Genomic DNA, 57671 nt, shown 5'->3' with positions numbered 1-57671 from the left:
GTCGACGATGCGACCGGCAGGTTGATGCAGCTGCGCTTCGTGCGCTCCGAAAAAGTGCCTTCAGCTATTTCGAGGCATTGGAGCTGTATCTCAAGCGTCATGGCGCGCCGGTTGCCTTCCATTCGGACAAGCATTCAGTGTTCCGGGTGGCGAAGAAGGATGCCAGGGGTGGTCAGGGCATGACCCAGTTCGGGCGTGCGCTCTGCGAGCTAAACATCGAGATTCTCTGTGCAAATTCGAGCCAGGCCAAGGGTCGGGTCGAGCGGATGAACCGGACGCTGCAGGATCGCCTGGTCAAGGAGCTCAGGCTTTCTGGCATCGACAGCATGCAGGCGGGCAATGCGTTCTTGCCGGGCTTCATAGAGGACTACAACGCGCGTTTTGCAATCGTCCCTGCCCGTCCCGACGATCTGCATCGGCCGCTGAATCTGGCGCCGGATCGGTTGACTGAGATCCTGTGCAAGCGCGAGCAGCGCTATGTCGGATCGCAGCTGACGTTTTCGTTCGAGCGCAAGCGGATCATGCTGGAGGAGACCGCGGTGACGCGTGGCCTGGTTGGCCGTTATGTCGAGACCTATGCCTATGCGGACGGTCGGCTGGATGTGCGATGGAAGGGACATTCCCTGCCCTATCAGGTGTTCGACAAGGACCAGCGGGTAACGCATGCGGCGATCACCGAGAACAGGCGGCTCGGTGATGTCCTGGCATATATCAAGGAGCGTCAGGACGAGCGCCCGGCGCCTGACGTGAAGAACAACAGCGATAAGAATGGATACATCAAACGCGCTCGTGGACCTGGTCGTCGGAAAGACTTCACGACCGATCCGGTTGTGATTGCGCGGCGAAAGAAAGCACTGTCGCAACAGCCGGCTGCGGAGTGAGGCGTCTCAAAGCTAAAGCCGAAGAGGTGTGTCAATCACCCGCCCCGATCTGATCTTGCAAGCGGGATCAGCCGCTCAGATCGGGGCTGGTCGGTGTTGCGTGTGGTGACATGCGGACATTTCTACTTTGCAAACCCGCGGACATTCCAACTTCCCATCCACAGGAAGAGCATAGACAAATTTTCGCATCAACGAACATTTGCACGGACACGACACCGTCATATATCCTGCCACTCAGCGCCAATCAGGGAAGGACACAAGCGCTTGTGAAATGGATACGTAAATAAATTAATCGGCTACAGCATGCCATTCCAAAAGTAATACGTCAGTGCTTGCGTTCAGAACCAATATGACAAAGCAAAGCGTTCAAACTTCAACTATAGGCTGCTTTCACGCCGCTTTCGTAAAATTTTTTGCACTCGTTTAAAAAAGATCCATAGACTTTAGAGAGTGGCGGTAGAATACGTGGCCCACAATCCATAGCCTTTTACTACACCTATAAATAGACCTTAACCAATTTATGCAATCAAATCCAACTCAAGCAAACAAACTTGCCTTCTTACAAATACCTCTTATATTTGTTAATATCCCTCAAAGACATGGCTCTATCTTCAAACCGTTTAAGCGAAGAGAGTTTTACTGCAACCGAAAACAGTTTCTCCTCACCTAGAGTGGACTACCGCAACCGCGTCGCTAGTCTCCAAGCCGAGATGAAAAAGATTAAGCTGGAAATTATTTTGTTGCACGGCTCGGCTAGCCATCGTTTTTTTTCAGGATTGGACGGCCTCCCAGACGTAAGGCCAGTCTTCCTTATTGTACTTCCAGATTCAGAGCCAGTGTTTGTCTCGCCTCGTATCGAAGCAGTTGTGATACGCAAGAAATGTACCGAGAAGGTCATTGCAGAATGGGGGGACTGGGAAGAACCTGGATTATTCAGGTCATTTGAAGATGCTATCGCCGATCGAATCAAAAAAGCGGCGCCACAAGCAGCAACAATTGGTATCGACTGTGATACAATCACTGCCCTAAATCTCGATCTCCTCGTTAAAAAATTTCATCCTATAGGTATCTCGGATGTCTCAGACTTAGTCGGAGATATTCGCCGCTTCAATGATGCAGCGGCCATGAACCGGTTGTCGCAAGCTGCCGAAGTTGCCGTACATAAATTTCGGGCAATCTTGGATGCGATCACACCAGGTATCGCTGAGTGGCAGGCGGCTCTCCAAGGCTACTGCGCTGCAACAGAGTGCGTGGCCAAGTTTTTGAAGGGAGATGTGAACTACTCACCCCTCGGTTCCAGCTTCACTGTTATGGGTAGCGGGCCCGAGCGCTCAGCGCATGCGCATTCTGTAGCTGCTGGACGCATTATGAGGGAAGGCGACCTAGTCCAAATTTGTTGCTGCACGCCGACATTTCTTGGGCAAGAAATTTGCTTTGACCGACCCGTAGTCGTTGGCACACTGGAATTGCCGCAAGCTGTAAAAAAAATCTTGAAAGCAGCGCGTGAGGCCTCGGCGGCGGCTTGGGCATCAGTCCGTCCGGGTGTGACGGCGGGAGAAGTGCACAACGCCGCATTGGATGTTATTGTCCGATATGGCTATGAGGAAGGAATGCAGCATGGCACTGGGCGGTCAATTGGTTCTGGCGGCGTTGGATTTCGTATCAAAGCCGGGGACCCAACAGTACTTAAGGAAGGTGACATGATTGCTATTGAGCCGGGAGTCTATGAATACGGTGTTGGCGGAGCACGCTATGGTGACACGGGGATCGTAGTGGATAAAGGATGCAAGATAATCACACCATTTCAGTTGGCTAGGGACTGACACCGCCCCAATATTGCTCAGTAATACTACTGAGACCTTTATTATCCCTGCGCGTTTTGTAGAATATCACAAGGATTTACCTTGACCTTTCAAAATAATAAAACACTGCAATTTATTGTTATATTTTAAATAAATTTTTATGTTTGTAATTTTCAATACTACAGTGATATTTTGAAATTAAAATTATTGAATTCGTAAAATACTGAAATTCAAGACAATATCATATAATAATTGAAACTTCGCAATTACATAGGCAGGAATACATAATCAGAAATACACACAATATTGCTTGCAGCCCAACGCAAATCACATAATGCGCAATTATTTCACAAACATAGTAGAAGCTCATCAGTTGAATGCAATGTTGGGACGCTCAATTTCTTCGCGGATGAGTTTTGCGATATGCTCAGGCCCAACCGTATCAGTCAAAGAACTCATGTTGGTAGCGGAAACAGCTAGGCATATATCAATTGCTCCTACACGATGGTCCAATCCGATATGATTGATAATCTGTGTTAGGCTCCCACATGCATGATTGGTCACATTGTAGCCAACAAAGGAATTAAACCCACGCTGGCGAGACATTGAGTTGAGATTAACGATGCGGCCAGAACCAGATTCAATCAGATAAGGCATGCATAGCTTTGTCATGATTAGAGGGGCCACGCAGTTGATATCCCATTGCTTTTGAAGCATCTCGACATTGATCTCTTTCTCGAGGTCAACATGATCGACACAGCCAGCATTGTTGACTAATCCATCGATCTTGTTGAATTTCGCGACGGTCGTGCTCACCCAATCTTTCATTGAGCTGTGATCAAGTGCATCAAAACATGCATAGTGAAGAGCTTCGTTCTGGTCGCCAAAAACTGCTTCCAGATCTTGTACGTTGCGGGCACCCAAACTCACTCGATAGCCGTGCCTAATAAGTTCTTGCGCGATGGCCTTGCCGATGCCGCGAGTTGCGCCAGTGACCATAACTACACGACTTTGGATTACACGCACAGACCAGTTTCCGGCATCCAGACTGAAATGTAGAACACGCCCATTGTCGGTATGCTCATCAGTTATAGCAACCCCGAGCAGTGCCGCGACAACCCTCAGCACACCTCCATGGGCGACGAGAAGCACGTTTTCTTTACGTGCATGCTTGAGAGCCTTGGCGACATGGATTGAGAAGATTTCAGTAGGTTCACAATCGGGATAGTTGTCCTCAAACATCTGAAGCGGACCAAAGCCGCCTTCGTGTTCACCAAAATCCCGCTCTTGAAGATCATCTTCAATCTGAAAGGTGGGACAGCCCGGATTAGCGATGAAGGCAGTCTGAAGTGCACGTAAAAGTGGTGAACAGACAACCTTGCTTATTGGAAGGGTCCGAAGAACATTGCCGGCCAACAGAGCCTGGCGTACCCCTTTTTCATTAAGACCAATGTTCGTTCCCGAACCTTGCACGCCCCAGTGCTTCTCGCCGTTAACGACCATCTCCTTCTCGTTGAGGTCGGTCGTGCCATGTCGGATGAAGTAAAAACTTTTGATTCCACTTGGGGGCTCTGCAGAGCCAAGGTAGGCCTGAGAAATTGGCATTTTCACGTGTGAAGATATGATTTTTTTGAGAACTAGATAAGATTGATGAATATAGTTGTTTTGGTTTTTGTTGTTGCCGTCCTTGTTTATACTAATTATTTTTCAATCAGCACGTGAGCCATGACGTAAGTATCTCAGTTAACTGATATTTTTCTACCATTTTTGTCGTTGATTTCGGCGTGTGGGACATACTATCCGGGCCTACATGTTGCTCGTATTCTCCTTCCATCTTACTTTTCCTTGATCCGCGCCCATTAGTGACTTTTGAATAGATGCTCTGACACGCCAAGCCTCGCTAGTCAAAAGTGAACTAAACCAACGTGTTACAGCAAGAAAAAAATGCGTGTGACGCTCAATGTGACGTCTTTCGCGTTTCTAAAAAGGATAAATAGCCTCGCTGTCTATTATACTCCCACAAATCAACAACATATTACACGAGCATTTGTTTTGCATAATTCATCTCGATGGACATGCTCTACACACCCCTGTCGATCGAACCAGCCAAGATCGCTGAGGAACTTGACCCTACGATCAAACAGCTTGGAAATGTCGCAGAAGCCGGGCGGCGCCTCGCCGCCAATGGACTGAGGCAGGTGTTCTTCGTATCTGCTGGTGCTGGGTTGGCAATCGGAAAAAGCTTGAATGCGTATACTGACGAGGTTGCGCAAAACCTCTGCTTCATTAGCCACGCCGCTTCGAGATTCGTGGACCTACTGAAAGCCAACACATCAATCGCTGATGCCGCAGACACTTTAATTATCCTGTCATCAAAGTCCGGGAAAACTCCAGAAACTGTAGAAGCGGCGAAGCGCCTGAAGGACAAGCCTTGTAAAACAGTGGTCTTCACGAAGTCTCAAGATACCCCGCTCGCCTCACATGGTCACAGTGCATTTTTCACCGGGGAAACAACCCAGGCTTTCCATGCTACCCACATGCTAATGGCGTCATTTACTGGCGGTATTTTGGAAATCAAGGAAAGTTGGAGCTTTATGCCAGCCCTGGCATCATCCCTGAAAGCGCTACCGGTGGCATTGTTCCATGCTGCAAGGAAGTGTGTGTTGGCTGGAGAGGCATTTGCTGAAGACTTCAAGAGTGATACCCCCCTTTATTTCATAGCCTCAGGATCTGACCTACTCGTCCCGCACGCTTACGGGCTTTGCGTTCTGCAGGAGAGGTTCGGGTTCGACGTGCATGTTGTTGGGGCCACTGACTTTTTCCACAGTGTCGTGGAGACAGTGCGTCCTGGTACGAAGGCGCGGTATATTCTCACCGTCCCAGGAGGAGGGAGCCGGGGTAGCATGCTCGATGTCAAGACTTTTTTTGAGGAAGCAGCCAAAAACTATCCGGTAAGCTTTCACGTGCTTGATACCAAGGACTTCGACGCTTCGGGCATAGACCCAGAAATCCTGAAGATCGTTGGCCCTCTCATTGCCGAAGCTTGCCTGAAACCTTGGACTCCCATGTTGGCAAAGGCAACCAAACAAACAATGAATGATCCGCTCCTGCATATGGGGCGGTTCCAGTATTTCAACTGCCATTTGGGCTGAGTTGAAGACATGCTCCTGCCAGAAATCGCGTGATCTTACGCAATATTGAATAATCTCTGCCTATGTCATAAATGTGTGTGGCTTTATCTGTGTTTGTGTTGTTTCAGAAATTCATGTAACGTTTGTTTTTCTTATGTACTGTTAAATAAATTATCGGTGGCTCTACGAATACTTCGTATCGTTGATATTTCTAATCACAATATGCGTAGTGACCCGATAAATAATTTAAGCGTCGTTGATAAAAATCCTAAACTAATTGGGACATATATTTTATATGCCGTGATTTTCATAATTTAGTAAACTTAAAGTTCAAAATATTAAGTTCTGGTTCATTTAATACTTCTGATTACATTTTAGATATCACAAACTTATTATTGAAACTGACAAAATCGAAAGCGTAACCAGCGTCATTCTCAAACAAAATACATTCCCTACTGCTCTGATCAAAGAGAAAACAATTTTGAAAAGGATCTGCGTTTTTCCTGAATCTTTTTCATGAAGCGCTTCCAAGCTTTATGACGAACACTCGGCTCCAAATTTCCGGAAAGCAGTGCATCAGGTGTTCTCGATTCTCGAACGGTCATTGGAATTTTGCCTCTCCATGAAGCAGTCTCACCACGTTCCAAACAGGAATCCTCCCCCGCGCAATTCCAGTCGCATGACAATCCGTCGGCCAGCTTTCCAATGAATAACGCTTTGCCAAACGCAAGAATGTCGTGGCGGAACTCCACACCTCCCTCTCTCCAAAAAAATTGAACAGTTTGGCCTCCGAGGTGAAACCGCGGCCCATCCCGGAAAGAGGTAGTGGGAAGGATGGCCACAAAATGACTCAAATCGCCCTCACCGGAGTCGTCCCCAAAACAATTTTCACGGCGTAAACACTTGAACAAATGTCGTACTGTTTTGATTGAGACTTCTGACTGGTATGGAGCCAATGTACATGCAAGCACATTTGTCTTACCAAATCGGCAGACATCCCCAGATTGCACATAGCTCAGTACGGCGTCCCTTGAGGAATAGATGTAAATCGGCTTCGCGTTGCTACAGATCACCTCCGGATAAACGGGGGACTGAATCTCCAGCGGATGCGGAAATGGAAAACGGAGATACATCGCGGCGATCTCGCTCTTCAGTTCGCCCTCTTTAAATTTGCTCACCCAATATTTTACCCAGATCTCCTGATAAAGGAGGAGATTATCTCGAATATAAATACGATATAGCGAGCAAATACACCCGATTATGAAGCACATTTCTCGACAATCGCCAATGGATAGGAGATTAAAAGGCTCAAAGTTCGGCCTTGAAGGAACCATTATGTCGAGAAATACACGATTTACTTTGCGCTAATCACATTTTTTTCTATCGGCTTATTACATTTATAGACATTTGCACGTAAATGGTTTGATTTTATGAGCACAATACAGTGGCTTATTTGACTTTTTTGCAACATCTGGTGCATGCGTGTAGTATTCTTGTAGCCTGTTACGAAATATTGGATTATGTGTCTTGAGACAGTAATACGATTAAGCCGAATCAGAACAATACTCATCATTAAAACTAATTCAATATTTTACAGACTATTTATTCAAACATAAAAACAACGTTCACAGCAGAAAGACAGAAAATAAACAAGTCTATGATATTACATAGGCATGCATTAAGAATATTATAGCGCAAACCCCATATACTCTGATAAGATGCTTGCGATCGGGATACTGATTTTGAGTCGACCTTCCGGCTTTATTCCGATGAACGCCGCATTGCTCCCCATATAGGGCTGCAGATATCTCTTCTTAACTGATGCACCAACTCAGCCTCCCCCGAGGGCGTTTATTCGCGAGGGTAGGCTTGTCACCTGGTCTTTCCGTACCCGTTGGAGGAAAAGTCAAACCAACCGCTATGACTTCACACCAAAAGCGGTGTCCGGGTTGCAGGGCGAAGTACTTATGAACATACCCTCTGTGAACCTCTAAAAGAGAATAGGGCAACTTCAGAAATGACCTGCTTGGAAAAAAAGCAATATAAGCTTCTAAAGCATCCTCAAAAAGGCAGGAACCTGGGGAAATCTGATTATGCCTGTAGCGAAGACTCTGGTACGTAACACCCTCGTCATAAGGCGCTACGGAACATGCCACAAGGCCAATCGTTGCATGAACGGACACGATCGCATTTCTCGCATATTGTATGATCTTCTCGCGAGGGCCATAGACATAAAGGAGGGGACGATCGGTAAAAATTGTGTCAAACGGCTCCAGTCTCGGCCCGTGGAGACAGGGACTTTTTGCAAATCGCGCCAGGATTTCGCCAACAGCACCGTCCGGATCGTCATGGTACCTCAGCGAGGCAACCCAAGATTTTTGGGCGCTGGCTAGGGTTTTCTCCACGAATTCACGATATTCTGCCTTCGCTCCGATTAGAGCGACCTTTGCGAGGGCATGATCGCTTACATCAAACAAATCGATCATTGGGAAAACAGGACGTGTATAGCCCATACTTGTAGTATTTTTTCTATAAGGTAGAGAATTTATTCTCTTAAGCTCCTGAGCATGAAGCATACTTATAGTGTAAAGGTGGGCCACAGTTGGTGCCAAATTTGGCATGGCCTGGGATTGTTGCGAGTTTTTGTCGATCAAAATGCTGTCACTTGAATATGCAACAGGGATCGTTCCCAAACGATTGGACAAGTTCGGGTCCGGTGCCGCTTTAATCATTCGGGTGAATGATTAAAGTTCTACGTGGGAGTATGACCCACTAAAGAAAAGTCTGGCGCAAAAGTCAAAAGCGAGCCGAAAGCCTTCACGCTTGTGGGGAAGTGGGCCTCCGAATATTGACATAAATTCGATGTGAAAAAGTCTCAATTAATCGGCAATCGGGGGTACGAATGTTACACCGCGCTGGCCAATTAAACTAAAGAGCACGATGATAGCGAAAGTAATAGGTAAGATGACGAGGACAAGAGAGACGATCAGAGCGCGTTTCAATCCCGCGGTCGCACTAATTTTCCTGTTGTCGTGAGTGGATCTCGCCACTCCAGTTTTCAATGTGTGGGAATGCTCCTCTTTCCAACTTCTTACAATTTAACAATTTATAATATGTCATCACATATTATAAAATACTTTTTTACCAATCATACACCTTACGTTAATTTAATAGCGATGAAACATTCTTATGAATACTTTCCTGCCAGAATTTCAATGGACTTCGTCGGTAAATATTTAGAACGACGTACTCATATATTATTCATTCGATCATTATGAAATAGTAAATATGACGGCACTTAAGTAGGAACGTTACAAAACGAAATGATACAACTGAGTTATATAACAAAAGATTTATTGTTAAGGCGTCTCGTTTGATAGTACTGCAACCTAGCTCTGATTTTGTCATCGCGTGTTACGCGAGCGACCCGACGGCGACGACAGGATAGTTGACCTTAACCGCGCAGCGCGACCATTTGACAAAGTCGTGGTTCTCAGCGTTGAACAGGTTGCTCTTGAACAGCGCAATGTAGGTTGTGAAGCGGTTTGCAGTCACGAAGCCTCGCGGCAACTGCCAGGGGGCTAAGTCAGACACCCCCCACTTCGCATTTTCATCCATCATGAGAGAACCAGTCTGCTCATTGAAATTTGTGAGCAATTCTTTCGCTCCGTATAGAAAGTATAACTCGCTTGTCTCAACAACTTCGCTGGTATCCGGAATTTGAAATTGGCTACCCCAAGTTGCCTTAAGCAAAATTTGCTGGTGATTTACCAAATTTATTACGCTTCCGGCCGGCATGCCCCTTAAGTCTGTCCAAGAATAACTCATTGCTCGATGTTTAGATGGTGAGTGTGAGAGCAGAGGTTCTAATACTTATAGGCGGCCGCTCAAAATGCCAAAAGGATGAATTGGGAAATCAGGAGGCATTTTCCATATATTGAGGCGTTAACTACTCAACAATGGAACTAGTGTACATCAATCATATTTTCATCCGTCAAAAAACCATTGAATATTTCAGTGGATGCGACTTTGGACCGACTATGCCGGTGGTTGGCGTCTTTTCCAAATTTGTTAGGTAGTGTTTTACATCAACCGTGGGCCCATCGCGAAATGAGCGCCTGAAATTGCGCCTAAATCTCCTTTAATTATTCGCGGCGATAAAGTCATAAAGCATAAATATCCATTTTCAAAGATTAGTAATTCAATTTAGAAACCAGATTAAAAAAGTCAAAAGGAGTGTGGCGTTGATTTCTCAATCCGAGATTAGCGGGCCGAAATCTTTTATGTTACACCATCGCCTATGTTGTGAAAGTGATGAACGACGTCTTTTGAGAGTTTACTGAGCGGTTGTGCAGAGCTTAATTATCGCTGCCCATCTAACTTGTCATTGCCATCAACACTCTACATTGCATAATTATTTCAAGTATATAATAAAAATAAATACTTCTGAGATAAAAACAGCCTATATTATCGCTACATTCACTTCACAGCAGACATCGATATTCCATATTCTAATCTACATTTCTAAATGAATAATATATTACAAATATGATCGACGGCGTTAATAAACATATAACAAACACAAATTATCATTTGCACTGCACAAGTATTCCTATTATTCTGGAAACCTAACCCACATTAGGGACAGTAAATTATTTTCTTTTCTTCAAACTCTTTGTCGCTATCGGAATCATTTCGTGCTCTCTTTCTCACAACTGGAATAGACTGCGAGAAATGGGTGTCGCCGACTGTAAGGATGTCGTAGTCTTTTTCACCGCCGTCTGTACGACGCCAGAACCGATACCCAAACCTCTTGCTGGGGATCTCCACAAAGCCGGATGAAAGCGGCAGAGCAACAAAACTTTGAAAATCTTCTTCACTTACCTCTATGTCGTTGAAGACAGCCCGATAAAACTCCACCATTTGGCGACGTTCCAGATCGTCACGATATGGGCGAATGGTGGTAACAAAAACATTTCTACCGAATTTAGCTAAACGTCTGGCGCAAAAAAGCTCCAGCATGTTTGACCTTGAGCAATAGAGATAGACAGATAAGGATTCCGTCCTTCTTTCCCCCACGATGTAAGCCTCCGGTTCCTCTATGGTCAGGTGACAAACCCTGGGCACAGTTTCTATCTCCTTTAGTTTCTCGATCTTTTCGACTTCATCTTCGGGGAGCAAGGCTGTTAGCCCCTCCCCCCATTTTTTCTGAAACGGGATCAACTCGTCACGTATGAATTTGTCGAACCGTTTTCGTTCCTGGCGAAGAAATGCTCGAAAATCGTCTCTACCTTTCCTGCGATCCAAGAACGATGGAATGAACCGAGGTCGGCTTCCAGAAGAAAGTAAGATATCAATCATTGCCATCTTCACAGCGGCCCGACTTATGAACAGGACTATTACGAAGCCAACAATAAAGCTCTCGTCAATAAGGCTTCGGGAGCAAAAGAGGGGGGCCTTTTAAGTAGATAGCAATGGAGACACGAACGATTTAACCCAACCACGTCTCCTGCTCGGCCCCGCTAGGGGTCAGATCAAGAAGAAATTATTGGCTCTGGTCACATTTTTCAAAATTGTCGGTACAGAATCCGTCGGTGGCGTGGCATAAGTCAAAAGGTAACAGTCAAAAGGCTGACAATTGCACTACACATCGAAAACTCCGCCAATAATAAACAACCTATTACTACTTATTACATTATGATATCATCAATAGTACCTTACTATGCAAATGTATCTATCTTGGCACTGCGTGGTGGTCTCCATCGATCTGAAAACTTCTCAGTTCCTATTCAAAATTACATTTTAATATATCCTGCCACGGACGGGCCCTTTCCGGTGGTTTCGATTGTCCGGAACGCGAAGATCGGTTGTGAGCGGCAAAGTGAGGCCGGCGCGCGATGCTGTTCTTGAGCGGACAGACCCTCATGGCAAGCGCGGTGACGTGGGGCAGTTACTTCTTGAAGTTTCGCGGGATCAGAGCGTCGACCTCGCTTGATGGCCAACCGGCGGCGAACGCTATTGCCGGCGACATGGTGAGCAGGCTCGCAGAGCAGATCGGCCCCGGGACCGCGACTGTCTCGCCGAAGCAGGACAGCTCGCCTTTCGGGCAGGCGCTGGAAGCGGCCCTCAAGGGATGGGGTTATGCGGTGGTGACCGACCAGAAGACGGATGGTGCTGCGCGCACCGTGCCGCTCGCCTATATCGTCATACCCTTCGAGGGCCAGATGCTCGCGCGCCTGTCGACCGACAGCGTCGAACTCGGCCGCGCCTACACCGTCACAACGACGGGTGCGGAGCCGGCGAGCGCGCTCTCGGTCATGAAACGCGGTTAGGGGAGGGCGGTCATGGTTCAATCGCTCAAGCTCGGCGGCACTCCACACGAGGAAACGGGCTCCGGCATGCGCCGGATTAACCGTCTGCCGATCATCGTTGTGGTCGTGCTGGTCGTCGCCTTCCTCGGTGTCATCTTCTACGGCCTGACCTCACGCGGACTGTATTTCCGCGACACCGGCCCGGACACAAGCTCCGGCAATCCGGCGTCAACCTTCGCCGATCAGATCAAGCGCGGCGTTTCGGACGGCATCATCGGCGAGCCGCAGCAGGTGACGACGCTGCAGCCGACGCCGGTCGAGAGGGAAGAGGAGAAGCGCTCCGTCAATCCATTCACACCTCAGCCCGGTCAAAGGGAAGATGCGCGGACGGAACCGCAACTGGAATCTGAACAGGTCTGGCGCGCCCGCTTGCAGCGCGAGCAGGACGAGCAATATCTTCGTGAGCGGCAGCGCCAGAGAATGGCCCGGCTGCAGGCCAATGACGCCGCCTATGACTCACCGATCGCTATCGACCGCGGCAAGTTTGACAGGCAGGGAGCTAATACAAACGACACCGCCGGGACGACGAACGGGGTTTCCACGGCAACGACTCCCGGAGCATCCGATCTCTACGCCGCCGCTCTTCGCGCCGGTCTCGGCGGACAAAATGTTGATCCGAACGGCCAGAAGACGAAGGAGGATTTCTTCAATGCCGACCTCAAGGAACTTGGCTACCTGCCGAACCGTGTCGTCCCCCAACAGTCGCTCTACGAACTCAAGCGCGGCTCAGTCATTCCCGCGACATTGATCACCGGGATCAATTCCGACCTACCCGGGCGTATCACTGCCCAGGTAAGCCAGAACGTCTATGACTCGGCGACGGGACATCGACTGTTGATTCCGCAAGGAACGAAGCTGTTCGGCCGCTATGACAGCAAGGTGTCGTTCGGCCAGAGCCGGGTGCTCGTCGTCTGGACCGACATCATCTTCCCGAATGGCTCGGCGCTCCAGATCGGCGGCATGTCCGGGACGGACGCGCAGGGCTACAGCGGTTTCCGCGATAAGGTGGATCGGAAGTGGCTCCAGACGTTTGGTTCGGCCATCCTCATTGCGGTGATCGGCACGGGGATCGACATGGCCGTTCCGGAAAGCTCGACGCTGGCAACACAGGACACCGCATCGGATGCGGCCCGGCGGAATTTCGCCGAGACCTTCGGTCGTGCCGCTGACCGGACCATCCAGAGAAACATGGACGTGCAGCCTACGCTCGAGATCCGGCCTGGTTACAAATTCAATGTGCTGGTCGATCAGGACATTGTTTTCCCAGGAGCATATCGATGAGACACGTGCCCAGACCCAACAAGTCTGTTATGTTCGGGCAAAACATCACCGTGTCGAAAGTACGCAACCGCTCGAATTACAGCGTTCCGGGAATCACAGTGTTCGGAGGCATCTTTCTATCTGCAGTCGCCACAGAATCTCCGTCTAGCCGTGATTTCGACGAGCTGCGCGCCGGTCCCACTGCCTATCGCATCCCAAGCGAATACCGAGCCGACGGAGATACCAGCAACAATGTTTTCGTGCGGGTAAATCTCGCCGACTGGTGGCCTCTAGAACGGGATAAGCCGGGTTCGCCAGCCTTTCGACCACGACACCGGGCTGGACCCGATATCTTTGACAACTTGCTGCGATCCTGACGATCAAATGGTTTCATAGGGCAAGGCTTTCAAAGCATCAAGCAAGGCTGCCCGGAACTCGCTAACCAAGCGCGGCGGTGGGCTGTCGGTCGGAAGAACGATAGCAAAATGGTAGGGGACAACCGGATCAAAGGAGCGCTGAATAACCGGATTTGCACTGTAGTAGTCGGCAGTGAAGGGGTCGACGATACCAACCCCCATTCCCCTGCTTACCAGATCGCAGAGATTCAGCGCCAGACTACTTTCTATCCTGCGATTACAGTGGACGCCGCAGCTGTCCAGTGCGGCGTCCGTTTGCATCCGTAGAAGGCTCACTGGAGAGAGGCAAATCAATGACTCTCCTTCAAGGTCCGTCGCATGAACAGTTTCCTTGTCTTCGAGACGATGCCCCGGCGGCACCAGGCAGACGGCACGAAAGGAAGGGACAGGTTCGACGGTGAGACCAGGATAGTCGCCAGCCAATATCGATATTCCGAGATCGTAGTGCTGGAGCGAGACCAATTCGAGGACCGTCTGGGAGGGAACCGTGTCGAGGTAAACCGACACGTCGGGCCGATCGGCGATGAACGTCTCAATGACGCCGGACATAAAACTCAGAGCCGGCGCTGTATAACAGGCGACCCTTAGGGACCCCATATGAGATTTCTTCAGTTCCGCCGCGACTTTGTCGATGTGCTGAATCCCGTTGAAATGTCGCGACACTTCCTTGAACAGAATACCGGCCTCCCGCGTAGGACGTAACCGGTTGCCCGTTCTTTCGAAGAGGCTGATCCCAATTTCCTCTTCGAGATCCCTGATCAGCCGGCTGATCGCGGGCTGCGTGATCCTGACGAGATTCGCTGCTGACGTCATACCTCCTGTCAGCATGACTGCCCGGAACGCTTCTAACTGACGCGATTGAATCATTGCTTTCTCCATAACATATGCACATGGGCGCATGCCTATTACTGCCCTTGCGATATGGAAGGCAAGCTTTTAGTAACAATAGAAAACTGGGTCCTACTCTCGAAGAATGTACGCGGTGAACACGTCAATACGTGTTTCACCTTTGAGAATGAAAGCCGGACAGGTGCCGGCTGCGCCATTCTCGGCCGTGCTAACGGCACGGTTTTTCGCTGCATCGCAAGAGATCGGGAATGATAGAACAAGGGAACGCGAATGGACGGAACGCAGCCCACCCTGGTGGCAGAAGATATCCATAAGAACTTTGGAACGCTGGAAGTTCTGAAGGGCATTTCACTCACAGCCAATAAAGGCGATGTGGTTTCGATTATCGGCAGCTCCGGCTCCGGTAAGAGTACTTTCCTGCGCTGTATGAACTTCCTCGAAACCCCGAACAAGGGCCGTATCGCAGTTGGGCAGGAAGAGGTCGTCGTCAAAACGGATGCGGCTGGCCGATTGATCGGCGTCGATCGCAAAAAGATCGAACGCATGCGGATGCAACTCGGCATGGTGTTCCAGAGCTTCAATCTATGGGGGCATATGACTGTCCTGCAGAACGTCATGGAAGGCCCCGTACACGTTCTCAAACAGCCCAAGGGCGACGTGCACGACCGTGCAATGGATTTCCTGGACAAGGTTGGTATTGCCGACAAGCACGACGCCTACCCGTCTCAATTGTCAGGTGGACAACAACAGCGCGTCAGCATCGCACGCGCACTGGCTATGCAGCCGAGCGCGCTTCTCTTCGACGAACCAACCTCTGCCCTCGATCCGGAATTGGTGGGCGAAGTCCTGAAGGTGATCAGGAAGCTCGCCGAAGAGGGGCGGACAATGGTCGTGGTGACGCACGAAATGGGTTTTGCTCGCGACGTATCGAGCAAGGTTCTCTTCCTCGAAAAGGGGCAGATTGAAGAGCAGGGAACCCCGCAAGAAGTATTCCAGAATCCGACGTCACCAAGGTGTCGGGCCTTCCTCTCCAGCGTTCTGTGAGCGCGCAGGCGCGCAGAAGAGTCAACATTCGAAAATAAACAATAACAGCAACAGAGGTGAACGTTATGAAATTCTTCAACTTGAATGCGCTTGCGGCAATTGTGACTGGCGTCCTTGTCGTGGCGGGCCCGTCAGTGGCCAAGGACTACAAGAGCATTACAATTGCGACCGAAGGATCCTACGCGCCCTACAACTTCAAGGATGCGGGCGGAAAGCTGATCGGCTTCGACATCGATCTCGGAAACGACCTTTGCAAGCGCATGAACATTGAATGTAAATTCGTCGAGCAGGCTTGGGACGGGATCATTCCTTCTCTCACGGCGGGTCGTTACGATGCCATTATGGCGGCGATGGGAATTCAGCCGGCGCGCGAAGAGGTCATTTCGTTCTCCCGCCCGTATCTCCTCACGCCGATGACGTTCCTGACGACAGCGGACAGCCCGCTTCTGAAAACCCAGGCGGCAATCGAGAACCTTCCGCTCGACAATATCACCCCCGATCAGAAAGCCGAGTTGGATAAGTTCACCAAGGTTTTTGAGGGCGTGAAGTTCGGCGTTCAGGCCGGTACATCTCATGAAGCGTTCATGAAACAGATGATGCCCAGCGTTCAGATTTCGACCTACGACACCATCGACAACGTTGTGATGGATCTGAAGGCAGGCCGGATCGACGCGAGCCTGGCGTCGGTCAGCTTCCTGAAGCCTCTGACGGACAAGCCCGACAACAAGGACCTGAAGATGTTTGGCCCGAGGATGACGGGGGGATTGTTCGGAAAGGGTGTCGGCGTTGGCATCCGCAAAGAGGATACCGATCTCAAAGCTCTGTTCGACAAAGCAATTGATGCCGCCATCGCAGACGGTACCGTCCAGAAGCTGTCCCAACAGTGGTTCGGTTACGACGCGTCTCCCAAGCAGTAATCTCTTTCAGTTGGAGCGTCGGCACTCATGCGGCCGGCGCTCTATCCGTTTCGCAAGCTTGAGGCGTGGTCGATGGATTTAACACTATTGCAATGGGGAGACGCCGGCTGGGGCGATGAATTGGTGCGCGGGGCGATGATGACTGTTGTCGTCGCAGCCTTTTCGTACCTTTTCGGAATCATCTTTGGTTCGATTTTCGCTGCGGCAAAGCTATCCCGTTTCTGGTCACTACGCCTGCTCGGTGACGTCTATACGACGGTCGTTCGCGGCGTCCCTGAACTGCTAATCATCTTTTTGGTATTCTTCGGTGGCGGCACACTCCTGCGCACCATCGCCAATGGACTGTTCGGATACGAGGGGTACATCGAGCCCCCAATCTTCGTGATCGGCGTCCTCTGCATCAGCGTGAGTGCCGGAGCATATGCCACCGAGGTCATTCGCGCTGCCGTTCTCGCTGTTCCCCCAGGTCAGATCGAAGCGGCGAAATCCATTGGAATGGGTCCATGGCTGCGGCTGCGCCGGGTGCTGATCCCACAAGCGGCTAGGTTCGCCCTCCCAGGCCTTGGAAATGTCTGGCAATTCACGCTCAAAGACACGTCGCTAATCTCCGTTGTCGGCCTGGTCGAAATAATGCGGACAGCGGCGATGGGCGCAGGTTCGACGAAGCAGCCCTTTACCTTCTACATCACCGCCTTCGTGATCTTCCTTCTTCTTTCCTCCGTCTCGAACCGGGGCTTTCTCAAAGCTGAAAAGTGGGCGAACCGCGGTGTGAGGAGCCAATAATATGGATATTCAACTCATCATCGAGTCGTTCCCCAAACTCATTGCTGCCGTCCCCACGACGCTGGCGCTCGCGTTCATATCGCTTCTCATCGGATTTGTTGTTTCGGTGCCTGTCGCGCTGATGCGGCTTTCGAAAAACCGCATCGTTTCTTCGGTAGCATACAGCTACGTCTACCTGATCAGATCGACCCCGCTTCTGGTGCAGATGTTCCTGATTTACTACGGGTCGGCTCAGTTCAGAGGGTTCCTCACGGAAGTTGGTCTGTGGTCGTCGTTCCGCGAACCGTGGTTCTGCGCGATCCTCGCTCTGGCCCTCAATACCGCGGCCTATACCAGCGAAATCATCCGGGGCGGCATACAGGCGGTTCCTCTCGGGCAGATCGAAGCCGCGCGCGCTGTTGGCATGTCCACAATTCTCCAGTTTAGGAGAATCGTGTTCCCGATCGCCATCCGGCAAGCGTTGCCGGCCTATGGCAACGAAGTGATGCTCATCATCAAATCAACGTCGCTCGCTTCGACAATCACTATCGTCGAAGTGACCGGTCTGGCGAAGCAGATCATCTCGGCCACCTACAGCCCGGTCGAAGTGTTCATCGTCGCCGGTGCGATCTACCTGTCCATCACGTTCGTTGTTAGCCGTCTGGTCATGCTGGCGGAGTGGTGGCTCAATCCGCACATGCGCGCCCGGGTGGGCGGAACGGCTCCGAAGGCGGCGGAGACGCATTAGAACTTGGAAATCCCCGTTGGATTACCGATCGAAAGAGTGCGCTCAGGCGAATCTCGACGTAACATTCAAATATTCGGGTTTGACTGTTACGTTGCTTTGTATTGGTGACCGGAGATGTCGTATCAAATAGAGATCGGAAGCATCCGCTGCTTTGTCGTTGCCGCTGAAGAACTACATTTCCGCAGAGCCGCGATCCGACTGAACATGTCGCAGCCAACGCTCAGCCAGCAGATCAAGCGGCTTGAAGAGCTTATGGGGGTGCAACTGTTCATCCGCTCTACGCGGCGCGTGGAGCTGACGCGTGCGGGAGCATCATTCCTTGATCACGCGCGCGAGATCCTTTTGAAAATCGACGAGGCGATCCTCAATGCCAAGCTGGAAGCCGGCGGTCTCAGTCCCGGCGGAGAAGAGCTGATCATCGGAGCGATCAGCCCGGCCACCAGTCAATTGCTCCCCTTGATCTTGAGCCGTTTCCGGCAAAGGTTTCCCAGGACTAGGCTTGTCATCAAAGAGGTCGATTCCATCGAGCTTCTGCGAGGGATCGAGCGCGGTGACTTCCATGTCGGGTTGATGCGACCGCCATCCAACAGCAATCTGGTACGGTTTCAGCACCTGTTGTTGGAACGATTTGTTGCCGTCATGCCCTGCCAATCAGCACTTGCGCGGAAACCGGCGTTGAGATTGTCAGATTTCGCCGGGCACGGTGTTTTCGCGTTGAAGCGTTTCGAGCTATCGAGCTTCGAGGTAGTCTACAAGCAGCTTTCCAATGCCGGGCTACTGATCGAAAACGACATTGTTGTCTCCGATACCACCACGGCTCTTGCCTTGGTGACTGCGGGCGTCGGCATTACATTCTTGCCGGAGTGGGTTGCTGCGATGGCAAACGACGGTGTCGTCACGCGGGCTGTCGATGATATGTCCGTCGAAATTTCAATGGCCGTGGGCTGGAATCCGGATTGCCCGGTTCCGGGGATACTGCCTTTTGTCGAGTTTGCGACGTTGGCTGCGCAAAACCTGATTTCAGCACGAAAATAGCGGCGCTTGTGAAATCCTGAATGAACAAAGGATGCCCCTGGAGGAGGCATCCCTTCCAATAGCCGCACTTTCAGACGACCGTTCACACTAACTGATTACGATCACAGGACCCTCGCCGCTACAACCGGCCGGCTTCTTCGGCGATGACTTGATCCAGTTTCCCGGCATCAACCCGCTCACCTTTCGCCAACAGGCGGTGATGAACGCGATCGACGAGCTGGCTGCGGATGCGCTGTTCATAGGTCAATGCCCGCGATGCCAGTTCCCTGCGTGTCTGCTGCGACCACACCTGGTCCTGACGCTGGCGTTCGATGCAGAAATTGAAGTCGTCTGACTTTCGGTTCCCGCGTTCGCGGCGATGTTCCGCGGTCGCCGCCTCGTCGATCTTACCGTCCCGGTCGAAGACGACAGCATAGACGTCGGCGGCCCGCTCCGGGGAAAGCATGCCGTTTTCGATCTCGCGCGCGATCGCCGCCACATCCCGCTCAAGAGGTTCGCCGAACGCCCCGCCTGTGGAACTGGTGATCCTGAGAATATCGCCCTGTCCGAGCTCCAGAACCGAGATCTTGCCGACCGATCGCTCATCGGGTCGGCCAGGATTGACGACTGCCTTACCCAGAAGACCGATCTCTCCCCCCTTGAAGCCCCACGGCGCGAACACAAACCGGTTCAGGTTTCTGACCGTTATGACCGCGCGATTTGACGTGTTTTCCATTTCGATTTCGAGCGCTGCGCCGCTGGCGAATCTTCCCGCGCGGCGACTGTCCGGCACGAGGCGGAGCGCCCGCATGACCAGCACCGTTTCGATCTCGATGACTTCGACTGGCACGCTGCGCTGTGAGTAACGTACTTCCGATCCGTCCAGGCCGTCAACGCCACGGCGGGCACCGCCGCCGCCGTCGATCGTACCCACCACGTTGACACGGTCACGGCCTGTACGAGGATCGGGAGCCGAAACGACGATAACCCCGCTCATACCGCCACCGGCTGCGGCAAGGCCCTCCGGTAGTGCCTGATTGAGGCACCCCAGGATAACGTCGTAGGCGCGTGTCGCTGATGCAGCACGAGACCCGCCGGATGCGGGATAGACCGCGTTGAGAACCGTGCCGCGCGGAGCATGGCCGTGGATCGCCCGCAAGATACCGGAGTTGCGCGGCGTCAGCGGATCAACGGTCAGGATGTAGGCGTAAAGGCACTGGATAATGTAGGGGTGGGTGGTTGCCCCCGTTACCAGGTTGTAGGCGGCCGCCAATTGCGGATCCGTGCCGGTAAAATCAACCTCGATCTCGCTGTCCTTCACCGTCATGGTCACGCTGAAATAGGCCAGCTGACCATCATGGATCCCTTCAAGATAGTCCGAGAAGGTATATACACCGTCCCGAATCGTCCTGATCACCGCGCGGGCCTTGGTCTCCGCGTAGTTGATGACGTCCTGCATCCCCTCCTCGACACTCTCACGATCATATCGCTCGCAAAGCTCGCTGACGCGCCGGTCCATGCTCTTCAGGCCCGAGATCATGGCCTGAATGTCCCCCCACAACTCGGTCGGACTTCGGCTGTTGTCCTGGAAAATCGACTTGATCGCTTCGTTCAACACCCCTCCTTCGTAGAGCTTCATTGGCCTGACACGGAGGCCCTCCTGGAATACTTCCGTGAAGGCTGGCGAGATACTTCCTGGAACGGCGCCGCCGATATCGGACGCATGGACAAATGCCCAGCCGATCGCGATCAGCTTCTCGTCGAAGAAGATCGGATAAAGCAGCGTAACGTCCATCAGGTGCGTCACCAGACCGTCCGTGGCAAAGGGATCGTTGGTGATGATGATATCGCCTGGCTTCAGGTTCTCCCGGCTGATGGCATCCAGCGTCGGCTTCAACGGGGAGCCGACGAAGACATTGACGCCAGACAACATCGGATAAGCGAACATTTCGCCTTCGGCGGTCGCAATCGCACACTGGTAATCCTGGACGATCTTAACAAAAGTCGTGTGGGCGGTGCGGTAGATCGCGGCAGAGGCTTCTTCGACAATCGCGTTGAAGCGATTGTTCATGACGGCAGTACGAACGGCATCCATTGATCAGCTCCGGGTCATGAGGATTGCGCCAAAGGCTCCGACGCGGGCAACGAACTCTGGCGGAACGACGATCGTCGCATCACGCTGCTCGATGACAGCCGGCCCCTGGATCGCATCGTTGGGGGTGAGAGATGCGCGATCGAAGACGCGTACCTCGGGAATGAGTTTGTTGTGGAAGCGCATCGAACGAACCGTTTTGAGCGCACCGCCAGCCCCGGACGTTTCAGGTGTTGTGGGCTGAGGTATCGACATCGATCCACGCACGCGCATGCGCAGGTCGACGAATTCGACTGGCGCCGCTTTGTCGGCATGGCTGTAGATGCGTTCGTGCTCTTGGTGGAAGGCGGCATGCATTGCGGCAATGTCGTGCGCTTCGATCGCCGTATCCGGCAGCCGCACGTCAACCTGGAAGGACTGCCCGACGTAGCGCATCTCAGCCCAGCACTCGAACGTTTTCGACACGAGACGCTCCGGCGGTGCCTGCCGCGATAACCATTCGGCTCCCTGCTCGCGAAGGACCTGAAACTTCTTCGCGATGAGAGAACCATCGATATCAAGGCCGTGGACGGTTTCGAGCGCGTCATTGCTCAAATCAGAGACAAGGCCCCCGAGGGCACAGAATACGGAAGGTGTCGCCGGCACAAGAACGCGGTTCACGCCGATCTCGGCCGCAAGGAGCGGCCCCTGGATCGCGCCAGCTCCGCCGTAAACGAGCACCGTCAGATCTTCGGGATCGACGCCCTGGCGTGCGAGATAAGGCAAGACACCGGCCACCATGTTCGAGCTTGCGACGGTGACGCACATTTCCGCGGCGCTGAGCACGTCCGTCTTGAGAGTCTCCGCAATCGGCGCCATAGCGCGTTCGGCGGCATGACGATCGAGCTGCATATCGCCGCCAAGAAGGGCTTCAGGCAAATAGCCCGCAAGTAAAAAGGCATCGGTCAGCGTGGGTTCCGTGCCGCCTCGGCTGAAGCAGGCAGGGCCAGGATAGGACCCAGCACTGCGCGGGCCGATACGCAACACCCCGCCATCAATCGTGACGACCGAACCGCCGCCTGCGCCGATCGCCTCGATGCTGGTAACTGGCATGACAACCGGAAACTCACCCACCTCGGCCGAAGTCGAGGTCAGAGCTTCGCCATCGCGCACGAGCGAGATGTCAGTGCTGGTGCCACCCATGTCCATGGTGAGGATGTTATGTTCGCCCAAGGCGCGGCCGAGATATTGCACAGCCGTCACGCCAGACGCCGGACCCGACAGAAGCGTATGCACAGGGAAGTTGCGCGCCTCACTGGCGGCCATCGCACCACCGTTCGAGCGTGTGACGAAAAGTTGCGACCCCGGCAGCCGTTCAGCCACATAGGTTTCGACCGCACCGATATACTCGTTCATCCGGCGTTTCACGAAAGCGTTGAGCACACTGACGATCGCTCTTTCGTATTCTCCGATCCGCGGCCAGATCTCGCTGGACAGACTGACTTCGGCATCCTCGCCGACCGCTTTACGGATAACCCGCGCGACCGCTTTTTCATGCTGCGGGTTGGCGTAGCTGTGAAGCAGCGCGACCGCATAGCCGGCAGCACCTGCGTCGGCTGCCCGACGGGCAAGTGCCTCGACTGCGGCCTCGTCGATCGAGGTTCGAACCAAGCCACCGCGCAGCAATCGTTCCTCGACCTCGAAAACCATTTCGCGATCGATCAGCGGCCTGGTTCGGGTCTCGAACATGTTCAGAGGGTTGCGGACGCCGATCCGCTGCAGTTCGAGCAGATCCCTGTATCCCTTCGTTACGAAGAACGCGATCTTCGGCCCTTTTCGCTCGATTACGGCATTCGTGCTGACCGTGGTGCCGTGCATGACGAGGGCTGCCTCGCCCGGCTCGGGCGCGAGCCGTTCCAGTAGTTTTTCAAATCCCTCACGGAAACCGTTTTCGAAAGCGGGAGGAGTCGAAGGGACCTTCAGAGTGACGATCCTGTCCTCTCCTTCACGCCACCCGCAAAAATCTGTGAACGTCCCACCGATATCAACGCCGATTCTAAGCATCTGCCGCTCACCCTCGCTTCTTCAGTTGGTCGGCCTGCGGGGTATTTCGATCTGTTCTGATCTGCATGAAACCTGTCTCCGTCCTGGAGTGATCATCGCGATATTTCAGCGATGAATACGCTGCTCACTCCGTTTGGAGAATTTGCATATCCCACCGATTGATTGGCAACGGCAATCAATCGGAACGGATGAGACTCGCCTGCTTATAGAAACTGAGGGCGATGAAGGTGACTGAGATTAACCGGTCGCGTCCTGTGGCTCGCGACGGCCCTAGGACCGTGCCGCCTTCATAACATTTGAACATCGCCGCATACCTATTACTGCCCTTGTAGCATGGACGGCAACGCCTTATCCCTAAGCTGGAAGGCAAGAATTCCAAGATAGCCAGATCTGCAATCGACCCGCTTCACATGGTGATCATCTGTTCAAGACTGATGAAACCGAAGCAAAGAAGGTCCTCAAAACTTGGCCGTCAAACGGCGACAGCTGGACACACTGTATAGCCGACCGCACGAGGATTGAAGGATGCGTCTGGCTCACTGGGGGCTAATGGCCACGGATCGAACGTTTCGCCCGGGCACGGAAGCCTTCGTATTGTGAGAAGGTTAAATGGATCACGAGTTCGAGACAGCCATTGTTGGCGGCGGCGTAGTGGGCGCCGCAATTGGATACGGGTTAGCCAAGTTGGGACGCCGGGTGATCATCATCGATGGCTCGGACGATGCGCTGCGTGCGTCCCGAACGAATTTCGGCCTGATCTGGGTTCAGGGCAAGGGCGACGAATATCCTGAATACCATCGCATCACGCGGCAAAGCGCTGAGCTGTGGCCAGGTTTTGCATCCGAGTTGAAAGAACTGACAGGTGTCGACGTGGAGTACCGCCGCAACGGTGGTTTGCTCTTTTGTGTGTCGGAAGCTCAGGCGGAAGAAGAAAAAGCGATCGGCGAGAAGATGGCTGCCATTCATCCTGACTATCGCTTCGAGATGCTGGAGCGCTCGCGCGTTGAGCGCATGCTTCCCGACATCCGTCTCGGGCCGAAGGTGTGTTCAGCGTCGTTCAGTCATATGGACGGTGACGTCAATCCTCTGCTGGTCCTTCGCGCTCTGCTGGACGGATTTGTGCGCCTCGGTGGAACCTTGATGACGGGCGAACACGTCGACAGCATCGCGCCCACGCTTGGCGGCTTCCGACTGGCGACGGATGGCCTCACGATAGAGGCGGAGCGGGTGATTATTGCAGCGGGAAATGACTCCATGGCTTTTGCCAAGAGCCTGGACCTTCCGCTTCTGCTCGTTCCGGAAAAGGGGCAGCTTCTCATCACGGAACGGGTCGCCCCGGTTTTCCCTTACGCCGCCAGCGGTATCCGTCAGACCATGACGGGCACGTTTCAACTCGGCGTTACGAATGAACGTGTGGGCCGGTCTACCGACGTGACAGCTGCCGGCGCACGTCATATCGCCAATCGCGCGATCAATGTGATGCCTGACGTCGGCGCGTTGCGTGTCATACGGCAGTGGGCGGGACTACGCGTGCTGACCCCGGACGGGGTGCCTGTCTACGATCGGTCGCGGCGATACCCAGGTATCCACGTCGTGGCATGCCATTCCGGCGTAACCCTTGCCGCTCTGCATGCAGGTCCTTTTGCCGAATGGTTGGCAGCCGGTGGAATTGAGCCATCCTACGACGCTTTCCGCGGCAGCAGATTCAAGATGGGGATCGCGGCGTGACGAGTGAAATTCTCTTTCCCTGCGGCCAAGCCGTGGAAATCACCGTCGACGGTCGTCTTGTGACCGCTCGCGATGGAGAGCCTCTGGCCGCCGTCTTTCTGCGTCTGGACGACATCCATACGCGGACCTCCTTTCCTTCCGCCCAGCCCAGGGCGCCCTACTGCATGATGGGCGTCTGTTTCGAATGTGTCGTGCACGTCGAAGACATCGGCACGATCCGAAGCTGTCAGCAAACGGTTCACGCCGGCATGAGGGTCGAACGCCATGACCATCCGAAGAGGCTGAAATGAACCATCATTCGAGCGCCGACCTGTTGATCGTCGGAGCCGGCCCCGCTGGCATGGCCGCAGCGAGGCGCGCTGTGCGCGGCGGTCTGTCCGTCATCCTGCTGGATTCGCAATCACAGCCTGGAGGTCAGATCTGGCGCAATGCCGGCCGCAACGCGACGAGCCCAATCATAAACGTTCTGGGGGCGGAATATCGACGCGGCGTCCGGCAAGTCGAAGCATTTCTGGCCTGTGGCGCCGACTACATCCCGGATGCTCAGGTAAACAGGCTCAGCCAGGGTTGGACGGTGGAATACGTCTGGGGTGGAGAAATTCGCTCCGTCAGGGGACGGCATCTCTTGCTCGCTACGGGCGCACAGGAACGCCCGGTTCCGTTCACCGGCTGGACGCTACCCGGCGTCATGACGGTCGGCGCCGCACAGATCCTGTTGAAAACGGCAGGTCAGTTGCCGAGAGGCCCCGTTGCCGTCATCGGCAGCGGGCCTCTCCCGCTGCTATATATGCAGCAGATGCGGCTCGCGGGCTCAAAGCCGGTCGCTTATCTCGATACGACCCCTCGGGGTCTCATCAGCCGTTCGCTGCGCGGTTTTCGCGGAGCACTGCAGGAGCCTGGCCAAATCCTGAAAGGGATTGCCTGGTTACCGCAGTTCAGTGGCGTTCGGCACGTACGCAACGTGGTCAAAATCAGCGCCAAAGGAAGCGGACGACTGGAAACTGTACGGTTCGAAACTTCAAACGGAAGGTCCGACAGATTGGAGGTCAAATCCCTTCTTGTTCACGAGGGGCTGGTGCCAAGCCATCAGTTGGCTGTGTCGGTCGGCGCGCAACTGATGTGGGATGTCGGCCAGTCAGCGTTCCGGCTTGAGCGCGACGAGTGGATGAACGCAGGTCCGGACGGACTGTACATAGCCGGGGACGGTGCGCGGATCGGAGGCGCCGTCAATGCCGAGATCGAAGGAGAGATCGCCGCGATCGGCGTCCTTCTTCGTGACGGCGCCCTGACGGCCGCTCAGGCGGATACCGAGGCAAAACCGCTGAGAGCACAGCATGGCCGGCAAAAGTCGTTCCGGCGATTTCTGGATGGGGCCTACCCGCCGAATATTGCGCGGACCCCGCCGGACGACGAAACGATCGTCTGCCGGTGCGAGGAGTTGAGCGCGGGCATGTTGAGGGAAGCTGCTGTCCGTGCCGCTTGCCGAGGCCCCAACCAGCTGAAGAGTTTTACCCGCGCGGGCATGGGTCCCTGTCAGGGAAGGCAGTGCGGCTACCCGGTGCACGAACTGGTGAAGTCAGTCGCCGGGCTGACCGCCGGCGAGGTCGGCCTGTTCAATCCGCGGCCTCCCTTCGTTCCATTAACGGTGTCGATGCTGGCAGCTCAGCAGGCCGAGGAAGTCATTTCAGCGTCGACACATGAGTGATCGTTCGGCCATCGCCACAGCGTGGTGTCTAAAGTTGCAGTCAAGAAATGAACGCCTCGCGGCGTCGCAAGGAGAATGAGTTGAAGACGTGCCAAATCCCGGGAGCCCCCGTTCAAAGCGGCGCATCCCAACCCGGATGCCTGATGGGGCCTGATGCGTTTCGGACTGCCGGCTTGTCGCGAGCTTTGACGGAACTGGGCTGGGCCGTCACTGATCTCGGAGATGCGACGCCGACGGCGGAGCCCGAAATCAGTCACACCAATTCCGCGGTGAAGAACCTCGATGCTCTGGTGGGATGGACGCGCAGTCTCTCCAAAAAGGCGCTGGAGATGGCCCGCAGCTGCGATCTTCCGGTTTTTCTCGGCGGCGATCACTCAATGTCTGCCGGTACCGTTTCCGGGGAGGCCGAACGAGCGGCCGAACTCGGCAGGGAGCAATTCGTCCTCTGGCTGGACGCGCACCCAGACCTGCATACCCTACACACGACTGCAAGCGGCAATCTTCATGGCACGCCGGTCGCCTACTATACGGGCCAGCCTGGCTTCGAAGGACTACCGCCGCTGGCCGCGCGTGTGGATCCCCGCAACGTATCCATGATGGGAATTCGCTCGGTCGACCCGGAAGAAAGGCGCCGGGTTGCCGAGATCGGTATCGAAGTCTCCGACACGCGGGTTCTGGACGAGCAAGGGGTCATACGCCCGCTGGGCGTCTTTCTTGACCGCGTGAGCAGGGCCAAGGGCAGATTGCACGTCAGCCTCGACGTCGACTTCCTCGATCCCGGGATTGCGCCGGCGGTGGGCACCACGGTTCCGGGCGGGGCGACTTTCCGAGAGGCACACCTCATCATGGAGATGCTCCATGACAGCGGTCTCGTCACCTCGCTCGACCTTGCGGAGCTCAATCCGTTTCTGGACGAGCGAGGGCGCACGGCCCGACTGATGACCGATCTTGCCGCGAGCCTGTTCGGCCGGCGCGTGTTCGACCGGGTGACAACAGCATTTTGACCACCGGGTGTGGCCCGGTGCGATCGAGGTTTGCCTCTCGCATTGAGACAACCCTTCGAAACCAGGAGGAAGAAGATGAAGGTTGGAATCGCCGGAGCAGGATCGATCGGCATTGGGTATGCGGCGTTCCTCTTGCAGAATGGACATGAGCCATTGATCTGGTCGCGTTCACGCGAAAGAACTGCTGCTTTCTCTGCCGGCGCACCGGTGAAGATCACGGGTGCGATCATCACGGAGTTCCACCCGCATATCTGCACGAACGCCCAGGAATTGGCCGAAGCCGATGTGATCGTGCTGGCGCTGCCCGCCTATGGTCACCGCTTTGTTCTCGACGCTCTTCTGCCGCACCTCAGCGCACGTCATTCGGTGATCATCAGCGCCCATCTTTCCTTTGCGGCGCTCTACCTCGCCAAAGGGTTGGCCGAGCGTGGAATCGAGATCCCAATCACGGCATGGAGCACAACTGTGCTGACATGCAAGCTGCGGGAGGCGGATACGTTCAACATCGGCGCCATCCGGGCAAAGGTCGATATGGCGACCGTGCCGGAACGTTTCGCAGGACGGGCGCACGAAACCTGTGTCGCTCTGTTCGGTGATCGCTTCGACGTGAAGGACGATATCCTCACGATCGCATTGAGCAATCTCAATCCCCAGGACCATATGGGCATCGCGCTGTGCAATCTGTCACGTATCGAGCGAGCTGAGGAATGGGGTCAGAACACCAACGTCACGCCTGCCGTCGGCCGCTTCCTTGAGGCGCTCGATCTGGAGAGGCTGGCAATCGCTTCCGCCTTCGGCAAGACGGTCCGATCCACCTTCGATCACTTCCGATTGTCGTTCGACATATCCGGCCAATCCGTTTCGGAAATATCGTCGATCCTGGTCGAGCGCGGAAGCGACCCGGCAGGCCCAAAGAGCGTTGATACTCGCTACGTGCTCGAGGACGTTCCCTTCGGTCTGATCCCGACCCTGCATCTGGCAAAAGCAGCCGGCCTGTCTGCACCCTTGCATGAAAGCGGCGTGCAGATCTTAAGCGCCTGCTACGGACGCGACTTCTCCGAAGAAAACGACCTGCTTCCAGACCTCGGCCCGCTCGATCTGCCCACGCTCAGGAAACGGGTAATCGCCGGGTACGCGATCACGGACGAACCCGTGTGATCCGGGCTCGTCCGACAGTCTATCAAACCAATGAAGGGGGCCAAAAGATGCCCGCAATTGCCAACCTCAACATCGTTCCGTTCATCAGTGTTGAGAACATGATGGACCTGGTGGTCAGCACCGGGGTCGAGAACTTCCTTGTTCAACTGGCCGGCTACATTGAAGAAGATTTCCGGCGCTGGGAAAGCTTCGACAAGATTCCACGCATCGCCTCGCATTCGCGGGACGGCGTGATTGAACTCATGCCGACGAGCGACGGCACCCTCTACGGCTTTAAATACGTCAACGGCCACCCGAAAAACACGAAGTCGGGACGCCAGACGGTGACCGCGTTCGGCGTGCTCTCCGATGTCGATAGCGGCTATCCGCTGCTGCTGTCGGAAATGACAATCCTGACGGCCTTGCGAACGGCCGCAACCTCCGCGATCGCGGCAAAATATCTGGCGCGTAAAGATGCGCGCACGATGGCGCTGATCGGCAACGGTGCCCAGAGCGAGTTCCAGGCGCTCGCCTTCAAGGCGCTGCTCCATATCGATCGGATACGGCTTTACGATATCGACCCGGAGGCAACCGCTCGCTGCAGCCGCAATCTCCAGCGGTTCGGGTTTCAGATCGAGGCGTGCACCTCTGCGGAACAGGCGGTCGAAGGTGCCGATATCATTACGACAGCGACGGCCGACAAGCACAACGCCACGATCCTGAGCGACAATATGATCGGGCCCGGCGTCCACATCAACGGCGTCGGCGGCGACTGCCCAGGCAAGACCGAGATGCACCGCGATATCTTGCTGCGTTCGGATATTTTCGTGGAGTTTCCGCCACAGACCCGGATTGAAGGCGAGATCCAGCAACTCGCGCCAGATCATCCTGTGACGGAACTTTGGCGCGTAATGACTGGCCAGGACGTCGGCCGAAAGAGCGACAAGCAAATCACGCTTTTCGACAGCGTCGGATTTGCGATCGAGGATTTTTCGGCGCTGCGCTACGTCCGCGACCGCGTTGAGGGATCAAGCCACAGCAGCCCACTCGACCTAATAGCCGATCCGGACGAGCCTCGAGATCTCTTTGGAATGTTGCTGCGTCGTCAGGCTTTCCGAACTTTGGGAAGTTGAAGAGATGCCAATAGCGCGTGGACCGTCGAGCATCTAGAACGGGCTCTATGGGGCTTGCACATACAAACGAACGATCGAATGAGTCTTTCACGCTCTTACAAACATACAAATATTCTAATAAATGCTCTTTTCTCTTAGGTTTACCCGCCAATATATCCTGTCAAACACTGGATATTTACAATTGATTACGGAAAAGGACAAACCGATCAGGAGCGCAAAATTTAAGGCAGCCACGCTATTGACCGGGGCGATGACGTTGGACAAGCCGTTTTAATTTTGGGATGGATTGAACTTTAAAGTTGAAGGAGCCACTCAGCCGCCGGCTGCTAGAGTTTTAATGAGCTAAGCACGTACGTCAGAAACCACTGTTGGGCGTACAAAAGTCGCCTCAGGTCACTGTCAGCCAGCAAGAGTTTCTTGCCACAACGCAACTGACGTTTGACATAAATTCCTTTCGGAACTCAATCAGATATCTCATATTCTCTCTCAACCAAAATATTCGATAATGGCTCTCGCTTCATCCTCAACTTCTCTACCTGTCCCAGCCGCAGGTCATCATCCGCTTCCCTTGACTGTAGGTGTCCTCGGTTCTGGTCACGCTGGGACTGCATTAGCGGCTTGGTTCGCCTCTCGGCACGTTTCCACGGCTCTGTGGGCACCAGCGGATCATCCAGGATCGATCTCAGCAATCAAAGCCAACGAAGGAGTCGTCACCACCGAGGGAGTGATCAACGGTTCATTTACGGTCTCAGCCTCTGATGATCTGCTCGCAGTTATTCGCTCCAGCCATCTACTGATTATTGTCACCCGTGCGGACGTTCACGACAGCTTCGTCAGTGAACTAGCCAACTTCAACGGTGAACTCGCAGAAAAGGATATTCTCGTCGTCTGCGGCCATGGGTTTTCCATGAAGTACGAGAGGCAGCTGCAATGCAAGCGAATACTCGAGACGGATAATTCGCCCACAACGTCTAAGCTATCGGATAAAAAAAAATGTAAGGTCAACATCAAGGAAATGAAAGCTTCTTTCGGACTGTCGTGTTTCCCAATTCATCGAAATGATGTTGGCGTCATCGATTTACCCGAAGATATCAAGATCATCTTCGCCCAGCTATTTACGGCTAGGATCATCCCCATCCCACCATTGCAGGTGCTGTTCTTTTCCAACTATATCACTCATGCGATTGCCGCTGTTATGAACATCGGAAGATTGCGCGACCCTGTCAATTCCCTTACCAAAAGAGCTGAGCAGTGGCTTCTTGAACTAGACGAGCGAACCCCACGAGCCGAGACGGACTTTTTCTTTTATGGTGAAGGATCCAACACTTACGTTTGCAATGTTCAAGAGCAGGTAGACCAAGAGCGCCGGAAGGTTGCCAAAGCGTGTGGGTTGCATCTCAATTCTCTCTTGCAGGAATGCAATGATGAATATGGCACTAATTATGCGACCCTAAGGGAATATTGCCTCGCACCATCACCTCATAACGTGCATTATGCATGCCCTGACAACATGGAACATCGTTATTTTTCTGAGGAATTATGCTCATTGGAGGATATCGCGGCAATTGCAACTATTACCAAAATCGAGATGCCCCTCACCCGCGCGTTCATCAATATTATTCATGCGGGAAAGGCAAACTTTCCGCCAACTGACAAAACATCCAGCGTGATTGGTAACTTCAGGTCAGGAGACTTGATCCGCTTTGGTGCCACCATACTTGTTAAGGATGAGATGATGAAGTAAAGAAGACGTGCGCCACGCAGTTCGTTCCAACCTCTTGTAATAAAGTTCATAAGTCCGCACGCCTATCACCGTATTGCGATGCATCTAATATTATTTCTGTTGAATTATCATATTTATGTAAAATGTAACGCGTATTTTTCTTATCAAGTGTGTTTTTTGTGCTTTCGACTTTGTTATTTTTATGTTTTCTATATTAATCTAGCAACAAAATAAAGGATGTTAATTTCGTATAAAATCAAATTTTTCCTAGAGGAAATCCCCTCACACAGACATTCTTAACTACTAATTATCACAATCCGGAATTACTTTATATTACAATACAAAAACCCCATGATATAATATAACGTTAAAAACACACTCAAGATTCAGTTAACATTAATATTTGAAAAGCAATACACATTCACAATCAACACTCTGCGCTAATCTAACACCGGAAACAACTACCGTAGGACCACTTAGAAAGCCTCTCAACGCTGACAATCTTCGCATCTGGTACGAGCTTAGGCGACGGCGGAAAGGCCTCACCAAACGCGACAACTTCGCATCTAAACCGTGAACCTGGGATTGGGGCAAGAAACTTGCGCTGATGCATGCCATGGATTTCGAGAAGTGAATAGTTCGTCTTGAAAAACGATACATTCGGCAGGAAAGCGAAAAACGCCTCCACATCCTTCAGGGAAAGCCGAGAGCCAGGTGAGATCTGGTTGTGCCATTTCCATATCGTCTGGGATGTCACTCCGTCGGTGTAAGGCGATTCAGTACAGGCGACAAATCTGGAAGCCGTAGTGCACAAAAATTTTCCGCACTCCACAAACCGATGAATTTCGTCGGAACTACCGTAGACGTACCACAAATCAGTGCCGGGAAGCACTGAATACAAGGTGTCAAAAGAAGGACCCCGCAGACACGGCGCTTCAGAAAAATGCGCTAACCTCCCGTCGGCTGCGCAAACCTTAGTTTTTAGAATTGATTCCTCCAACACTTTCTGAGCACTAGCTAATGTACTATTGATAAACCCTACATATGCGTCCCTAGATTCCCTAAGACGGAAATCTCCCAACGATGAATCAGATACAAATTTGACGTATCTCGGTCGGAACATTGGACGATTGTATTCCATTTCCAACTTGTAATTGAGAAGTAGAAACTTGCCTCAGACGGAATAGATATCTTCTCTGAAATCTGAAATTTGCACCAAGCGCTCTTTAAAAAAGACAAGAAATTCGTGCCGACGGTGGCCCAGCGAAGAAAAAGTTGGGGCGTAAATGTCAAAAAGCAGTTCGGCGTAGAATTTGCCACATTCTGCAAATCCACGACTTTGGGACAAAAAAGACAAAAAATATGACACATTTAGCGAAAAATGCGCCTGATTGGAGAAATATTTCCACATGCGGCGACTGTTGCGCGTTGATTGCCTGACGAGGCTACCAAGTGCACTCATGAAAATGCTATCGAGTCGGCCACAATCGCTTGCCCATTCACTATAAGAACACGAACCATCACTCCATTTCTGTCACAGCCCCTCGGCAAATCGGCAATATACGAAATGACGGTTCCTACTTGGCAGGTTCGCGATCTTAGACGCATCCTACGAGTTAGTGAGTTGAGGCAACACTTGCGCCAGGGTCGTACCGATTTCAGATCCACCCTGTCACAACTCGTATACTTTAACCGCTCCGTTGTTAACCCAAATGCGTACGATGACGAGTATCTCCTTTCAGACCAGAGGCTCACCTATGTTTACGTCGATGAAGTAACAGCGCAATTGTGTGGTCTCAATCGCCTATTACCGTCCAACTCTCCGGCCTTCGGGACAGTAGCTACCGCAATGCCCCCATGGCTATTGGATCCACAAGAAATGAACGCAATCTTGCAACAGAGTTGCGGTCAAGGAGGCTTCGTTAATTACCACCACGGTCCGAGTACAAACGGCTTTTTTTTAGCGATCCTGATGAGCCAGTTGTTCATACGGATCAGGACTGATGTAATCCGCGGTCAAGGTTATGGTTGGTACGCCAGGCAAGGTAATTATGTTGAGGAAGGAGAGGATAACGAAGGCATCGAAAACGAGGAAGAGGAAGAGGAAGAGGAAACGAGAGAGTTCCAATTATCCGATCTCATTCACTATCCCATTGTCGCATTGGGATCGTGCCATCTCACACGTTAGGTGTCGCGGTTACCAGAAAACTTAATCTATCAACGCGTACTTTGAATCTTTTTGTTTTTCATGTTTCTAATATCATCCAGTACCGAAATAAAATTCGTCATTTTCGTCTCTCGCAATGCAATTAATATGGTCTAAATACAGCAATTGTGGCCCAAACACATATTATTATTACTATTATTAGTCGTGCGTAATTTTATTTATGAAACGTCTCGCTTCAAAACTATGAAAATACAATACAAAATGAAACACGCCCATGAAAAATAAAACATCTACAAATACCAATCGAACATTCCATAATATACTTAATCGTATTTTATTATGCAAAGATAGATCTATCTTTGGCATTGCGTAGCGGCGATGCTGCAGGCGAGCATAGCTGAGATACTCCTGGGCTATACCTTCCACCAACTCGTCCTGCGATTTTTGTCTTCATCGGATAGGGCTGTTCGTCGTTGCCAATCGCAAACATAGCGAATCCCCAGGGCGCCAGGAGATCCTATTACATTCCGAACGGATGACCCTCGAATCCTTCGAAAGCGACTGCGTTAATTGAAGGGAATTCCTGTTCCTGTCGGCGCGCATGGATGAGATACTCCTGAGCGATCCCATGAACCAACTTATCCTCCATGTCTGCGCCAAGCTGCAATAGCATATCGGGTGTGATCTGGTTTTGGCTAGCAAACAACATGGCGTATCGATACCCATCAATCCCTTCCAGTATGGGCCTCAGCTGAGGCTGATTCCAAAGATGAACCAACTCTTCGATGATAGAAAGGCCTGCAGCGGGGTGCAACATCTGCTTAACTCTGGCCTTGGCCGCTTTCATGAAGGTCTCCTCGTCTGCTAACTTGTGGCGAATAATACGCCAACGAAAATCGTTGCTCCAATAACTGCTCTGCACCATGCACTTGAGCAACGAGATAGATCCTCCCTCAAGAATAAGCCCACCGTGAGCCTCATTATTATAAACCTCCGCGATCAGCCTCTCGTGAGCTTGCTTGGCTGAGATGATACCCTTCACAAGAGGCTGTTCATCAAGGTATAGACGGGTCGTGCCCTTCAGTTCTTCCACTGTTGGTCGTCCGCTTCCGGTTGACAGTTGAGGACAGCATTGGACCCGGTCGAGAGAAAGGACTGGCTGCCCGGTTTGCTGGGCAAGAGCTATCGCGGTCGATGTCTTTCCTGTACAAGTTGGACCGAAAATTAGACGGAGATCCATAAGTGTTTTGCGATATCTTGAATACAAATTGATATTTTTTGGGTTCGAGAAGTGTATCATCACAGGCTGTTATATTGTCTTCCTCGAGATTCCTTATTGAAGAGCAAATGGCTTTAGCGTCTCTCCAAAGGGCAACTTGTTTTTCAACAAAGTGTGGGGCACGGCTGTTTCCTTGAAAGCAATTTGTCACCAACGAAGGCGCCTTTAAGTCAAAATAAGGCTGACTAAATCAGCACTATAGAGGCAGCTATTCATGCCACTTGAGGACGTTTTTCCGCGCTTTACTGCCACTTGTCTGCGCTGATTATCATCATTGCTGGCGAGAGAGTGAAATCGTTTGTAATAGTTGATTAGGTGAGACGTCAAAATAAGGGCGACTATTTCACAATTGACTTAAATGTCGCTATAGTTAGGCACATATGATAGCAATTTCTTAACAACGGCGTCCATTATTTACTTCGTGCAGTCGTTTTCATTGCAACAAAATCAACTATATTTTTGAAATAACAGCGCCATTTCAATAAATACGGCAGTATATAATTTTTAATTTTACAGCAGCATATTATTGCGAACTTCAACATAATGAAAGATAAATACAATAAAATAAATCTTTTTACGCCATTACATTCTTCGTTAAACATCCAGATTGCATTAATATGCAATTTATAAAACGTTCAATACATGTAACAGGATCCATAGATTAATTTCTAATGCGGTAGTTATATCTCTTCCAAGAGTGTTCGAGAGGATTGCCCTTTGCTAAAACGCCTCCACAATTGTGGATAATTGCACAGACGGCGTTACACGCGGTCTGAATAGCGCCCTCCACCCATCCACCCGTGAAGGAACAACTGCAACCCGCCAAGTAAACTCCGGTATCATTAGTCGTGTCCAGCGCCTGAAAGAAAAGTTCTTCAGAATAAAAATCCTCGCCACGCCGGTTGAGTTTGAAAGCTCCCCCGGCATTCTCGTCTGTAAGCCAATCATGTTGAATAACATTTTGGTCGTAATCAGCGCAGGCGGGAACTAGATGCTCGGCAAACGCCGGGAAAGATCTCGAAATCGCGTGCCGCAGCAGACATAATCGCTCTTCTTTGTCGGGGACCGCCAATAGCTTGTGGGAGTCGTCCTCCCATGTATAACTGATGAGCACCAGACCTTTACCATTCGGATCCTGCGGCTCATAGTCCAGGCAGTACACTGCTTTTGCGATGCCGTCCATGAGGACACAGGACGGGAGGATATGGTCTAACCAAAATTTTCGTTCAGTCAGCAAGAAGAGTTTTGACGAGCCAGTCATGTGGCTGTTATCAACCGCTTGGTTCACTGGTGCACGAAAAATGGTGGTATCGTATGTCAGACAATGCCTTAGTTGGATATTTGCGAGTCCAGATGTCACCACCACCTTATCATAAAGTTCAGATATCCTGCTCTTAAGCGTTATCTTTATTTTTGTCTCTTCCTTCTCAATCGCCCTGACTTGAACATGGCGTATACGCTGACTTACAGACACACCGTTAACCACTTGAGAGGCTATTCGACGAGGAAGTTCTGAGATTCCCTCAGAGCACATCCACTGATTTTCTTCATATTCGTTTACGACCAAGCGAAGGATCTCAATAAACCCGCTTTCAAAAACAGGACCAAACCCGCCAGATCCTATTCCCATTAGCTTGAATAGGTCCCAATCATGAGGGAAACTCCATGTTTCACCACCAGGAGGATGCGTGCCCAGAAAGATCCTCTCTATCGCGGAAGAGAAGGACTCCCTCCCGAAACGGTTCAACCAAATTTGCCAGGAGTCACGAGCCCGCCTAATGTCTCCTGATTTCAAGGCCTGAGTAATTGCGACAGGCGAAGCCAACACAATATCTCCCTCATGGAAACCGTCCTTCAAGAACGCACGCCAACCGTTGTAAACGCGATGGAACAGCTCCGGTGGCTGCTGCCCGGCGTTCCACATGTATCGGACGCCTTGGTAGACCAAGTTAGTGTCGACTGTGCCGGGATTTGGGAACGGCCTCATCGAAGACAGGCCGTACCGCTCGAGGAAGAAAAACAAGCAGGATGCAGCAGGAGGAAATCGCATCGCCCCCATTTCGGCCACGACGCTGGGAGCGTCCTTGAAAACATGTGACCAAAGCTTGCCTCCGACCCGATCACTTGCTTCATATATTGTAACATCGTCTACCCCAGCATGAAGCAGTTCGCTTGCCACCACGAGTCCGGAAATGCCAGCGCCAATGACCGCCACTTTAGGCTTAGGAACATCTTCCGGAAAGAAGCCGATCCGTCCACTATCGAAACATTGGTCAAAAAACGGTCTGTAGTCATAGAGCAAGTCGATTGTTGGAAAGGAACCTGACGAAGCCTTCAGCATCAGGTTTCGACCATAAGCGACCATGTCAAATGGCACGGCCTCTTCAAGGGTCATGGTAAACCCGGTAACGCGTTTCATCGTGCCTTTCTCATACAGCGGCATTTGCAGGGTTCGAACGCGGGCAGTCTTAGAGATTGAAATGGCCACGAAATGACTAAGATCGCTGGGTGCACATCTTTTACCGCTCAGCAAAAACAGGGTTTGGAGAAGTTGTGCTTCGGAGAAATCCATGCAAAATGGTGCAAGGTCGATGGCAATGAGGCCACTGACTGTTGCTCGCGCCCAAGGTTCCGATTCAAGTATCCGCGCCAGAATTTCCTTGCCAACATAGATGTAAGCGGAGAGAACTGCTATCTTTCGCCCATCTGAGATCTCGGGAAAGCGACCGTCGGCCAGCCTTTTGCAAGCTAACCCAGCGCTGCACTCGGTGGAGATTTGAGTAATCCTCCTTCCCCTGGAAACTTCTCGTTCTAAGAAGGCATCGGAAACCCTCCGGTCCATTTCATCAGCTTTATCGACCATTATCAGATCCACCATTTTGGTAGAGAAATGATCGCACTGGTTATCAAAGAGAGCTGAAGCTGACATTGCTAGAAAAGATTCGTCTCTGTGTAGATAACCAACGACATCAACTGTTTCTATTTAAGTTGAAAATCGGGGAACATACTGTTCGTTGACATGCCAATGGAAAGCGACAATTTGGGCTTTTTTTTAATATGATATTCACTCTGGTCCACCTCGCTGCTCAATCAAGTTGAATATTGATTGACAATTGATACAATACTGTTTGCGTTTGAAAAAGCGACCTTAGTGCCTACAATCATTCGTATCACACGCCGTAATTGCTGAATTCCCACCAATAATCGCGCAATTTGGGCCCAAGCTTGGTATATTTATTTTGTCTGAAATGGGTTTGAAATCCCCAACTCAGAAAGATGGTGGCCATTACCTCGTTAGCACAAACCCTAGAACGCATCAGACGGAAGGAATACTCCTGCCTAGAACTAGTGGAGACTCTGATAGCGCGTTGTGAAGCTGCAAAATCATTAAACGCCCTTCTGGCTACAGACTGGGATGGCTTGCGGCGAAGCGCAAAACAAATTGATCGCCATGGAAACGCCGGAGTAGGTCTTTGCGGCATTCCACTCTGTTTTAAGGCGAACATCGCGACCGGCATATTTCCTGCAAGCGCTGCTACGCCGGCGCTGATAAACCACTTGCCAAAGATACCATCCCGCGTCGCAGAAAGACTTTTTTCAGCTGGAGCACTGCCGGGTGCCTCGGGAAACATGCATGAGTTATCGTTTGGAATTACGAGTAACAACTATGCCACCGGGGCGGTTCGGAACCCGTGGAATCCAAGTCTGATACCAGGAGGGTCAAGCGGTGGTGTGGCGGCTGCGGTGGCAAGCCGATTAATGTTGGGCGGCATAGGCACCGATACCGGGGCATCTGTTCGCCTTCCCTCAGCCCTATGTGGGGTAGTAGGATTTCGACCGACGCTTGGTCGATATCCGGGAGATCGGATAATACCGGTTAGCCCTACCCGAGACACTCCCGGAATCATAGCGCAGTGCGTAGCCGACGTTGTAATCCTCGACGAGATAATTTCCGGCACACCGGCGAGAATGCCACCGATACCGCTGAGGGGGCTAAGGATCGGCCTTCCTATAACCTACTTTTATGATGACCTTGATGCTGATGTGGGCCTAGCAGCTGAAACTACAATTCGCCAGCTAGCAAACAAAGGCGTAACTTTTGTTGAAGCCAACATTCCTCACCTAGAAGAACTAAACAGTGGGGCCAGTTTACCAATTGCACTCTATGAATTTCCACACGCTCTAAGACAGTATCTCGATGACTTTGTAAAAACCATTTCTTTTTCTGACGTGATCAAAGGAATTCGCAGCCCTGATGTAGCCAACATTGTCAATGCGCAAATTGATGGACATCAAGTTTCCAGAGCTGAATATGAACTGGCCCGTCATTCCTTCAGACCAAGGCTTCAAGCCACCTATCGCAACTACTTCCGACTTAATAGATTAGATGCAATTCTCTTCCCAACTGCACCCTTGGTGGCCAGACCCATAGGCCAGGATTCCTCAGTTATACACAATGGCTCGATGATGGACACATTCAAGATCTACGTGCGAAATGTGGACCCAAGCAGCAACGCAGGTCTACCTGGCTTAAGCATTCCTGTTTGCCTTACACCTGATCGCTTGCCCGTTGGAATGGAGATCGATGGACTAGCGGGTTCAGACCAACGTCTGTTAGCAATAGGGGGGGCATTGGAAGAAGCCATTGGATTCCGATATCGTCCCGGTTTACCTAATTAAACCTTCTATCTTGTCCGTTTTTACAATTCTTTAGATTGTTGATATACAATCATGTGTTGCGTCCATAGACAAGGAGAAATTATGTTCTGGAAAAATAAATAATCTGAAATGAATATTTCTTAAACACATCGGCTTGATGTAACAATAAAACTCTCTGTAAATCCATGATAGATAAACAACCTCATCATTGAAAATGAAATATAGCCTTTTTAGCAATATGTAGATTCGTAGAATGATAATGCGTATTCGGATTTAAATGAAACAAATTCCTAAAAAATGAAATTTTATTCAGTTAAAAGGATAACTGATCGGAGTACATAATATAACATCGGCCTAATGTATTAAAATCAATCTGTATATCTATGATCCGCGTTCCGCGATCCGTTACAAATTTCTCAAATCTGCATTATGAAATTCGCGGCTTTTTTGAAATGAAGCGCCGCGTGAGGATAGATGTGACGGAACATGACCCACCTTTGAATGTGGATGCACCTGTCACAACCACATCATTATTAGTCATTATTTTACGCTATCGACGGCCCACTTGGCACACAGATATGCGCGGCCTTACGAAAAGTCAGCAATTTCAGCCAGCGCAAAATCCGCCAAGCGTGACTAGCGGTTGATCGCCTTTTTTGGATGAAAATAGTTCAAGCTTTAAAATCGATGCTCCCCGAAACCGTAGGCACGGATCACGCAAGGCCAGCTTATATAAAGGGCACCAATATTAGCTTGTCTCACACAAAGAAACCTCACATCATGAACTTCTCAGATATTCCGTTGGCTTCTCACGATCTACAATGGGCATCCGAAAACTTTATCAACACTTATGGTAAATCTTCAGTTCTGGAATCCGGAGAGGTAATCAATACCGAGAAAGGACTGCTGTACATCTACGGCGCAGAGGTACTCAGACGCGAACTGCGGAATATTTACCCCTCAGACGTACTCAAAACCCGAATTGATAATACCCAATTCCTGATTCATGCGAAGGAGGAACTATGCTTCGTTCGCATGCCGCCAGCTGAAATGAAGGAGAAGTTAATTGACGCAACTTTCTATATCGCCGTTTTTCCAAGCAGCTTATTCCTGTACGTCGGAAAAGAATTAGGGAAGAGTTATCTAAGATGCCATGACTCAGCAACCTACTATCCCGTGGTAGCATATGGACCGACGAGTTAACTATCTATATCACCATTTATGTATCACATACAATATCTCACTTCGTGTTTCATACACGACAATATATCTACCTATGTAACCTCATATTTTTAACGTATTTCTACGTATTATCCTTGTACTAATAAATGTGTTATTCCATTATAAAATGATATCGCCATTTTATAATGGCGATTATTATGTCTTATTAATATCCACTACCTGTAATCATTTTTAAATCATTCGTGTCGTCAATCTAGATTTGAATTGAATTAACCGAGCTTCAGAACTTACATTTCAATAACGGACGATATAAAACGAATTATGATAAACATATTACTTCGTCCATGATGAAGAGAAAGTCATACGGTATCATGTTGTGACAACGCTTACATAACGGCAGCAATAACAACATCGGAAATCGTATTACATATTGGAAACAAAATGATTATATTAATGCTGAATACATAATTTTATACTTAGGTGGGATCGTTACATTTTGTTACAAACGGACACCCTTGCTTCATCCCCGCCAACACACCTCTGCACGTTAGACCAAACGCTTCCACAAGGAAGTGAAAGCCATATCACACCACATCTTGGGCTCCTTTTTCAGCCCGTTATCCTGAAAGAGAGTCTTGCCGACCGCGATTATTTCAACACAGAAGGGACCAATCCGGGATGGCGCTAAGAAGCTATTGCCGCCGATCTTCATATGCGAGAAAATCGGATTTTGAAGCGACGTACTCGGAAGAAAAGCAATGTAAGCATCCAAATCATGTGTCTCGTTGCTTGTATTTTGATAAACATTTTTCTGCCACAACCTCATAGTTTGTTTTGTTATCCCTTCGGCATAGGGTGGGACGGTGGAGATAACTGCGTCTCCGTCGGAAGCGCCGTCATAAAATCGCTTCTGTGCATACTCTCGCATTTCTTGAAACGAGCAATAAACGTACATCAAAGATACATTGGGTATATCTGTTGGACCTGGGCAGCCCGCAACTTCGCAAAAGCGCTTGACCACTTTGTCTTTAGGTGGATCAATGGGAACATCAGTATTAGTGATTAAATTTATCCACGAGCGTTGAGCAGCTATGAGACTTTTTTGTGCAAAACTGCGGCGAGCATTCGCGGTGTGAATTAGAACGAGTTTAAGTTCACGCCGGTCTTGTAGATTCGAGCTGTCGATAATGTTGAATATCGGCTGACTGTCATACATCTCGAATTAGTGACTGATTTTTGAATATAAATTCAGTTATATCTCATAATTAAATGGGCTTCGGTGGCCGTATTATTGGTACTCAAAATCATCAATCACGGGATTGATTTAAATTAACTAATTTTAAAATGAGCACCGAAGTATTTCGTCTTTTTACCCTATTAAAATATTGATTGTTATTAAGACTTTCTACAAGTGGGACACGCATCTTATTGAAATCGCCGACAAAGGCGTGATGTTCGGCCAAACAATTTTAACGTTCGCGTAATTCTCACCTACTCCCCATCTCGATGCTAATTTAGGCATTTCAAATCACAATCATCGGAGGAAGTATTTCATTTTATCGCTTTATCAATGCAATGAGTTATAATATTTCGATTCATGTGATGCATATTTCTGTAAAGAATTTGCAATTTACTACGCCTATTGCATAGTTAGTTTTTGCTCTGTATCAACCACCATGCTCATTGATGTGCCATGTAAAATTCCCGAACATCACGCCATTTACATTTGAATATATCCTGCCGCCGCCGTAATGCTACTGGCCCACCTGTCGATTGGTTAGAACCCAGAGTTAATAACGTAAGCGCTTACGTCAATAAGACAGGTAAAGCTATCTATAAATATATTCGGTATGCAGACTATTAATATTATCTAGTCAATTTAAGAAAATAGCGGCATAAACAATGGAGGTAGAGCAGGCATTTTTCTTTTTTTATTATTTTTCTGTGAGTCCTCAACATTAACTTACCTGCAGGTGCTTTCTCAGAGGAAGCCGAGACGACGGAGTGATACCAACTGGCCGATGTGGGAACTAGAGTGGGATCTCCCCGCTGGAACAAGTGTCTCTGAAGTGCTGGCACGTTACTCGACGCCAAATCTGCTCCAAAAGCTTGACGAGAAACTCGATGTTCAGGTTGTTGAGCACAGAGGCATGTTTAACTTGGGAAAGGGAATTCAAGAATGTACGAAAACAGCTATTTTGTCCGCGATTGGAGAGGGGCATAGAAACCTTTGTGAAATTGACATTGCGCTCACGGCGGACGGCGTTCCAATCGTCGCTCACGAATTCAATGTATTTCGTGTTGCTGCTTTAGATGAGGATAAGCCGGTTCGCAAATTTTTGTCCCATCAGATCGTTGGACGACCAGTCATCATACGCGAGATCGAGAACGGTAAGATCTCTGAGACAAACTACAGGGTTACTGACCAGACTATAAGCACTCTTGAAGATATCCTCGACAGCGCGATTCAGGTGAATCCGGACGCAACCTTCATTCTCGACGGCCGCGATGACGAAGCTCATCTCATCGTGGCCTGGTTAAGCTATAGGTCGGCGTATTTTGGCAAGGTTGCTCTTCTATTCTACACCTTCAAGTACATTGATGGGGATCACTTTGTGCAACTGGTAGAGAGTGCAGATCCGGAACCTCGATGGAGGCAGACTGTGCCCCTCATGCCTATGCTTTTTCCAATGGAAATGGTTCGGATCGCAAGGGATCTGGGGCATTCTCATCCGACTGTTGATGAAATATATGGGGCTGCAAAATATTGGATTGATTCCGTCCTCGCCCAAGACATTTGCATTTTTGCTGTTCAAACTATGCTGTCCTACGTTTCTGAAGACACTTTAGAAGACGCGGCAACTGAAGACGAAAGACTCGCGTACAGGGCTAGCGAAGCGAGCACGCGTTTGGCTTACTATGTAAAGTTTGATCGCGATATAAAGGAAGCGAGACCAAACCTAAAACTCTCGACCGGTACCCGAAGTTACGATTTTAGTGCTGTGACACAAGGAAAAAGGTTGCAATTCCATAACGAGTTTTTCACCGGTAGAGAGGAAGCATGGGACACCGACCTTCGCCATTACATCCGCTGTCGCCAAGGAACGCCTGGTATACCCCTGCTGCATGATCTTCCAGATTTGGTAATTTCCGACCGCTCAGAGGACGACATGGCTTTACTTGCTTGGAAGAGCGCTGGCGTCAAACGTAGGGTCGACGTGCAGGCACCTCACCTTGACATCTACGATTCTGAAGAGGAGTAGGCTTCGTAATTTTTTGTTGACGAATGCGCACAGTTATTGAAGTATTTCTGAATACTGAGTACTTTAAATTCAAATATCAAATAAGATCGGACATATTCGGCCGTATGCACCGTTCACTTGCTTTGTAATTTGACATGGGACTATGTATTGTTTTCAGGCATTTATCTTATATTATAATGTATTGCGAAATTATTTCAGCAAATAAAATTCGAAATAATTTCATTCGACAATTGCCCAGAATAATTTACGGTCTTATCGGTACATAATACATCGTCGCGCTCTTAACTGAATTATGAGCAATTTTATTAAATCAAGATGCCTTCTAGTGGGACCTGTTAGGTATTCATGACGGGCCTAACCTATTTCGTCTTACAATCACCATTAAAGTATTTACTCGTTGATGCGAATAAACTTCAATTCAGGCTCAAAGTCGATAAAATGGCATGATTGCCTCGGTCCGCTTTTGATTCAGAGAAACAAAAGTTTCTCTCTCGCTGATTGATTTTGTGTTTCTTTCATAGGCTCAGATTGCAGTACGGGTCATTCCACTGTCTCGCGGCTTCCCGCTGACAAAACGGAAGGCGGAAATCCCGCATACGGCTATACTAAATGCCATAAACACGTGTTCAGTAAGTTCAAAAACTGACGGCGATTTCACACCCAGTAAGGCCACAACGCCCGCACTTTTCATAGTCATATATATTCCTGCAGCCGTTATCCTTTTTCGATAATCGTAGGTGCCCTGAACCGCGTTCGAAAATGGAGTTTACACTGCCATATATCCTGCCGCTGCTGCAGAGGTGCGGTAAGTCGATTTCAGTGAACGCTGGGAAACAATTTGGCGATTGCCAGTTTATTTGTCAGGCGCTTGTCACCGTGGACCTCAATCTGCCCGTCGAGGATGGAACCAAGCCATTCGCTGTGTTATTCTTCACGTTCGTCTGGTTCCGTCCTCGTGTCTAGGCAGTGTCCCCATAAACAGGGTTCATCTTATTGGCGGTGTGTGATTTTATTGGCGGTGTGTGATTCATATGTGGAACGGCCCGGTTAGCAAGGTATTTTCCTCGTAGTTCACCATCGGACGGTGCATTCATATGTTCGGCCTATTGATGCGGTATAGCCCGCTGGCCACGATGAAGTCCGCAATGTCGATCGCCTAATCAATCTCACGCGCTCTACGGCGCCCTGAATCACACGGTCTGATCGATATTGAGGTTGCGTTCCATTGGTTCATCACGCTGTTGTACCTTGCCGCTATCCCGGCACATAACGCCGGGAATTCTGTCTATGCCTTGATCATGACTGCCGGGGTCTGATACGTCCCTCCTTTGACAAGGAGCGCCCATATTGTACGCGCTATTTTGTTGGCCAGCGCTACCGCAGCGACCTTATAGGGTCTCCGCGCTAGCACAGAGGCGATCCAAGCTGGTAGTTTCGCGCCTCGTCGGGCCTGCTTCAGGATTGAAGTCGCGCCAACGACTAACAAAGTCCTCAACTGCTTGTTGCCACGTTTTGATATCTTACCAAGCCGCTCTTTTCCTCCACTGGAGTTCGCCCACGGTGTAATGCCGATCCAGGCCGCCAAATCGCGCCCGGTCCGAAAGCCCGCAGGGTCTGGAACTGATGCCCGGACAGTCGCTGCTATGATGGGTCCGACGCCGGGGATCGTTGTCAGACGGCGAGCGGCATCATCAGCCTTCACTGCGGCGACAATCTTGCTATCGAGCTTTTCAATCCTTCCCGTCAGGATTTCAATTTGATCGGCCATTTCCAACAGCGCCGCCCGAGCTGAAGGGGGAAGCCGATGATCTTCTTCGTCGCGTACTATGACGACAAGCTTGGCGATACTGGGCATCCCGGTTGCAGCAATGATGCCAAGTTCGGCCATGTGGGAGCGCATGGCATTTGACATCTGGCTGCGCTGCCGGACGAGCAACTCTCGCGTCTTTAAAACCATACCGGCGGCTTGTTCTTCTCCGGATTTAACGGGTACGAAGCGCATTGTCGGACGCGTCACCGCCTCACATATGGCCTCGGCATCCGCGGCGTCCGTTTTATTTCTCTTCACGTAAGCTTTCACATAAGCAGGTGGCATCAGACGAACCGTATGACCGAAAGCTGCGATCGCGTTCGCCCAATAGTGCGCGGTGCCGCAAGCTTCGATACCGATAAGGCAAGGCTGGATTGAGCGGAAAAACTCGAGCACCTGCGAACGCCTCAAGGAACGGCGAACTGCGACTTTTCCATCTCCGGTTACGGCATGGACCTGAAAGATCGACTTGGCTAAATCAAAACCGATTGTGGTAATCTTCTCCATGGAACGGTTCCTTCAAAAGTGTGGTGATTGGCGTCCCCACAATAGGCATCCTTGATGCCGGTTCGAAGGGCCGTTCCACACCATCAATCTCTTTAGAAGGAGATTGGTATGCGCCGTCACGAATTGAGCGACGAAGAATGGGCTATCATTGCACCTCTTTTGCCGAACAATAGCCGTGGAATTGAACGTGTCGATGACCGCCGGGTGATCAACGGCATCCTGTGGCGTTTCAGGACCGGTTCGTCCTGGCGCGATGTGCCGGAGCGTTATGGCCCGCGCACCACGCTTTACAATCGGTTCTCCCGATGGCGCAAGGCGGGCGTCTGGGATCGTCTTCTGGACGCCGTTTCAAAGCGTTATGATGGAGACATTGTGATGATCGACAGTTCTTGTGTTCGCGTTCACCAGCATGGTGCCAACGCTAAAAAGGGGGATCTGCCGATCCTTGCATGGGACGTTCGCGCGGCGGCCTGACGACAAAGATACACGCTCTCGTCGATGCAGATGGCAGACCGGTTCGGCTTGAACTCACCGCTGGCCAAGCCGCCGATGCACCGATGGCTGAAAAGCTGTTGAGTGACCTGCAGCCCGGCGCGATGATCCTCGCCGACAAGGCATATGACACTGACGCAATTCGTAACTTTGCCAAGCAACGCAAATGCTGGGCGAATATCCCTGCAAAGGCTAATCGAAAGCAGACATTCAGCTTCAGCCGCTGGGTCTACCGTCAGCGCAATCTCGTCGAACGGTTCTTCAACCGTATCAAGCAGATGCGCGGCCTTGCGACGCGATACGACCGGCGTGCCGACAACTATCTCGCCGCCCTCAAGCTTGCAGCGACGAGGATATGGATTGCCTCAGCTAATGAGTCCGCGTCCTAGCAAATTCCCTTCAACTGAGATGCAGCATGGCAAAGCGCGGTGATAAAGACTATCTTTTCGACCCGCTGCGATGTCCGGAATTTTGTGCGACCGCTTCCGTAAAATTTTTGGAAGAACCGATGCCGGGGACTATGCCCACGAGACGACATGGTTGATCAGACCGGGCATGACTTTGAAGCGCCCCTCCTCTTTTTCACGCGGATGGTTTCAGCTCGAGGAAAAGGTCGTCACTGTCGCCAAGCTTCAAGCGCCCTCATAGGAGCCAAACACCAATCCGATCGTATAGTTGCAGCTCTCCCCCGGCTGCAGGAGTGGACGGTCTTCTGCGATGTCGGTACGAGGCTCGACGCCAAGGGCGTACATACCTGATTGATACGCTCGCCAGATCGCCAGCCTGTTCAGGTGCGTTCGGCTGAACGATAAGCCCACAGATACATCGAGCGCCGGGTTTGAGAGCATGATGGGATCGGACCAGGGAATATCGCGACTATCTACAGAATCCACGCGCTCACCGTATTTGTCATTTGGCAGAGGTTGCTCAACCAGCATTTTTGCCGCGAGAAGTTCAGGTAGACCTGTGAACTCCAGGTTCTCATCAAGAAACGGATACCCCAAATTCAGGTGGTAGATCATCGCGTGATGGGACGGGACGAAGCCTCGATTGGTAACCACATCATCGATCACTATTTCAGAGGCAAATATCCCAAGTGTTACGCGCCGCCGCAATTCGAGTGTCTCACCAAATACACTTGCCTGCCTGACGATGCCCTCACAAAAGATTTCCTCGCTGCCCTGGTCGACCCCATATCCCACCAACCGCGCTTTCTCGGTGGAGATCCTACCGTGCTGCGGCATTTTTCTCGTTTTAAGATGGGGGTGTCCGTAGTGCGAAATATCCGTTTCGCGCGGGCGGCTGACGTGGTCAAGTCCGCAGGTCACCATGAAGCCATCGAAGTTGCGCAGGAACCCCCACCCGTCCTCCGAGCCGGGATCAGACGGAGGAAACCGCATTTGTGCCGGCGAATTCCAGCCGATGTTCACGCCCTTGAAAGAAAGACTGGAGACATCAAATCCTCTGTCGACGGCAATCTCGAATGAAATCCCCTTCGCGTTCCGGGCAATGAGTAGTCTTTGACCTCGCGCGGGACCATCCTCGAGCGTCACCAGTCGAATGTCCGCAACCCCTCTCAAATCCGGGGTCTTTCTCAACAGATTGATATCCATAGTATCCTCGATCGCGTCGCTCGCTGAGATTGTCAGAAGTTCCGACTGGCCGGCGACGCTAAACGTCGGCGTTCTGGCCGCCCAAATTGAAGAGAAGCTGCTGGAGTCCGGGTTCATTTACTGCCAGAGCGGCATCCGCTGGTGAACACCACCTTTTGCGGCGTTGGCCCTTCTCAGGGAACTCGTCTTCGACCTCCGAAACCATCAGCAGATAAACCTGAACGAGACAGGGAAGAACCTCATCCAGAGAGATCTTCTTATCGTAGGTGTAGTGGCCAAGAGGCAACTTGCTGACACGCCCTCTGACCCCTGCCTCTTCCCACGCTTCCTGTTTAGCAACCTGATGCGGCTTCTTCTTACTCATCGGCCAACCTTTGGGTATTACCCAACGGCCGGTATCTCGGCTCGTGATGAGGAGAACCTCAACGTCACCGGGAGCGAGGTCGGCCGATCGCGTACAAAGTGCCGCGTATTGGTCGACCTTCGCGCCGAGTGGTGTTTGACATATTCTGGTGGCATCACGCCGCATTAGGCAGCAACCGCCACTTTCTGGAGCAGTGGTCTTACTTTCTCCAGAAAAGTGTCGCTTCCACAAGCAAAACGGAGCTTCTGCGGTAGTTCGGTTCTGTCCCAGTCAATCGTATGCGAGACGCCAAGATTGCCGAGTATCGGCAACGCCGCCATCACATCCCAGGTCGAATCGCCCAACGACACATAGCCATCGGTTTCACCCATCGCCACCTCGATGAGAGACAACGTTGCCGAACCGCAGCAGCGGAAGCTGATACGAAGATCATCGGAGATGAAGCGAACAACTTCGAGCCGGTCTTCGGTCGCCACCGACGGATGAAGACCAACTCCCATTGAAGCCCGGGAAAGATCGAGCGGAGGAATTGGTTGCAAGGGCTTGTCGTTCAATTGCGTCTCGACGTCCCTGCCGCCAGTCAGCATCAAATCTCGCACGGGGGCGTAGATCACACCAAAGACCGGCCGACGGTGTTCATAAAGTCCGATGGAAATCGCCCAGTTCTGGCCGCCACGAACAAAATTGAACGTCCCATCTATAGGATCGATGACCCAGGTCCGTCCGGACGTTCCATTGATCTCGCCACCTTCCTCGCCATAGACGCCGTCTTCCGGAAAAGATCTCTTGAGATTGGCGATTAGGAATTCTTCGACCTGCCTGTCAGCTTCCGTCACGAGATCAAGATGGCCCTTTTTCTCGACAGGCAAATCAGCGAGCTTGCGGAAATACTGAAGGGCGAGTGCGCCCGCTTTTCTCGCAATCTCTTCTACGATGGCCTCTACCGTGTGCCCCGTATGCAAATCAGCCATTGGCTTCGTCCTTGAGCCGCGCGGCCTGCGACACATCGTTGCTGATGAGCTGATCAAGCTGACCTTCGCGAATCCAGCGAACGACGTCGGCTTCGATATCGACGCCGTACGTCTTGAGACTCTTCAGTTTGCTCGGGGGTGGAACGTGGAGGAAAGTCGCAATCCCGCCGTCATGGAGCTGGATTGCTTCTCCGCTTGGAAAATGGTGGATCTCAAGGTTGATGGCATCAACGTTGGCTTCGCGTGCGATGGCGGCCGGATCGAGAAGGCGCGAATGCGACAAGCCGACAGTCGGCACCTCTGGAATAGATTTCTTCAGAGCCCGGAGCTGGACAAAGTCGAAGGACGAGAACTGCAGCAGGTCAGCGCAATCGAGTTCATCGATGATCGCCCGGAGCTTCGGGAAGAACACGTCGTCATGACCATAGGTCTTCAGCTCAAGCTGATAGATGATGTTGTGCTCGCGGGCGAAGTGCAGCGCGTCCCTGAGGCGTGGAATTCGCTCGTCTCTAAACTCCTCGCCGAACCATCGGCCGGCACTCAAGGCGGCAATCTCGGAATAGGCCATGTTGCAGATCAGGCCATTGCCGTCGGTGGTCCGATCGACGGTTTCATCGTGTATCAGGACCAGTTCACCGTCACTGGTAATGCGCAGGTCAGTTTCGCAGGTCACGCCGGGTCCGGCAAACTCGCGGGCCGCGCGAAACGCAGCATACGTATTTTCCGGCGCGCCTTCGCTATGGCCGCGATGGCCAGCGACGCGCATTGTCTTTGGCGTCATTCTCAGCGGGTTCATTTTGTTTCCTTTCGTTTAACGGAGCCGCGCATCGAAGCGGTCACGCAGATAGTCGCCGAGCAGGCTGATCGACAGGGTTGTCAACACGATTACCGCGCCCGGAAACGCAGCCAGCCACCAGGCGATAGCGAGATAGTTACGGCCGTCAGCGACCATCAATCCGAGACTCGTGGCCGGGGGCTGGATGCCGAGACCGAGAAAGCTCAAACCGCTTTCGAGAAGAATGATTTCCGGGAAATTGACAGTGAATTGTACGATGAGCGGCCCCGCAATGTTCGGCAGCATGTGACGCAAGTAGATTCGCATCGGCGGCACGCCAACGATCCGTGCCGCCTCCGCATACCCTTCCTCTTTCGCGCTCAGCACGAGCCCCCGGGTCAAGCGCGCATAGCGTTCCCAGTTCGCGAACCCGACCAGAAAAACAAACAACAGTGGGCTCGACCCGAAGATTGCGAGAATACCTAATGCGACGATGATGAATGGAACAGATGCCATGGCGTCGGAAAAACCCATGATCGCATTATCGATCCACCCGCCGAAATGGGCGGCGATCAGCCCCAGGCATGTGCCGATCAGGGCGCAAATAAGCGATCCGACGACCGCGATCATCAGGGTCGTCTGGGTTGCAACCAAGAGATTGCTGACAACGTCTCGGCCAAGGTAGTCGGTCCCGAGCATATGAGCTACCGACACAAACGGCTTGGCAAACCGGGCCAGCGGGTCCTGATGGAGGTAATCATAGGGTGCTGCCCACCGCGCCGTGATGCCGATGATTACGACGATGGCAATCCAGGCACAGCACAGTCCAATGATGACCGGCATACGATGAAAGGGAGCCCACACGGTGCTCTTCAACGAGCGTGAAGCTGTCGCTGTCGTCATGTCAGTGCTTCCTGATTTTGGGGTTGAGAACCGCGTAGAGGACATCGACGGTCAGGTTGATCGTCACCATAAATGCCGTGAAGAACAGGATCATTGCCTGAACGACCGACAGGTCGCCGCTGCTGGTTGCCGCGACGAAACCGCTGCCGAGCCCCGGCCACGCAAACACTGGTTCGATCAGAACGGCGCCGCCCAGCAGTCCACCAGCGGTGAAGCCGAGCGTGGTCACCATAGGTATCGCCGCGTTTGGCAAAGCATGGCGGAGTATGATTTCCCAGTTTGGGATGCCGTCAGCGCGAGCCGCAGCGATGTAAGGTTGGCCAAGAACATCGATCAGGGTCGAGCGCATGAACCGCGCAATGGCGGCGGCATTGAACAAAGCAAATGTCGCGACCGGCAGGATCACGTGGTTCCATGACGAACTTCCCGAGCTCGGGAGCACCCGCAGCCAGACAGCGAATACAAAGACAAACACAAGACCCAGCAGAAAGTTGGGAATGCTGTAGCCGAGTACAGCGCCTGCCATGACGCCCTTGTCAACAGCGGACTCCCGCCGAACCGCAGCAAGGATGCCGGCTGGAATTCCGATCAACATGCTAAGAACAAAGGCCGAGACCGTAAGAAGCAGCGTTTTCGGGATTCGCTCACTGACGACATCGAAGACGTCTCGGCCATCGGCGTATGAAGTCCCGAAATCGCCTCTCAATGCGTTAACGACGTAAATCAGGTATTGCTCGACAATAGACCGATCGAGCCCCCACTTGGTCCGGAAGGCGGCCAACGCCTCGGGGCTCGCAGTGTCAGGCAACATCTGTTGCGCGGCATCTCCGCTTAAGCGCAGAACAACAAAAACAAGCGTTACGGTGAATACAAGCACAATGACAGCCCGGACCAGGCGGGCAAAAATGAATGCCACCATTAGGCAATCTCCTTCTGCTGCGAGTCTGCCGGCAAGGAAGCGATTGATCGAGGGAACTCTTCAGCCCTATGGCATGCCACCTGCTGGTCCCCGACCGATCGAAGTGCTGGCGTCTCATTCGTGCATCTGTCGATAGCAAACGGACAGCGCGAACGGAAAGCACAGCCCTGACCGGCTTTCGTTATGTCCAACTCACCCTTGATCGGCGGTTCGACGTTGCGCACAGTCGGGTCCATGGTAGGGACAGATGCAAGTAGCGCACGTGTGTAAGGATGACGCGGCCATTGGTAGACCGACCTGATATCACCCGTCTCGACGACGCACCCCAGATACATCACCGCAATCCGGTCAACGAGATGACGAACAATGCGTAGGTCGTGGGTAATAAAGACGTAGGCAAGATCTAAGTCACGCCAGAGTTCCCGCAGCAGCGCCACAACCTGCGCCTGAACGGAGACATCTAGAGCGGATACGGCTTCATCGAAGACGACCAGCTTCGGATCAAGGATGAGAGCCCGAGCGATAACGACGCGCTGTCTTTGGCCGCCAGACATCTGGTGCGGATAGCGGTCCATCATTACGCTCGACAGGCCAACCCGCTCAAGCATGGCCGCAGCCCGCTCATAGGCAACCGCTCGGTCCGTCACGTGATGGACAATAAGGCCCTCGGCAATCTGCTCGCCGATGGTCATCTGCGGATTCAAAGCCGACAAGGGGTTCTGTTGAACGAGCGATGTGTGTATGCGGAAGTTCTTCCAGTCCTGAGCAGTCCGTTCCTTGTGGTTCACGCCTTCGAACCAGATGTCACCGCTCGTTGGCGGTGTCAGGCCGAGGAGAAGTCTGCCGAGTGTCGATTTGCCACTTCCGGATTCCCCGACAATTCCGAGCCTCTCGCGGGGCGCCAGTTCCAGATTGATCTTCCTGGAAGCAAACAGGCTGGTCGACTTCGAGAAAAAGCCGGTCTTCTGACCGAAGGCCTTCGACAAGTCGCGTGTCTTGAGGAGGGGCGCGCTCATGCAGCCACCGGATGATAACAGGCCGCTTCATGCGCGAAGCCGACATTCGCAGGCGCCGGAAACCGCGTCGAACATTCTGCCGTCGCTCGCAAACAGCGCGGATGGAAATAACAGCCCTGGGGAAGGTTATCGAGTAGCGGTACAGATCCGGGGATCGGGACCGGCGGTTCGAGATCGTCCGCCTCGATACTCGGCATGCATTCGATCAGAGCGCGAGCATACGGATGGGCCGGTCTTTCAAACAATTCCGCAACGGGCGCCGTCTCGACGATTTTTCCGCAGTACATCACTGCCGCCCTATCGGCGAGACGCGCGATAACACCTAGATCGTGGGATACAATAATCAGCGCCATGCCGGTCTCGGCTTTCAGTTCTTCGAGCAGATGAAGGATCTGTGCCTGCATCGTCACATCGAGCGCCGTCGTCGGCTCGTCGGCGATCAAAAGTTGGGGCTTTGCTGCCAGAGCATGGGCGATCATAACGCGCTGGTTCATGCCGCCGGAGAATTGATGCGGGTAGGATCGCAGCCGGCTTTTGGCCCGATCGATACCGACACGCTCAAGAAGCCGCATCGCTTCCAGCCGAGCATCAATGCCTTTCAGACCCTGGTGGCGGTAAAGGGCGGACTCCAGGTAGTAGCCGATCGTGTGGACCGGGTTCAGGCTGCTTGTCGGGTCCTGAAAGATCATCGCGATCGTCGGCTTGCCGGATTTGGCGGACGCCGTCCGGTTCGCTCCGAATTCGATTGATCCGCCGGTTTTCGCAATTCCCCGCGGAAGCATGTTGCCCACCGCGTAGCACGTCATGCTTTTTCCACAACCAGACTCGCCAACGAGCCCCAGCGTCTGGCCGGCTTCCAAAGAGAAACTGACACCGTCGATAATCCGGATATTGCGGGCCGGCACCTCGACCACGAGATCACGAACATTCAACAAAGTAGACATTTCATCCTCCCTGAGCGGTGCGCACGGATGCGCACCGCCATCTCGTTGGATTGTTGTTATTTGAAATTGAGGTTTCCGCGGAATTCCATGGTCTCGAATGAAACAGGACTCCACTGGACGTCTTTGCGTGCAGCGTAGACATCGTAAGGCTGATACATCAGGACAGCAGGAGCTTCGTCCTCGAAGATATCACGAAGGCGGTTGAAGGCTGCGGAACGCTCTTCGCCATCCTTCAGCTGGGCCACCTGGTCGCAGAGGTTGTTGAACTCTGCAGGTGCCTTCCAACCCCAGCGCTTCTGGACACCGCGGCCAGGACCAAATTCCGATACCATCGTTGTGAGGCCGTCCGTCAGCCACTGGCCGTTCGACCAGTTGCGGATTAGAATGTCGGAGTCCTTGGGTGTCGTCCCCGGCGCAAAAATCTTCGGCACGACGGTGATGCCGGCGGCTTTCCACATCTCAATCATCATCATCAACGCGGGGACAGCGTTGGCGTAATAGTTGCCCATCGTATGATAGGTGATCGGGGTGCCGTCGTAACCGCTTTCCTTGACAAGACGCTTGGCCTCTTTGAGGTTGAATTCCATAGGCTTCCGCTTCGGGTCGTAAGTCGCGCCGTAATGCGGGAAATTAAAGCCGTTCGGTATGGAAGCCTTATTCTTCCACAAAGCCTCGACGATAAGCGGCCGATTGACAGCAAGCGCCAGAGCACGACGCAAAGTCTTGTTCTGGAAGATTGGCTGGTTCATGTTGAACGTGAACATATGGAGGTTCTCGATCAGCGTGCCACGCGTTTCGAGGTCAGAGTAGCCGTCAACCAACGCCATGTCGTCCGGCGTCAACGTCGTGATGATGTCATACTCACCACTGATCAGACCGGCCACGCGCGTGGCTGGCTCCGCTACGACCTGGTAAGTGATTGTCGAGGCCGTAGGCTTATCGCCCCAGTAACCGTCATTCGCTTCCAACGTCACATGATCGTTAGCGACAAGCTCCCTGAACTTGTATGGCCCTGTGCCGATCGGCTTGTTACCGAAGGCAACTGCACCGAGGCTCTTGTAATACTCCTTCGGGACGATCGGGCCGAGCCAGGAGCCGAGATATTTCTCGATGAGATAGGACGGCGTCTTGGTACGCAAAACGACGGTGTACTTGTCTTCCACGACCGGCTCGTCCCAGTTGGGAGAAAAATTTCGGCCATTCGGAACCGTCTTGATCGCTTCGTCACCCCACAGCCGCTCAGAAGAGAAGGTGAACGCAACATCTTCCGCCGTCATCTCGGCGCCGTTGTGAAATTTGACGCCTTGCCGAAGCTTGAACCGGATGGACTTGTCGTCAATCCGTTCGAAGCTTTCAGCGAGTGCCGGCACAAGCTTGATATTGTTGCCTTTGGCACCATCCGCAAAATAGTCGCGCCGGATCAAGGCATCAAAAATCTGGTTGATGATACGCGGGCCGGTGTTGCTAATGCCGTTGATCGGCTCCAGCGACGGAGGTAGCCCATTTACACCGATGCGCAACGCGCGACGATCCGCGGCAGATGCAAAATTTCCGCCTGCGGTTGACGCGAGAGCTATCGCCCCGGCGCCCATCATAAAACTTCTGCGACTGGTCTTACGCATCTGGTTGTCCTCTCCCTGCTCTTTCTAAAGAGTGTTTGTGCGATTGCGCGGACTTCGAACCTAGTTCGCGATGACGAGCTTCTTCCGCAGCTTTTCCGGTACTGTCTCAATGATGCTTCTGGCGCCGGCATCGGTGACGATGACCCCGACGTCCTCTATCCTGGCGGTCACCGAGAGGCTTGATTTCGTGAACTTTGAATGATCCGCAACGACAATGACGCGGCTTGCGACCTCAATCATCGCCTTCTGGACGCTCGCGTTCAGTGGCGACGCCGTACAGATCAATCCCCGATCCAGATCGATCGAGCTGGCATTGAGGATCAGCTTGTCGACATTGAATTGTCGGATGAACTGCTCGGCGAGCGGACCTCTGAAGGACCGGTTGGTTTCGGTATATTCCCCGCCGACTGAATAGACGTTTTTCGTTTCGCCTCGGATCAGTTCGGCAACGATGTCTGCGCCGTTCGAGATCAGCGTCAGGCCAGCGCGCCCGGAAATATGCTTTGCGACCTCCAAGGCAGTGGTACCGGCATCAAGCAGAACAGCGTCGCCGTCCTTTATCATCGCCGCGGCCGCCGCAGCGATCACCGCTTTTTCGGCCTGATGCGAAACGGCGCGAGCCGCGTTCGGCTTGTCTTGAGCGACTTGGGAAACGCTGACTGCTCCGCCGTGTGTCCGGCGCAAAAGACCGGCCTCATGGAGTTCACTCAGATCCCTCCGGGCGGTCGCCACTGATATCTCGAAGTGGTCGGTTAGCTTGCCGATGGACAGAAACTGTTCGCCTCGCAACAGCTCGACGATTTTAGCCTGGCGGTCCTGCGTCGAGTTGAACACAACACTTCCCTTTCACCCAAGAATGATCTATATCGCTCACATTATGAGCGTTATCGTTCTTCGTCAAATGAAAGTTTGATGACGGTTTTGTTGCGTTGCAACAGAGTACTACAGCGTATAAGATTTCCCCGCTGAGCTTTAACACAGCCGCGTCCGCCCTGTAAGCGATTGGTCGAGTGAGCGAAACCGCTCATTCGTTACTTAGGCCAAATGGGGCCCTGCGCCTGTTTTGCCTGAGATGAACTTTGGGAGAGTGCCTATGCCACGTGCACGATTGATTGAAGCTGAACGGCCTCGAACTTCTGGACCTCCAGCAAATTCTTCCTGTATGCGAGGCGGCGCAGGCGGGAGGCCGGTGGGCAGCTTTCCTCCCAGCTCGCCCACCGGTTCAATGTCTCCACGCCCCGGGTTCTCTTCGACAATAGTCCCTACCAAACCGGCTTAGACTGAGGACGGCGGCGTTGGAGTCGACAATCGTCATGATCAACCTGTTCGGGGCAGTTGCTCTGCTGCTGTTCGGCCTTTCGCAGGTCAAGGAAGGAGCGTCCCGGACGCTTGGTTCCAAGCTTCGCACCGGTCTCGCAACCGGAA

Annotated in this window: 45 protein-coding genes and 2 pseudogenes (2 of these 47 only partly in view); 23 read left to right on the top strand and 24 right to left on the bottom strand. The window is 52.0% G+C overall.

What is annotated here, in order from left to right:
- Both G6L28_RS21920 and G6L28_RS21915 read left to right on the top strand, forming a co-directional pair.
- Positions 1-881: pseudogene (locus G6L28_RS21920) on the top strand (ISNCY family transposase); it begins 495 nt to the left of the window's first position.
- Between the two features lie 551 nt (positions 882-1432).
- Positions 1433-2704, top strand: coding sequence for a M24 family metallopeptidase (locus G6L28_RS21915; RefSeq protein ID WP_139103025.1), 1272 nt, complete (start codon positions 1433-1435; stop codon positions 2702-2704).
- A gap of 348 nt (positions 2705-3052) precedes the next feature.
- Here the strand turns inward: G6L28_RS21915 and G6L28_RS21910 are convergent, their stop codons facing one another.
- Positions 3053-4288, bottom strand: a complete 1236-nt coding sequence (locus tag G6L28_RS21910) for an SDR family NAD(P)-dependent oxidoreductase (protein ID WP_174000896.1) — start codon at positions 4286-4288, stop codon at positions 3053-3055.
- Positions 4289-4752: 464 nt separating this feature from the next.
- Between G6L28_RS21910 and G6L28_RS21905 the strand changes: the two genes are divergently transcribed.
- Positions 4753-5835 (top strand): SIS domain-containing protein, encoded by a 1083-nt coding sequence (locus G6L28_RS21905; RefSeq protein ID WP_065657540.1) that lies wholly within the window; start codon positions 4753-4755, stop codon positions 5833-5835.
- Between the two features lie 443 nt (positions 5836-6278).
- Here G6L28_RS21905 and G6L28_RS21900 read toward each other — a convergent pair whose 3' ends face one another.
- From G6L28_RS21900 to G6L28_RS21885, 4 genes are all read right to left on the bottom strand, one after another.
- Positions 6279-7148, bottom strand: coding sequence for a RolB family protein (locus G6L28_RS21900; RefSeq protein ID WP_180216475.1), 870 nt, complete (start codon positions 7146-7148; stop codon positions 6279-6281).
- 480 nt (positions 7149-7628) lie between these two features.
- On the bottom strand, positions 7629-8519 hold the full coding sequence (locus G6L28_RS21895; RefSeq protein WP_234902689.1) for a RolB family protein: 891 nt from the start codon (positions 8517-8519) through the stop codon (positions 7629-7631).
- A 709-nt stretch (positions 8520-9228) separates the two neighbouring features.
- Positions 9229-9612: a hypothetical protein gene (locus G6L28_RS21890; protein ID WP_065657538.1), complete on the bottom strand. Its 384-nt coding sequence runs from the start codon at positions 9610-9612 to the stop codon at positions 9229-9231.
- An 840-nt stretch (positions 9613-10452) separates the two neighbouring features.
- A complete protein-coding gene (locus tag G6L28_RS21885) occupies positions 10453-11175 on the bottom strand; it encodes a RolB family protein (RefSeq protein WP_065657537.1) in 723 nt (240 codons plus the stop codon).
- Positions 11176-11771: 596 nt separating this feature from the next.
- Between G6L28_RS21885 and trbH the strand changes: the two genes are divergently transcribed.
- Together trbH and trbI are read left to right on the top strand one after the other, a co-directional pair.
- Positions 11772-12146: a conjugal transfer protein TrbH gene (trbH, locus tag G6L28_RS21880; protein WP_234902688.1), complete on the top strand. Its 375-nt coding sequence runs from the start codon at positions 11772-11774 to the stop codon at positions 12144-12146.
- 12 nt (positions 12147-12158) lie between these two features.
- A complete protein-coding gene (gene trbI, locus G6L28_RS21875; RefSeq protein WP_065657536.1) occupies positions 12159-13466 on the top strand; it encodes an IncP-type conjugal transfer protein TrbI in 1308 nt (435 codons plus the stop codon).
- A gap of 359 nt (positions 13467-13825) precedes the next feature.
- On the opposite strand, the gene G6L28_RS21870 is transcribed toward trbI, so the two are convergent.
- The gene (locus G6L28_RS21870) at positions 13826-14728 is read right to left on the bottom strand and encodes a LysR family transcriptional regulator (RefSeq protein WP_065657535.1); all 903 of its coding nucleotides are present in this window, start codon (positions 14726-14728) and stop codon (positions 13826-13828) included.
- A 252-nt stretch (positions 14729-14980) separates the two neighbouring features.
- Between G6L28_RS21870 and nocP the strand changes: the two genes are divergently transcribed.
- The 5 genes from nocP (at position 14981) to G6L28_RS21845 (ending at position 19216) form a co-directional block, all read left to right on the top strand.
- Entirely contained in the window at positions 14981-15754 is a 774-nt protein-coding gene (gene nocP, locus G6L28_RS21865) for a nopaline ABC transporter ATP-binding protein NocP (protein WP_065657534.1), read from the top strand.
- A 65-nt stretch (positions 15755-15819) separates the two neighbouring features.
- On the top strand, positions 15820-16671 hold the full coding sequence (nocT, locus tag G6L28_RS21860) for a nopaline ABC transporter substrate-binding protein NocT (protein WP_065657533.1): 852 nt from the start codon (positions 15820-15822) through the stop codon (positions 16669-16671).
- Between the two features lie 72 nt (positions 16672-16743).
- Positions 16744-17454 carry a nopaline ABC transporter permease NocQ gene (nocQ, locus tag G6L28_RS21855; RefSeq protein ID WP_065657618.1) on the top strand — a complete coding sequence of 237 codons (711 nt, stop codon included), beginning with the start codon at positions 16744-16746 and terminating at the stop codon, positions 17452-17454.
- A 1-nt stretch (position 17455) separates the two neighbouring features.
- Positions 17456-18181, top strand: a complete 726-nt coding sequence (gene nocM / locus G6L28_RS21850; protein ID WP_065657532.1) for a nopaline ABC transporter permease NocM — start codon at positions 17456-17458, stop codon at positions 18179-18181.
- Positions 18182-18295: 114 nt separating this feature from the next.
- The gene (locus G6L28_RS21845; RefSeq protein WP_065657531.1) at positions 18296-19216 is read left to right on the top strand and encodes a LysR family transcriptional regulator; all 921 of its coding nucleotides are present in this window, start codon (positions 18296-18298) and stop codon (positions 19214-19216) included.
- A 118-nt stretch (positions 19217-19334) separates the two neighbouring features.
- Here the strand turns inward: G6L28_RS21845 and G6L28_RS21840 are convergent, their stop codons facing one another.
- A complete protein-coding gene (locus G6L28_RS21840; protein ID WP_065657530.1) occupies positions 19335-21290 on the bottom strand; it encodes a hydantoinase B/oxoprolinase family protein in 1956 nt (651 codons plus the stop codon).
- A 3-nt stretch (positions 21291-21293) separates the two neighbouring features.
- The gene (locus tag G6L28_RS21835; protein WP_065657529.1) at positions 21294-23330 is read right to left on the bottom strand and encodes a hydantoinase/oxoprolinase family protein; all 2037 of its coding nucleotides are present in this window, start codon (positions 23328-23330) and stop codon (positions 21294-21296) included.
- Positions 23331-23939: 609 nt separating this feature from the next.
- Between G6L28_RS21835 and G6L28_RS21830 the strand changes: the two genes are divergently transcribed.
- The 7 genes from G6L28_RS21830 (at position 23940) to nos (ending at position 31781) form a co-directional block, all read left to right on the top strand.
- Entirely contained in the window at positions 23940-25058 is a 1119-nt protein-coding gene (locus tag G6L28_RS21830) for an NAD(P)/FAD-dependent oxidoreductase (protein WP_065657528.1), read from the top strand.
- A complete protein-coding gene (locus G6L28_RS21825; protein WP_065657527.1) occupies positions 25055-25348 on the top strand; it encodes a (2Fe-2S)-binding protein in 294 nt (97 codons plus the stop codon). Before G6L28_RS21830 ends, G6L28_RS21825 begins: the two co-directional genes overlap by 4 nt.
- Positions 25345-26763: an NAD(P)/FAD-dependent oxidoreductase gene (locus G6L28_RS21820; protein ID WP_065657526.1), complete on the top strand. Its 1419-nt coding sequence runs from the start codon at positions 25345-25347 to the stop codon at positions 26761-26763. The genes G6L28_RS21825 and G6L28_RS21820 overlap by 4 nt, the downstream gene beginning before the upstream one ends.
- A gap of 47 nt (positions 26764-26810) precedes the next feature.
- Complete coding sequence (gene rocF, locus G6L28_RS21815) at positions 26811-27767, top strand: arginase (RefSeq protein WP_081307297.1); 957 nt, start codon at positions 26811-26813, stop codon at positions 27765-27767.
- Positions 27768-27842: 75 nt separating this feature from the next.
- Positions 27843-28925 (top strand): NAD/NADP octopine/nopaline dehydrogenase family protein, encoded by a 1083-nt coding sequence (locus G6L28_RS21810; protein ID WP_065657525.1) that lies wholly within the window; start codon positions 27843-27845, stop codon positions 28923-28925.
- A gap of 47 nt (positions 28926-28972) precedes the next feature.
- Positions 28973-30037: an ornithine cyclodeaminase gene (locus G6L28_RS21805; protein WP_045231694.1), complete on the top strand. Its 1065-nt coding sequence runs from the start codon at positions 28973-28975 to the stop codon at positions 30035-30037.
- A 505-nt stretch (positions 30038-30542) separates the two neighbouring features.
- Positions 30543-31781, top strand: a complete 1239-nt coding sequence (nos, locus tag G6L28_RS21800; RefSeq protein ID WP_045231695.1) for a D-nopaline dehydrogenase — start codon at positions 30543-30545, stop codon at positions 31779-31781.
- A 424-nt stretch (positions 31782-32205) separates the two neighbouring features.
- Here nos and G6L28_RS23255 read toward each other — a convergent pair whose 3' ends face one another.
- Together G6L28_RS23255 and G6L28_RS21790 are read right to left on the bottom strand one after the other, a co-directional pair.
- Entirely contained in the window at positions 32206-32883 is a 678-nt protein-coding gene (locus G6L28_RS23255) for a RolB family protein (RefSeq protein ID WP_410171772.1), read from the bottom strand.
- Positions 32884-32934: 51 nt separating this feature from the next.
- Positions 32935-33222: a hypothetical protein gene (locus G6L28_RS21790; protein ID WP_139103023.1), complete on the bottom strand. Its 288-nt coding sequence runs from the start codon at positions 33220-33222 to the stop codon at positions 32935-32937.
- A 105-nt stretch (positions 33223-33327) separates the two neighbouring features.
- Here G6L28_RS21790 and G6L28_RS21785 point away from each other — a divergent pair, with 105 nt between their 5' ends.
- Positions 33328-33948 (top strand): RolB family protein, encoded by a 621-nt coding sequence (locus G6L28_RS21785; protein WP_174000895.1) that lies wholly within the window; start codon positions 33328-33330, stop codon positions 33946-33948.
- A gap of 499 nt (positions 33949-34447) precedes the next feature.
- Here the strand turns inward: G6L28_RS21785 and ipt are convergent, their stop codons facing one another.
- Complete coding sequence (gene ipt, locus G6L28_RS21780) at positions 34448-35167, bottom strand: adenylate dimethylallyltransferase Ipt (RefSeq protein ID WP_065657522.1); 720 nt, start codon at positions 35165-35167, stop codon at positions 34448-34450.
- Between the two features lie 700 nt (positions 35168-35867).
- Positions 35868-38135, bottom strand: a complete 2268-nt coding sequence (locus tag G6L28_RS21775) for an FAD-dependent oxidoreductase (protein ID WP_081307295.1) — start codon at positions 38133-38135, stop codon at positions 35868-35870.
- A gap of 347 nt (positions 38136-38482) precedes the next feature.
- Here G6L28_RS21775 and iaaH point away from each other — a divergent pair, with 347 nt between their 5' ends.
- Positions 38483-39886 (top strand): indoleacetamide hydrolase, encoded by a 1404-nt coding sequence (gene iaaH / locus G6L28_RS21770; RefSeq protein WP_065658786.1) that lies wholly within the window; start codon positions 38483-38485, stop codon positions 39884-39886.
- Positions 39887-40645: 759 nt separating this feature from the next.
- Positions 40646-41068: a hypothetical protein gene (locus G6L28_RS21765; RefSeq protein ID WP_173994926.1), complete on the top strand. Its 423-nt coding sequence runs from the start codon at positions 40646-40648 to the stop codon at positions 41066-41068.
- Positions 41069-41594: 526 nt separating this feature from the next.
- On the opposite strand, the gene G6L28_RS21760 is transcribed toward G6L28_RS21765, so the two are convergent.
- Positions 41595-42263: a RolB family protein gene (locus G6L28_RS21760; RefSeq protein ID WP_065659466.1), complete on the bottom strand. Its 669-nt coding sequence runs from the start codon at positions 42261-42263 to the stop codon at positions 41595-41597.
- An 805-nt stretch (positions 42264-43068) separates the two neighbouring features.
- Between G6L28_RS21760 and G6L28_RS21755 the strand changes: the two genes are divergently transcribed.
- Positions 43069-44310 carry a glycerophosphodiester phosphodiesterase family protein gene (locus G6L28_RS21755; RefSeq protein WP_065656786.1) on the top strand — a complete coding sequence of 414 codons (1242 nt, stop codon included), beginning with the start codon at positions 43069-43071 and terminating at the stop codon, positions 44308-44310.
- Positions 44311-45595: 1285 nt separating this feature from the next.
- Here the strand turns inward: G6L28_RS21755 and G6L28_RS21750 are convergent.
- On the bottom strand, positions 45596-46627 hold the full coding sequence (locus G6L28_RS21750) for an IS110 family transposase (protein WP_174000893.1): 1032 nt from the start codon (positions 46625-46627) through the stop codon (positions 45596-45598).
- A 108-nt stretch (positions 46628-46735) separates the two neighbouring features.
- On the opposite strand from G6L28_RS21750, the gene G6L28_RS21745 reads away from it, so the two are divergent.
- Positions 46736-47508, top strand: a protein-coding gene (locus G6L28_RS21745; RefSeq protein ID WP_410171767.1) for an IS5 family transposase whose coding sequence is annotated in 2 segments (ribosomal slippage) — positions 46736-47062 and positions 47065-47508 — 771 coding nt in all. Because the reading frame shifts where the segments join, the coding sequence is not laid out codon by codon here.
- Positions 47509-47751: 243 nt separating this feature from the next.
- Here the strand turns inward: G6L28_RS21745 and G6L28_RS21740 are convergent.
- From G6L28_RS21740 to G6L28_RS21695, 10 genes are read right to left on the bottom strand one after another with little or no spacing between them, the layout of a single operon-like run.
- Positions 47752-48732 carry an aldose 1-epimerase family protein gene (locus tag G6L28_RS21740; RefSeq protein ID WP_065657615.1) on the bottom strand — a complete coding sequence of 327 codons (981 nt, stop codon included), beginning with the start codon at positions 48730-48732 and terminating at the stop codon, positions 47752-47754.
- A 58-nt stretch (positions 48733-48790) separates the two neighbouring features.
- Entirely contained in the window at positions 48791-49261 is a 471-nt protein-coding gene (locus G6L28_RS21735; protein WP_065657614.1) for an NUDIX hydrolase, read from the bottom strand.
- On the bottom strand, positions 49261-50067 hold the full coding sequence (locus G6L28_RS21730; protein ID WP_065657613.1) for an inositol monophosphatase family protein: 807 nt from the start codon (positions 50065-50067) through the stop codon (positions 49261-49263). The genes G6L28_RS21735 and G6L28_RS21730 overlap by 1 nt, the downstream gene beginning before the upstream one ends.
- Complete coding sequence (locus G6L28_RS21725; RefSeq protein ID WP_327786361.1) at positions 50060-50833, bottom strand: glycerophosphodiester phosphodiesterase; 774 nt, start codon at positions 50831-50833, stop codon at positions 50060-50062. The genes G6L28_RS21730 and G6L28_RS21725 overlap by 8 nt, the downstream gene beginning before the upstream one ends.
- A 45-nt stretch (positions 50834-50878) precedes the next feature.
- Complete coding sequence (locus G6L28_RS21720; protein WP_065657612.1) at positions 50879-51745, bottom strand: ABC transporter permease; 867 nt, start codon at positions 51743-51745, stop codon at positions 50879-50881.
- 1 nt (position 51746) lies between these two features.
- Positions 51747-52664: an ABC transporter permease gene (locus G6L28_RS21715; protein ID WP_174000892.1), complete on the bottom strand. Its 918-nt coding sequence runs from the start codon at positions 52662-52664 to the stop codon at positions 51747-51749.
- The gene (locus G6L28_RS21710; protein WP_065657611.1) at positions 52664-53680 is read right to left on the bottom strand and encodes an oligopeptide/dipeptide ABC transporter ATP-binding protein; all 1017 of its coding nucleotides are present in this window, start codon (positions 53678-53680) and stop codon (positions 52664-52666) included. Before G6L28_RS21710 ends, G6L28_RS21715 begins: the two co-directional genes overlap by 1 nt.
- On the bottom strand, positions 53677-54624 hold the full coding sequence (locus tag G6L28_RS21705) for an ABC transporter ATP-binding protein (protein ID WP_012478152.1): 948 nt from the start codon (positions 54622-54624) through the stop codon (positions 53677-53679). Before G6L28_RS21705 ends, G6L28_RS21710 begins: the two co-directional genes overlap by 4 nt.
- 56 nt (positions 54625-54680) lie before the next feature.
- Positions 54681-56246 (bottom strand): ABC transporter substrate-binding protein, encoded by a 1566-nt coding sequence (locus G6L28_RS21700; RefSeq protein WP_012478151.1) that lies wholly within the window; start codon positions 56244-56246, stop codon positions 54681-54683.
- 60 nt (positions 56247-56306) lie between these two features.
- Positions 56307-57080, bottom strand: coding sequence for a DeoR/GlpR family DNA-binding transcription regulator (locus tag G6L28_RS21695; RefSeq protein ID WP_012478150.1), 774 nt, complete (start codon positions 57078-57080; stop codon positions 56307-56309).
- 461 nt (positions 57081-57541) lie between these two features.
- Between G6L28_RS21695 and G6L28_RS21690 the strand changes: the two are divergent.
- Positions 57542-57671, top strand: a pseudogene (locus G6L28_RS21690) (Na/Pi cotransporter family protein); it runs 1522 nt beyond the window's last position.

It is taken from the genome of Agrobacterium larrymoorei (assembly GCF_013322225.1).
In the GTDB taxonomy this organism is placed as follows: Bacteria; Pseudomonadota; Alphaproteobacteria; order Rhizobiales; family Rhizobiaceae; genus Agrobacterium; species Agrobacterium larrymoorei_A.
Note: the sequence above shows the minus strand (reverse complement) of the source record. Positions and strands in the feature narration are given on the sequence as shown.

What these genes read in the sequence shown, in the direction of transcription:
- G6L28_RS21910 (WP_174000896.1), bottom strand. Translation starts at nt 4,288, where the DNA reads ATGCCAATTTCTCAGGCCTACCTTGGCTCTGCAGAGCCCCCAAGTGGA.
- G6L28_RS21905 (WP_065657540.1), top strand. Translation starts at nt 4,753, where the DNA reads ATGGACATGCTCTACACACCCCTGTCGATCGAACCAGCCAAGATCGCT.
- G6L28_RS21900 (WP_180216475.1), bottom strand. Translation starts at nt 7,148, where the DNA reads ATGGTTCCTTCAAGGCCGAACTTTGAGCCTTTTAATCTCCTATCCATT.
- G6L28_RS21890 (WP_065657538.1), bottom strand. Translation starts at nt 9,612, where the DNA reads ATGCCGGCCGGAAGCGTAATAAATTTGGTAAATCACCAGCAAATTTTG.
- G6L28_RS21885 (WP_065657537.1), bottom strand. Translation starts at nt 11,175, where the DNA reads ATGATTGATATCTTACTTTCTTCTGGAAGCCGACCTCGGTTCATTCCA.
- trbI (WP_065657536.1), top strand. Translation starts at nt 12,159, where the DNA reads ATGGTTCAATCGCTCAAGCTCGGCGGCACTCCACACGAGGAAACGGGC.
- G6L28_RS21870 (WP_065657535.1), bottom strand. Translation starts at nt 14,728, where the DNA reads ATGATTCAATCGCGTCAGTTAGAAGCGTTCCGGGCAGTCATGCTGACA.
- nocP (WP_065657534.1), top strand. Translation starts at nt 14,981, where the DNA reads ATGGACGGAACGCAGCCCACCCTGGTGGCAGAAGATATCCATAAGAAC.
- nocT (WP_065657533.1), top strand. Translation starts at nt 15,820, where the DNA reads ATGAAATTCTTCAACTTGAATGCGCTTGCGGCAATTGTGACTGGCGTC.
- nocQ (WP_065657618.1), top strand. Translation starts at nt 16,744, where the DNA reads ATGGATTTAACACTATTGCAATGGGGAGACGCCGGCTGGGGCGATGAA.
- nocM (WP_065657532.1), top strand. Translation starts at nt 17,456, where the DNA reads ATGGATATTCAACTCATCATCGAGTCGTTCCCCAAACTCATTGCTGCC.
- G6L28_RS21845 (WP_065657531.1), top strand. Translation starts at nt 18,296, where the DNA reads ATGTCGTATCAAATAGAGATCGGAAGCATCCGCTGCTTTGTCGTTGCC.
- G6L28_RS21840 (WP_065657530.1), bottom strand. Translation starts at nt 21,290, where the DNA reads ATGGATGCCGTTCGTACTGCCGTCATGAACAATCGCTTCAACGCGATT.
- G6L28_RS21835 (WP_065657529.1), bottom strand. Translation starts at nt 23,330, where the DNA reads ATGCTTAGAATCGGCGTTGATATCGGTGGGACGTTCACAGATTTTTGC.
- G6L28_RS21830 (WP_065657528.1), top strand. Translation starts at nt 23,940, where the DNA reads ATGGATCACGAGTTCGAGACAGCCATTGTTGGCGGCGGCGTAGTGGGC.
- G6L28_RS21820 (WP_065657526.1), top strand. Translation starts at nt 25,345, where the DNA reads ATGAACCATCATTCGAGCGCCGACCTGTTGATCGTCGGAGCCGGCCCC.
- rocF (WP_081307297.1), top strand. Translation starts at nt 26,811, where the DNA reads ATGAACGCCTCGCGGCGTCGCAAGGAGAATGAGTTGAAGACGTGCCAA.
- G6L28_RS21810 (WP_065657525.1), top strand. Translation starts at nt 27,843, where the DNA reads ATGAAGGTTGGAATCGCCGGAGCAGGATCGATCGGCATTGGGTATGCG.
- G6L28_RS21805 (WP_045231694.1), top strand. Translation starts at nt 28,973, where the DNA reads ATGCCCGCAATTGCCAACCTCAACATCGTTCCGTTCATCAGTGTTGAG.
- nos (WP_045231695.1), top strand. Translation starts at nt 30,543, where the DNA reads ATGGCTCTCGCTTCATCCTCAACTTCTCTACCTGTCCCAGCCGCAGGT.
- G6L28_RS23255 (WP_410171772.1), bottom strand. Translation starts at nt 32,883, where the DNA reads ATGTTCCGACCGAGATACGTCAAATTTGTATCTGATTCATCGTTGGGA.
- G6L28_RS21790 (WP_139103023.1), bottom strand. Translation starts at nt 33,222, where the DNA reads ATGAGTGCACTTGGTAGCCTCGTCAGGCAATCAACGCGCAACAGTCGC.
- G6L28_RS21785 (WP_174000895.1), top strand. Translation starts at nt 33,328, where the DNA reads ATGACGGTTCCTACTTGGCAGGTTCGCGATCTTAGACGCATCCTACGA.
- ipt (WP_065657522.1), bottom strand. Translation starts at nt 35,167, where the DNA reads ATGGATCTCCGTCTAATTTTCGGTCCAACTTGTACAGGAAAGACATCG.
- G6L28_RS21775 (WP_081307295.1), bottom strand. Translation starts at nt 38,135, where the DNA reads ATGTCAGCTTCAGCTCTCTTTGATAACCAGTGCGATCATTTCTCTACC.
- iaaH (WP_065658786.1), top strand. Translation starts at nt 38,483, where the DNA reads ATGGTGGCCATTACCTCGTTAGCACAAACCCTAGAACGCATCAGACGG.
- G6L28_RS21765 (WP_173994926.1), top strand. Translation starts at nt 40,646, where the DNA reads ATGAACTTCTCAGATATTCCGTTGGCTTCTCACGATCTACAATGGGCA.
- G6L28_RS21760 (WP_065659466.1), bottom strand. Translation starts at nt 42,263, where the DNA reads ATGTATGACAGTCAGCCGATATTCAACATTATCGACAGCTCGAATCTA.
- G6L28_RS21755 (WP_065656786.1), top strand. Translation starts at nt 43,069, where the DNA reads ATGTGGGAACTAGAGTGGGATCTCCCCGCTGGAACAAGTGTCTCTGAA.
- G6L28_RS21750 (WP_174000893.1), bottom strand. Translation starts at nt 46,627, where the DNA reads ATGGAGAAGATTACCACAATCGGTTTTGATTTAGCCAAGTCGATCTTT.
- G6L28_RS21740 (WP_065657615.1), bottom strand. Translation starts at nt 48,732, where the DNA reads ATGGATATCAATCTGTTGAGAAAGACCCCGGATTTGAGAGGGGTTGCG.
- G6L28_RS21735 (WP_065657614.1), bottom strand. Translation starts at nt 49,261, where the DNA reads ATGCGGCGTGATGCCACCAGAATATGTCAAACACCACTCGGCGCGAAG.
- G6L28_RS21730 (WP_065657613.1), bottom strand. Translation starts at nt 50,067, where the DNA reads ATGGCTGATTTGCATACGGGGCACACGGTAGAGGCCATCGTAGAAGAG.
- G6L28_RS21725 (WP_327786361.1), bottom strand. Translation starts at nt 50,833, where the DNA reads ATGCGCGTCGCTGGCCATCGCGGCCATAGCGAAGGCGCGCCGGAAAAT.
- G6L28_RS21720 (WP_065657612.1), bottom strand. Translation starts at nt 51,745, where the DNA reads ATGACGACAGCGACAGCTTCACGCTCGTTGAAGAGCACCGTGTGGGCT.
- G6L28_RS21715 (WP_174000892.1), bottom strand. Translation starts at nt 52,664, where the DNA reads ATGGTGGCATTCATTTTTGCCCGCCTGGTCCGGGCTGTCATTGTGCTT.
- G6L28_RS21710 (WP_065657611.1), bottom strand. Translation starts at nt 53,680, where the DNA reads ATGAGCGCGCCCCTCCTCAAGACACGCGACTTGTCGAAGGCCTTCGGT.
- G6L28_RS21705 (WP_012478152.1), bottom strand. Translation starts at nt 54,624, where the DNA reads ATGTCTACTTTGTTGAATGTTCGTGATCTCGTGGTCGAGGTGCCGGCC.
- G6L28_RS21700 (WP_012478151.1), bottom strand. Translation starts at nt 56,246, where the DNA reads ATGCGTAAGACCAGTCGCAGAAGTTTTATGATGGGCGCCGGGGCGATA.